Raw genomic sequence first — 56233 nt, forward strand, 5'->3', positions numbered from 1 at the left:
CCGGCCGCGCCGACATCGACACCCCCTCCGGCAGCCCCGACACCAGCCCCTCCAACACCAACTCCCCCGGCAACAGCTCTTCCGGCACCAACTCCCCCGGCAACGGCAATCCGTCCACTTCGGACACCCCGGGCACCGGCGACACCACACCGCCGTCGAACCGGCCGGGCGACACCACTTCCACATCCGGCACCACCACCGACCCCACGACGTCCTCGGCGTCGCGGCCCGGCCGGGGCGACCCGACCGACGTGCCCACCCCCACCACCCGCCCGGGACGCGACCCCGGCAGCCCCGACCACGACCTCCCACGCGGCAACAACCCCACCCCCGGCAACCCCGCCGGCAACCCGCCCATCGGCGAACACCGCGGCGGCCCCGGCGGACAACCCGCACCCGGCGGTTACGGGAACGGCGGCCCGAGCGGCGGTTCACACAGCAGTGGCGGCACTGGCGGCGGTTCAAGCAGCGGCAGCGGCGGCACCGGCGGTGGTGCTCCAAGCAGCAGCGGCAGCCCCACCGGCGGCGGCCCGAGCGGCGGCTATGGCAGCGGTAGCGGCGGTGGATCGCACGGCGGTGGTGGCGGCAGCGGCAGCGGTTCGTCCAGCGGTGGCGGCAGCGGCGGCGGTTCCTACAGCGGCGGTGGCGGCAGCGGCGGCGGTTCCTACAGCGGCGGTGGCGGCAGCCCTGGCGGTGGCGCGCCGAACCCCGCGCCCGGACCACGCTTCGACCAGACCTCCGCGGCCAACGCCGCGACCCCCGACGCCCCGGCACGCCCCGACCAGCCGAACACCTCCGCACCCTCCCGCGATCCTGGCACCACCCCGCAGGGCAACCAGCCCACCTCAGCACCCGGAACCGCGCCCGCAGGCGGCGGTGCACCGGGTGGCGGGGCTCCCGGCGGCGGCTCACCCGGTGGTGGCGGCAGGCCGGGCGGTGGCGGCTGGACCGGCACGCCCGGCAGCCCCGGTGCCCCGAGCAACAGCCCCACCGTGCCGAGCGGCCGGGGCGACCTCGGCTCGGGCGTCCCGACCCCACGCGGCCCGGAAGGCCCGAGGCCGTCGTCGTTCGGCCCGTCGAGCACCAGCCCGTCCCACGCCGGCCCACCACACGCAGGCCCACCACACGCAGGTCCGTCCCACGCCGGACCACCCGCAGGCCCACCGCACACCGGCCAGCCGCCCTCCGGCCCTACCGGCAACGGACCTGCCCACGGCCCCGGCCACCCCGGTCCCGGGCACAGCGGCCCACCCAACCAGGGCCCCGGCCTCCGCCCGACCCACACCGGCCCGGGTAACACCGGTCCTTCACACACCGGGCCGGGCAGCACCGGTCCTTCGCACGCCGGGCCGAACGCACCAGGCGGTCCCCACCACGGTCCGTCCAATCCCGGCCCCGGCAACCCCGGTCCGGGCAACGCCGGCCCCAGGCCTCACGGTCCGGCGGGCACCGGCCCGACCCACACCGGTCCGACCGGCCCGAGCGCGCCGCACCCCAACGCGCCGCACTCGAACCCGCCGCACTCACCCGCGGGACCGCCCCAGCAACGCGGCGGCCCCGCCCCTGGCACGCACCCCAACGGCCCGGCTCCCCACACCCCGAACCGGCCGTTCGACGGCCCACCACCGCAGCGGCACCCCGACGCCCAGACGCCCACGCCCCGGCGCGACCCGGATGCGCAGACCCCGCCGCGTCACGACCAGGGCGGCATCCCGCCCCAGCGCCGCGACCCGGACGCGTGGACCCCGCCCCACCGCGACCCCGACCCGAGCACCACCCGGCCGGACGACGACACCCCGAACGGCGACCGCCCCGACAGCAGCCCCGACACCGACCGCCCGGACTCGGATCGCCTGGACTCGGATCGCCCGGACAGCCCCGACGGCGACCGGCCGAGTATCGACGAAGCGCACGCCCGGCACGGTGAGACCACCCCCGCCGGCATCTCGCACCACCGGGGCGACCACGACATGGGCGACCTGCCCCACCGCGTCCCACCCGACCCGCGCTACTTCACCGCCGACGTCCACATCACCCCCGACGGCCGTGCACGCATCGGCAACCACACCTACACCCCCGAGCAGTACGGCGACCTGCTGCGCCGCAACGGCTGGGACGGCAGGACACCCATCCGCCTCATCGGCTGCGACGCCGGCACCAACGACTTCGCCAACCGCCTCGCCCGCCACACCGACGCCGACGTCCTCGCACCCACCAAACCCGCCTGGACCGACAGCAACGGCCGCGTCTACACCAGCGACGCCACCACCGGCCCCGACGGCAACCGCCACCCCAAGATCCCGCCCAACGGCGAGTGGGAAACCCACCGCCCCGACGGCACCAGGACCAAGGCGAGCGAAGACGGCTACGCACCCGGCACCCACGACAGCGACAAGACCGACCACACCACCCCGGACGACGCCCGCGACCGCGGGGGCGACGACAAGCCGGAGTCGGAGGTCGACCGCCAGGAACGGGACCCGCGCTTCTCCGAGGACGGCAACCCGGACCGCCTGCCGGACGACCTGCCGCCCACGCCGCACGAACCGAGGCTGTTGCAGGAACTGGACCCGAAGCTGTGCGAGGTCGACGGCGACGGGCTCATCACGCACTACAACGGCCAGGACATCAAGTCCTACCTCAACGACGTCATGGTGGACCGCGCGCGGGTCGTGCAGACGATGATGAACGACGGCTCCCTGCCGCCGAACAACGCGCCGGGCAAGCCCAAGAACTGGGTGCAGAACAACGTCATGTGCACCTCGGTGTCCGTCGACCGCCAGACCGGTCGGATCTACGAGTCGATCAACGGGCCCCGCACGTCGGTGATCCCCGACGACGAACTGCACGGCGCCTTGCGCGACCGCATGGAGGGCATGCGCCGCAACCCGGTGGAGGGTGAGGGCTACCCCCAGTTCGACCGCCGCACCGGCGAGGTCCTCAACCACACCGAGTTCCCGATCAACGACAACCCCCTGCGGCACGCCGAGGTGAAGAACGTCAACCAGATGCTGCGCGACCGCGGTGTGCCGGACGACGTCTCACCGGAGGAACTGGCCGAGCACCTGCGCGGGATGAGGGTGGCCAACGTCTTCCCGCACTGGGAGCCGTTCCCCTCCAAGGCCAAGTGCTGCGCGAACTGCAACAACATGATCGCCGGCGTGCCCAGCAGCACCGGGCGCAACTCGTCGGTGCCCGGTGACCCGAACAACGTGGAGATCGAGTCGGAATGAGCGACATGCGCGTCACCATGGACGACGTGACCTGGGACACCGACGGTTGCGCCCTGTACGAGGGCAGCGGGTTCACCGGGGAGCTGGTCGACGTGGCCGACGACGGTTTCGTCATCTCCTCGTACGCCTACCGGTTCGGCTTCCCGCACGGGCCCTACCGCGAGTGGTTCGCCGGCGGGCAGGTCGCCAAGGAAGGCACGATGCGGGACGGGCTGCCCGTCGGCCTGCACCGCGAGTGGCACCCCAACGGACGGCTCGCCTCGGAGCTCGAGTTCGACGACCACGGGCGGGAGCTGGCGAGGAGGCGGTGGGACGAGCAGGGCACCCCTGCCTGATACCGGTGCAACGGGCCGGGTGTGAGGAGGAGGGCATCGGCACGCTCGTCCGGGACGGGCGGAGCCGGGGCCCGGACGGCGAGCGGTGCGGGGGTGGGCAGTACCGCTGACCTGTGGTCTCACCCAACCGGACCACGCGGGCGTGTTGTGGCCGTTAAGATCAGCGCACCGTGTCCGGGGGGAGCCAAAGGGGTGTTCGACGCATGAGCCAGCCAGCCACACCGCTGACCGAGCAGGAGCAGAACCAGCTCGTCAAGCAGATCGGCCGGGCCATGCTCCCCGCCCTCCCGCCGGGCTGGCAGCGCATCCGGGCGGAGTACCGGGCGGCCGGTCGGCACATCGAGGTGGACCTGGCGTTCGCGGGCCCCGACGGGCAGTGGCGGCCGGTGCGCCCGCCGATGGACGTGGTGCAGCTGTTCGGGCAGTTGCGGGCAGGGATGTACGAGCCCGTGCGCGGCACGTGGCTGAGCGCGGTGTACGAGATCGAGGCGCCGGCCGCGTTCTCGGTCGACTTCAACGCCGACGACGAGCCGCGCTGGCGCAACCCGCCGCCGGTGATCGGCTTCCAGGACGAGCTGCGCACGTTCCCCCGCCAGGACGAGCGGATCCCGCCGTGGCTGCGTCAGCGCGTCGGCCTGCCGCCGCTGCCCGAGCCCGAACCCGAGGCGACGCAGCAGGACGGCGACCTGCGCACCGCGCACGTCTACGACGGCCGTGACGAGGCGGGCCGCCCGGTGGTGAACCGGCAGATGCTCGACCCCCAGCTGGCCGACGCGCTGCTCACCTACCTGGAGGGCGCACCGGTCGTGCTGGCCGCGCGCAACCTGGACGAGGACGAGTTCATCCGCGGCGACCACGACGTGCCGCTGAACTTCCGCACCGACGGCGCCTGGATCTGGGCCGGCGCGGTGCCGCACTACCTGCGCAAGCACGGCCTCCCGCCCGAGCCCGACCTGGTGGCGCACATCGTGGCCCGCGGTTTCCGGCTCGACGAGGTGGACGAGGCGACCCGCGACCGCGCGGTCGCGCTGATCACCGGCGAAGCCTGAGCCACCGCACGACCTGCCGCCACGTCACGTGCCACGCGCACGACCCGCCAGTGCCCCCGCTCCGACGAGCGAGGCGGACATGGTCGTGAGTGAGGCCTAGGTCACCATGCCCGACCTCGCATGTTTACGTAGAGTGGCTAGATGTGCGCACTCTGTCGACGCGGTCCGACGATCGGGTTACGTATGCGCACAGAAGCGCACGACCGGGATACCCTGTGCGCATGAGTCCCGCGCTGGAGGCGGTGTTGGCCAAGGCAGGTCTGCAGGTCACCCCCGACGAGTTCCTGTCGCTGGTGGCCGACGCGGCGAAGAAGCTGGCGCCGCCACACCCCGACCCGGCGAGCTACTTCCCACCCGACCAGCGCGACGCGCTGGAGGACGTCGGCCTCGACCTGAGCCCGCACCGCGTCACCGACGACCAGGGACGCGCGCGGAGCGTGGTGGCGCACGCCGTGCTGCGCGACTCGGCGCTGACGGTGGCCGAGGCCGCACGGCAGCTGGGCGTGGACACCAGCCGCATCCGGCACCGGCTCGGCGTCGGCCGCCTGGTCGGCTGGAAGGACCGGGGCAGCTGGCGGCTGCCCGCCTGGCAGTTCGCGGGCGCCGGCGTGCTGCCGGGGCTGGAGGCCGTGCTCGCGGCCGTCCCACCGGACCAGCCCGCGCTCGTGGTCGCCGGGTTCATGACGACCGATCAGGAGGACCTGGTGGTGGACGGCACGCCGACGACGCCGCGCGAGTGGCTGCTCGCCGGCGGTGAACCACGCCGCGTCGCGGCACTGGCCGCGCAGCTGGGCACGCCCGCCTGACCGGGCGCCCACCCCCTGTCGCCGAGAACCTTGGACACGCATGTCACGGCTCCCCCAGCCGCCCTCTCCCGCTGTGCTCCAGGCGAACCTGCGCCGCACCGAGGACGTCGTGGCGGTGCACCGGGCCACCCGGTTGGTGCGCGTCTTCGCCGCGAAGGGGTTGCACCCGCAGCGGTGGAACAGCTTCCGCTACACCGGCCCCCTGCCGCACGCCCGGTTCGACACCCAGCCGCCCGGCCCTGACGGCGGGCCGACGCACGCGCACGACCAAGGGGTGCTGTACTTCGGCCTGACCGTGCGGACGTCGGTGGCCGAGGTGTTCCAGGCGACGTCGGTGGTGGACCGGCGGACGCGCAGCCCGTTCCTGGTGGTGCTGCGGCCACGCCGGACGCTGCGGCTGCTCGACCTCACCGGCCTGTGGCCGACCCGGGCGGGCGCGTCGCAGGAGATCAGCGCCGGGCCCAAGGCGATCACCCAGCAGTGGGCGCGGGCGATCCGCGCGGCCTACCCCGAGCTGGACGGGCTGTGGTACCGCTCGTCGATGGACTCCGGCGACCCGGCGGTGTGCCTGTGGGACCCGCCGGGCGGCACCGGCCTGCCCGCCTCGCCGGACGTGCTGCTGCCGTTGGAGCACCCCGGCCTCGACCTGCCGCTGGCGCGGGTGTGCGAGGAGCTCAACTACACCCTGCTCGGCTGACCGCGACGGCGTGGCGCCGGGAGGAACCGGCCGTACCTGACCTCGGGCAGCTCCTGGTCGCCGAGCTCGTAGCGGTGCACCAGCCCGTCGTGCCGCCAGCCGTGTGACTCGTAGAACCCGCGGCTGCGGGCGTTGTCCTGGAACACCCACAGGACCGCGTACCGGAACCCCTGGTCCATCAGGTGGCGCAGCCCGGCCTCGTGCACCTCGTGCCCCGCGCCCTGACCGTGGTACCGCGGGTCGGCGTAGATCGCGACCAGCTCCCCGGTGTGCAGGTCGGGGTGCGCGTCCTGGGACTCGCGGACCGCGTCGACGGCGCAGTAGGCGCCGATCCGGCCGGTGCTCTCGTCGACCGCGACGAACACCCGACTGGGTTCGGGCAGCCGCAGCACGCGCGACCACGACGGGAGCCTGCTCTCGGGCAGCATCCGGTCCAGCACCGGGTCGTCCACTATCCCGCGGTACGAGTGCTGCCACGCGTCCACGTTGATCCTGGCGATCTCGGGCGCGTCGTCGGGCCGCCCGGCCCGCACGGTCCACTGCATCCGGTGAGAGTGCCGCAACCACGCCGCCGTCCGCTAGCCATTGGTCCAACCGAGTCGGGGTGCGCCGGTGCACACGTAGCCCGAGTACGGCCGGCTCTTCACCCGGAAGCGGGTCGACCGGAACCGGGTGGGGTCGAGCTCGTGGAACCGGGTGCGCACGACGTCGTCGTGCAACTGCTGCGAGATCGCCAGCACCAGGTCGTCGTCGGTGGCCGCCAGCGCGTCGCGGACCACCTTGGCGTCCAGCAGCCGGCAGGTCACGATCGGGGCGTCGCCGACCAGGCCGAACGCGCCCGCGGTGAGCGGGCCGCAGTGCATGGCCACGCGCAGCCGCAGCGGCGTGCCCGCGCGGCGCAGGTCGGCCAACGCCTCGGCGAGTTGCTCGGTGAAGTGGGCGACCACCCACGCGGCGTCGGCGTCCGGTGGCAGCACGGCCAGTTCGCCGTCGCCACGCACCTGCCGGTACCACAGGTCGCGGTCCAGCCCGGCCTTGCGGGCGGCCACGTCCAGCACGTCGCTCAGCCGCGACTGGACCAACGACTGGTCCAACGCGTCGAGCTTGCTGTAGCCCTCGACGTCCACGGCCACCACGAGGCGGTAGACCAGTCCGCGGAGGGGCGTCACCATTTCCAGCGTCACACGAGGAGCATCGTCCCGGTCCGCGTTCGGAAGTAGGGCGATCACCGGGTTTCCCGTTTCACAGTTCGGCGATCTTCCGCAGCACGTCGCGGTCCACGATCGTGATCGTCCGGTACCCCATGGTCAGGACGCCGCGGTCGCGCAACGTGCGGAACTCCCGGCGAGCGGTGTCCTCTTCCACCCCGACGAGCGAACCGATCTCGCCCTGGGTGAGGTTGAGCTTCAACGCGGTGCCGTCGACGACCTGGTGGCCGTAGGCGTCGGCGAGGTAGGACAGCACGCGGGCCAGCCGCACGGCCGCCGGGTAGCCGCTGAAGTCCGTGCGCCGCTGCTCGCTCCACTCCAGCGTGCGCAGGATCATCTTGTCGAGGTCGAAGTGCGCGGCCGGGAACCGGGTGAGGTAGTCGGTGAACTGCGCCGCGGTGATCACCCGCGTGCGGGTGTCGACGCACGCGGTCACGGTCGCCGAGCGCGGCCCGCCGGCCAGGAACGCCATCTCGCCGACCAGGTCGCCGCCGACCTTGACGTTGAGCAGCGCGACCCGGCCGTTCTCCAGCGTCGCCGTGGCCTTGACCAGGCCCTGGACGAGCAGGATCACGTGATCGGACCGCTCGGACTCGCGCACGAGCGCGTCGCCGCGCCGGAACACCTTCTGCACGCCGAGGCGCAGCAGCGCCGCGCGGCCGGCGTCGGACACCGTGTCCAGGTACGTGCCGGTGGGCCAACCCGATGCGATCGCCATCCCGTTCGACCTCCTCCGCCAAGGACCAGTGTGCCGCTCGCGGAGGAGGTGGACCCCTGGTTCCCCCCGGCTCAGGCCAAGTGGCGCGCCCACCAGTCCAGCACGGCCTCGAACCGCTGCGCGCGGTGGCGCGGCTTGCCCGAGCGGGTCAGCTCGTGGCCCTCGCCGGGGAACACCAGCATCTCGGCCTCGACGCCGTTGCGGCGCAACGCGACGAACAGCCGCTGCGCCTGCTCCAGCGGGCAGCGCCAGTCGTGCTCGGAGTGCACGACCATGAACGGCAGGGAGATCTTCTCGGCGTAGGTCAGCGGGCTCATCGCGCGCTGGGCCTCCAGGCTCGGCCCGCAGTAGGCGTCGGTGAAGAACCAGCCGATGTCCGACGAGCCGGCGAAGGAGTCCCACGCGTTGACGGCGCGCTCGCTCCACGCGGCGCGGAACCGCTCGCCGTGGTGCGCGGCCAGCCAGGAGGTCATGAAGCCGCCGTAGGAGCCGCCCATCACGCCCACGCGGTCGGCGTCGAGGTCCGGGCGCTCCAGCGCCACGTCCAGCACGGCGAGGATGTCGTCCACGTCCACGGTGCCGAACGCGCCGATCACGGCCTGGCCGTGCGCCTGGCCGTACCCGGCGGACCCGCGCGGGTTGGGCAGCACGACCGCGTAGCCGGCCGCGGCGTACACCTGAGCCTCGTCGAAGAAGCCCCAGCCGTGGTACATGAACGGACCGCCGTGCACGGCGAGCAGCACCGGGTGCGGCCCCTCGCCCTCGGGCAGCACGAGCCAGCCGTGCACCGGGTAGCCGTCCGGCGCGGAGCCGGTCAGCTCGACCGACGGCCGCAGCGGCACGGTGGAGCCGAAGTCGGTGAGCGTGCCGCCGCCGACGAGCTCGACCTCGCCGGTGTTGTCCGCCGTCGACACCACGGCCACGACCCGGTCACCGTCGGCGGCGAACGACTTCACCTCGGCCTGCTCGCCCGCCAGCAGCTCCAGGTCGGCCAGCACGGCGTTGTCGGCGTCCAGCGGCACGCGCCGCAGCTCGACCGCGCCCCGGTTGCGGACCGCCACGAGCACGCCCGCGTCGGTCACGACCGGCGCGCCGGCGCCCTTCTCGCAGTCGACGGTCTCCATGTCGGTGAGCCGGGTGAGCCGCTCGCCGTCGAACCGCCACAGGCTCATGTTCCGCGCGATGGCGGCGGTGCGCGGCGCCTGCTCGGGCGAGTAGAAGAGCACCCCGCCGTCGGGCAGCGCGACCGGGTGCGCGGCCCAGCCGGGGGTCTGCACGACCAGCTCCGGCTCCCCGCCGGTCGCGGGCACGCGGTAGACGTCGTTGTTGAACCCCTCGGTCGCGCCGAGGTCGCGTTCGGCCATGAAGAGCACGGCCTCGCCGTCCGCCGTCCACGCGGGCTCAGCGGCGGAGAACGTGCCGTCGGTCAGCTCGACCGGCTCGGCGTCGTCGTCCAGCGCGTCCACGGCGAACAGCCGAGCGTGCCGGTCGGCGGTGAAGCCGACGTCGTCCAGCCGGTAGTCCAGCCGGGTGATGTGCCGCGGCGCCTCGGCGTCCGGCGTCGGGACTTCGCCGCCCTCGACGAGCGGCGCGCCGTAGCGGCCGGCTTCGGGCACCCGCGAGGTGAACGCGATCCGCCGCGAGTCCGGCGCCCACACCGGCACGCCCGCGCCCAGCGCCAGGTCGGTGAGCCCACGCGCCTCGCCACCGTCGGCGGGCATCACGTGCAGCTGAGGTGCCTTGCCGCGCGCCGTGACGCGCAGGAACGCGACCCAGCGGCCGTCCGGGGAGATCCGGGGTGCCAGGTCGCGTTCCGCCCACGTCCAACGCCTCGTCCCGCCGCCGTCCAGGGCGACGCGGTGCAGCCCGCCCCGGTAGGCGTTCGCGGCGACGTCCGGGGTGGAGACGTTCACCAGGACGAGGTCCCCACGCACCGACACGGAGCCGGGCTGGGTCAACGACTGCAAGTCATCGGGGCGCACGCTTCAGCACGTTACCCCACCGATCATTAGCAAGGCTTACGAGATTTTGACGCTCACAGATGGTCACTGGGAGCGGGCGGAACGGGCACCGGCTTGACCGCCTCGGGGTTGCGCCGCACCTTGACCAGGCTGGCGATCGTGGTGATGGCCAGCACGCCGATGATCACCGAGAGCGACACCTCGATGCCGATCGTCGGCACGTGCAGCGGCTCACCGCCGTTGAGGAACGGCAGCGAGTTGGTGTGCAGCGCCTCCAGGATCAGCTTCACGCCGATGAAGCCGAGGATCACCGACAGGCCGATCGACAGGTACACCAGCTTGTTCAGCAGGCCGCCGAGCAGGAAGTACAGCTGCCGCAGGCCCATCAGCGCGAACGCGTTCGCGGTGAAGACCAGGAACGGCTCCTTGGTCAGGCCGAAGATCGCCGGGATCGAGTCGAGCGCGAACAGCAGGTCCGTGGTGCCGATGGCGACGATGACGATGAACATCGGCGTGACGAACCGGCGGCCGTCGATCTTCACGAACGACTTCGAGCCCTGGTAGGTGTCGGTCACCGGGTAGACCTTGCGGACGACCTTGAGCGCGACGTTCTCCTTGTACTCCTCTTCCTCCTCGCTGTGGTCGGTCCGCGCCAGCTTGTAGCCGGTGTAGATGAGGAACGCCCCGAAGAGGTAGAAGACCCAGCTGAACTGCGCGATGACCGCCGCGCCCACGGCGATGAAGATGCCGCGCATGACCAGCGCCATCAGGATGCCGATCAGCAGCACCTTGTGCTGGTGGATCGCGGGCACCTTGAAGGTGGTCATGATGATCAAGAAGATGAACAGGTTGTCGACGCTCAGCGAGTACTCGGTGATGTACCCCGCGAAGAACTCGCCCGCGTAGACGCCGCCCGAGAAGAACCAGATGCCGAGGCCGAACAGGATCGCCACACCCACGTAGAAGGTGACCCACCGGGCGGCTTCGCCGATGGTGACCTCGTGTGGTTTGCGGTCGACGATGAAGAGGTCGATGGCCAACAAGACCATCAGGCCGGCGATCGTGGCGAACCACAGCCACACGGGAACAGACATCTACACAACCTCCGGTGCATCGCGCGCACGCCAATGACCGGAGGTCTCCTCCGCCGGCTTGAACGACCGACCGGCGGCACCGGGAACCTCACGCCAGGCTCCGTGCTGACGACACCGCCGCGAGGGAGTACTCCCCTCCACGCCTGCACAGTCTCACGCATGAATGCGGTTCCGCGCCAGCGGAGGTGATCAGAGGCACCCGACCGGGGCCTGACCGGCGGGTTCGGCTGAGAGCCCGACGCCCTGCCGACAGCCCGTTCTCAGCTAATCACGCCTATGGTCAACTCCGTGGCCTCCCTCAACCGCCTCCGCGGCAGGTGGTCGCTCCCCGCGCTGGTCGTGCTGGTCGCCCTGGTGGGCGCCATCGTGGTCTTCACGCGCCAGGGGGACGACCCCGCCCCGGTGAGCACCCGCGACGCGGTGATCGACGTGCCGGAAAGTCCGGACAGCGACCGCACCGTGCAGATCGACACCACCCTGTACCTGCCCGAACGCACACCCGCGCCCGCCGTGCTGCTGCCGCACGGCTTCGGCGGTAGCAAGGCCGGCGTCGCCTCCCAGGCCACCGAGCTGGCCCAGCGGGGGTTCGTCGTGCTGGCCTACTCGGCGCGCGGCTTCGGCCGCAGCACCGGCCAGATCGCCCTGAACTCGGTCGACCACGAGGTCCGCGACGCGCAGAAGCTGCTCGACTGGCTGGCCACGCGTGAAGAGGTCGTGACCGACAGCGCCGGAGACCCGAAGGTGGGTGTGACCGGCGGCTCCTACGGCGGCGCGCTCGCGCTGTCGCTGGCCGGCGTCGACCCGCGGGTGGACACCATCGCGCCGGTCATCACCTACAACGACCTGGCCCAGGCGCTGCTGCCGAACTCGGCGCGCGCCGAGGGCGTGGCCGCCGCCACCCCGGCGGCGGGCGCGTTCGCCGACGAGGGCGTGTTCAAGCGGTCGTGGGCGGGCATCTTCTTCTCCGCCGGCCTGTCCGGCGCGGACGCGACCAACCCCGGTCAGGAAGCGACCGAGCCCGGTCAGGAGGACGACGACGCCCAGGGCGCCGAGAGCGCCGCCGCCGCGGTCACGGCACCGCCGCAGCAGGGCGACACCCCCCGACCGGCCGGACCGCTCAACGGCGCGTGCGGGCGCTTCCAGGCCGACGTGTGCGCCGCGTACACCGAGGTCGCGACCACCGGCAAGGCCGGGCCGCAGACCCTGGAGGTGCTGCGCCGCGCGTCCCCGTCGGCGGTGACGGACAAGATCACCCAGCCGACGCTGCTGGTCCAGGGCGAGCAGGACACCCTGTTCGGCCTCGACCAGGCCGACGCCAACGCCCGCCAGATCGCCGCGAACGGCGCGAAGGTCAAGGTCGTCTGGTACTCGGGCGGCCACGACGGCGGCTCGCCCGGCCCCGAGCTGCGCGGCCAGATCGCCGACTGGATGGCGTTCCACCTGGAGGGCAAGGGCGCCGACCCCGGCACGAGCTTCGAGTACACCGTGGTGGGCGCGTTCCGCAGCAGCGGGACGCCGTCGTTGCGCAACGTCGTCGCGCCGGGCTACCCGGGCCTGACCGGCTCGGCGGGCACCGAGCGCCGCGACGTGCCGCTGACCGGCCGTGAGCAGGTCGTGGTCAACCCGGCGGGCGGCAACCCGGCGGCGGTGTCCAGCCTGCCCGGCCTCGGGTCGGTGGTGTCGCGGTCCAGCTCGCTGTCCTCGCGGCTGTCGATCGACCTGCCCGGCCAGGCGGCGGTGTTCCAGAGCGAGCCGCAGACCGCGCAGACGCTGCTGACCGGCGCGTCCACGGTGCGGCTGCGGGTGGCCGCCGTGCCGGGTCAGCCGGTGCCCGCCGAGGGCGCGGTGCTGTTCGTGAAGCTGTACGACGCCGACGCCAGTGGCGTGCGGACGCTGCCCGGCTCGGCGGTCGCGCCGGTGCGGGTGACCGACCTGCCCGCCGACGGCACGCCGGTCGAGGTCACCGTGACGCTGCCCGGCGCGGTGCGCCCGGTCGAGGCCGACCACCGGCTGCAGCTGGTCGTGTCGACCACCGACATGGCGTACTCGAACGCCGCGGAGCCCGCCGCGTACCGGATCTCGCTGGCCTCGCCCGCGCTGTCGGTGCCGGTGGTGCCGGGCGTGAACGCGACCAGCGAGGTGCCGACCGGTGCGCTGTGGGGCATCGCGATCGTGCTGGTCATCTGCGTCATCGCGGCCGTGGTCGCGTGGTTCCGCCGCAGGCTGACCGCCGACGTCGACCCGGAGCTCGAGTCGGTGCCGCTGGTGATCGAGAACCTGAGCAAGTCCTACGCCGGCGGGTTCGTCGCGGTGAAGGACCTGTCGTTCCGGGTGGAGCACGGCCAGGTGCTCGGCCTGCTCGGGCCGAACGGCGCGGGCAAGACGACGACGTTGCGCATGCTGATGGGCCTGATCCGACCCACCGAGGGCGGGATCAGGGTGTTCGGCCACCGGGTCAGCCCCGGTGCGCCGGTGCTGTCGCGGATCGGGTCGTTCGTCGAGGGCTCGGGCTTCCTGCCGCACCTGTCCGGCGCGGAGAACCTGCGGCTGTACTGGGCCGCCACGGGTCGTCCGCTGGAGCAGGCGCACGTCGAGGAGGCCCTGGAGATCGCGGGGCTCGGCAACGCCGTGAAGCGGCGCGTGCGGACCTACAGCCAGGGCATGCGGCAGCGGCTGGCGATCGCGCAGGCCATGCTCGGCCTGCCGGACCTGCTCGTGCTGGACGAGCCGACCAACGGGCTCGACCCGCCCCAGATCCACCAGATGCGCGAGGTGCTGCGCCGCTACGCGGCGGCCGGGCGCACCGTGCTGGTGTCGTCCCACCTGCTCGCCGAGGTCGAGCAGACGTGCACGCACGTGGTCGTGATGCACAAGGGGTCGCTGGTCGCGGCCGGTCCGGTCGACGAGATCGCGACGGGTGGCGGCGAGGCGAGCTTCAAGGTCGACCGGCCGGACGAGGCGGCCACCGTGCTGCGGAGCCTGGCGGGCGTGCACGACGTGCACGTGGACGGCGAGCAGGTCCACGCGAGCCTCAACGGCACGCCGCGTGCGACGGCGTTGCAGGCCCTCGTGGCCGCGGGCGTGGCGGTGGACCAAGCCGGTCCGCGTCGCCGGTTGGAAGACGCGTTCCTGGAACTGGTGGGCGAGTGATGAGCGAGAACGGTGTGCACACCGATCCGGCCGCGATCTCCGATCTGACGGACGCCGCGGAGGCCGAGCACTCGTCGGTCGCGCCGGACGGGTCGAAGGTCGGGTACAAGGCCGGGCGGACGTTGCCCGTGCGGGTGGAGCTGGTGCGGCAGTTGCGCCGCAGGCGGACGCAGTTGGTGCTGGGGTTCCTGGTGCTGCTGCCGTTCATCCTGGTGGTGGCGTTCGAGCTGGGTCAGGCGTCGCCGAACCGGCGGGCCGGCGGCTTCGTCGACCTGGCCACGGCCAGCGGCGTGAACTTCGTGATCCTGACGCTGTTCGTCAGCGGCAGCTTCCTGCTGCCGATGATCGTGGCGCTGTTCTTCGGCGACACGATCGCGAGCGAGGCGTCGTGGTCGTCGTTGAAGTACCTGCTGGCCGCGCCGATCCCCCGGCACCGGCTGCTGCGGCGCAAGGCGCTGGCGTCCGGGCTGATGTCGGTGTTCGCGCTGGCGCTGCTGCCCGCCGTGGCGCTGGTAGTCGGCGTGGTCTGGTACGGGGCGGGGGAGGCGGTGTCGCCGACCGGTGAGGCCGCGTCCTTCGGGGCCGGTGTCTACGGCGTGGCGCTGGCCGTGGTCTACATCTCGATCCACCTGTTCTGGGTGGCCGGGCTGGCGTTGTACCTGTCGGTGTCCACGGACGCGCCGCTGGGCGCGGTGGGCGGCGCGGTGCTGGCGTCGATCGTGTCGCAGATCCTCGACCAGATCACCGCGCTCGAAGGCCTGCGGGACTACCTGCCGACGCACTACGCGTTGGCGTGGGCGGACCTGCTGTCGTCGGACGTCGACTGGTCGCAGATGGCGAAGGGCACGTTCTCCGCGCTGGCGTACGGGGCGTTCTTCACGCTGCTGGCGGCGCGGAAGTTCGCGCGCAAGGACATCACCAGCTGAGGTCGGGATCGTGGTCGACGGCGCATCGGGACCTCCCCGGTGCGCCGTCGCGCGTCACGGCAGGGAAGCCAGGCGGCAGGCCTCGTCGACGACCGCCTGCGGCGTCACGTTCGCCCACACCAGGATCGACTTGCACGTCTCCACGTTGCCGTCCTCGCCGAACCCGCACGCGCTGTCGACGATCAAGCCGCCGTGCCCCTGCATGAGCAGGTAGAAGTGGCAGTCGGCGGCGTCGGCGGTCGCCACCGGTGGGCCGGCGACCGCGGTGGCCGCGCTGAGACCGAGGACGAGGGCCGCGCACCGGAGGAGCCGACGAAGTCGCATGGTCCCAGTCTCGCGGTGGTGGAGATCCACCGCACGGGACCGCACGGAGTCCTCCACCCCGCCGTCCGGCGGGGTGTTCTAGGAGAGCGCCGGCCGCTTGGACCTGGGCAGCTTGTCCACGACGAGCTGGTAGGACAGGTCGAGGAGTTCGAGCAGCTCGTCGTCCGGCACCGCACCGCCGATGCGCACCCGGTTCCACCCGTAGCGCCCGATGTAGGCGCTGACCGCGACGTCGTCCGGGTACAGCTCGCGCCAGTGCCCGGCGTCGTCGGCGGTGGCGCCCGACTTCACGCCCACGCTGCCGCCGTCCATCCCGATGAACGCGAAGATCTTGCCGCCGACCTTGCAGCACAGCTCGCCGTCGCCGAACGGGTAGGTCTCCTCGGCCCCGGGCTTGGCCAGGCAGTGCGCGATCACGTCGTCCAACGTCATGGCGTCACGCTAACCGGCGGCATTTAAGGTGATCACGTGACTGTCTACACGGACGAGGAAGGCCGGACCCTGCGCACGGCGGTCTTCGGCGCGATGGTGCTGGTGTCCACGGCCGAGCCGGGTGCGCTGGACGAGGAGAGCCACGCGGGCATCCGGGCGATGGCGACGTTCTCGCCCCGGCTGCGGCAGGTGCTCGGCGCGGCCCGGCCCGAACTGCCCGCGGGTTCCACGGCCGACGTCGAGGCCGGCGTGCTCGACGCGTTGCGGCGTTCGGTCGACATCCTGGCGGCGAAGACGCCTGACGAGGCGGCGGCGTTCCCGGCGGCGGTGCTGGCCGTGTGCGAGGAGGTCGCTTCGGCGGACGGGCGCGTCGGAGAGGTCGAGAGCGCGGTGCTCGGCAAGGTCCGCGCCGCGCTGAAGGGTTGACACGCCACGGGCCTGATCGAGTGGTCCCGCGTCCTCCCGCCGTGGCGGGCGGGCCGAAGGCCGTTGAGGGCGGCGTAGGCCGTGGCTGTCGGGGCGGCGTAGGCCTGTGGGCCGTGTAACCGGTGCGGCTTTGTCGAGCTGAGGCACGGCCTGCGCGAGGTCCGCGGCTGTGAGCACTGCGCTGCGTGAACTCGCCCCGGGTGGGATTGCTCCGCGGAAGATGTGCAGAGGGCAGCCCGTCGTGCCGGTACGGTGCGCATGTCCGGAATACCTGGAGGGGTTCGGTTGATCGGTGATCGGGCGCGGTTCGGGGTCCTGGTGGGGCCGGCCGAGGTCGAGCACGCACAGCTGCGTTCGGTCAAGATCTACCTCGGCGGCGAGGACCTCACGTTCCGGGACGACCAGGTGTATGTGCCGAACTTCCTGCTCCGGGTGGGGTTGACGCTGCGTGCGCTGGACAACTGGCCCGATCTGGCGCCGCACGCGGCGGTGCTCGGCACCGACCCGCGGGCGCTGCACGAGCGCTTGATCGTCGGGAGCGAGCACGACCCGGTCCTGGCGTCGTGGGACGGGCGGCTGTCGTTCCTGGAGTGGGGCGAGATCAGTTTCCCGTTCCACTCGTTCCTGTTCCGGTTCGGTGACCGGATGTGGCTGACCGCCCGGCACCTCGAAGGCGAACTGCAGGTGGCGGAGGTCGATCCGGCCGAGCTGCGGGACATAGTCGAACGGGCGCACCGGGTGGTCGCCGACGACTACGCGGACTACCGGAAGCGTGGCGGGTTGGACTGAGCCATCCGCACACCAGCGCCACCTCCGCCGCGCCCCCCGACACGCCACTCGGCGCTCTACCACCGAACCCGCCCCGGTAGCAGCGTCAACCTGGCCCGATCCCGCTCGGACCGCTCCGGCGAAGCAGAGATCCTCGACGTCGCACAGGTAAGGCTCCAGGACCCGCCACCACTCCCGGTGCATATCGAGAACGACCGACACTCCCGCCGACTATCGCTGGGACCTGCCGCCACGAAGCGGTTTCGTCCAAGAATCCCAGCGCCGACAGATCCGCCGTTCATCGCTGGAAGTCACATCGACCACGGGGTCACCGGTCTCACCGCGTAGCCGGGGCGCCCCGAAGGCCGTGGGGCGGAGTAGGCCGTGGGCCGTGCAACAAGCTCCAGTCCTGCGCTGTCGAGCTGAGGCACGGCCGCGAGGTCCGCGGCGGGTGCGTCGACCGCGTGGTCACCCGATCTCACCGCGTAGCCGGCACGCCGCCCGCCGGGGTGCTCCCCCACACCACCGGCGGGCCGAAGTGGCTACTTCACGCCGGCCGCGTCCATGCCGCGCAGCTCCTTCTTCAGGTCCTGGATCTCGTCGCGCAGGCGGGCGGCCAGCTCGAACTGCAGTTCGCGGGCCGCGTTCATCATCTGGTCCGTCAGCTGCTGCACGAGGTCCGCCAGCTCGGACCGGGCCATCGTGCCGGTGTCGCGGTCGGTCAGCACGCCCGAGCCGCCCCGGCCGTTGGCGCCCGGGTCGCCGGTCGGCTTCTTGCCCCGCGAGGTGTTGCGGCCGGAGCCGCCGGGGGCGATGGCGTCCTCCGCCTCGGCGTAGACCTGCTCCAGGATGTCGGTGATCTTCTTCCGCAACGGCTGCGGGTCCAGGCCCCGCTCCTCGTTGTAGGCGATCTGCTTGGCACGCCTGCGGTTGGTCTCCTCGATCGCGTGCGCCATCGAGTCGGTGATCCGGTCGGCGTACATGTGTACCTGGCCGGACACGTTGCGCGCCGCGCGCCCGATGGTCTGGATCAGGCTGGTGCCCGAGCGGAGGAAGCCCTCCTTGTCCGCGTCGAGGATCGCGACCAGGGAGACCTCCGGCAGGTCGAGGCCCTCGCGGAGCAGGTTGATGCCGATCAGCACGTCGTAGTCGCCCAGGCGCAGCTGCCGCAGCAGCTCGACCCGGCGCAGCGTGTCGACCTCCGAGTGCAGGTACCGGACGCGGATGCCGAGTTCGAGCAGGTAGTCCGTCAGGTCCTCGGCCATCTTCTTGGTCAGCGTGGTGACCAGGACCCGCTCGTCCCGCTCGGCGCGCACCCGGATCTCGTGCACCAGGTCGTCGATCTGGCCCTCGGTCGGCTTGACCACGACCTCCGGGTCGACCAGCCCGGTCGGGCGGATGACCTGCTCGACGAACTCGCCGCCGGTCTGGCCCATCTCGTACGGGCCGGGCGTGGCCGACAGGTACACCGTCTGGCCGATCCGGTCGGCGAACTCCTCCCACGTCAACGGGCGGTTGTCCATCGCGCTCGGCAGGCGGAAGCCGTGCTCGACCAGGTTGCGCTTGCGCGACGCGTCGCCCTCGTACATGCCGCCGATCTGCGGCACGGTCACGTGCGACTCGTCGATGACCAGCAGGAAGTCGTCGGGGAAGTAGTCGATGAGGGTCGCGGGCGCGGTGCCCGGGCCGCGGTCGTCGATGTGGCGCGAGTAGTTCTCGATGCCGTTGCAGAAGCCGACCTGGCGCATCATCTCGATGTCGTACGCGGTGCGCATGCGCAGCCGCTGCGCCTCCAGCAGCTTGCCCTGCCGCTCCAGCTCGGCCAGCCGCTCGGCCAGCTCGACCTCGATGTTGCGGATCGCCTTCTCCATGCGCTCCGGGCCCGCCACGTAGTGGGTGGCCGGGAAGATGCGCAGCTCGTCGACCTCCTTGACCACGTCGCCGGTCAGGGGGTGCAGGTAGTAGAGCTTGTCGATCTCGTCGCCGAAGAACTCGACCCGCAGCGCCAGCTCCTCGTACGCCGGGATGATCTCCACCGTGTCGCCGCGCACGCGGAACGTGCCGCGGTTGAACGCGATGTCGTTGCGCGTGTACTGGATGTCGACCAGCGCCCGCAGCAGCAGGTCGCGCTCGACCTCGCCGCCGACCTCCAGCTTGATCGACCGGTCGAGGTAGGACTGGGGCGTGCCGAGGCCGTAGATGCACGACACGGACGCCACCACGATCACGTCACGCCGGGTGAGCAGGCTCATCGTGGCCGAGTGGCGCAGCCGTTCGACGTCCTCGTTGACCGACGAGTCCTTCTCGATGTAGGTGTCGGTCTGCGGGATGTACGCCTCGGGCTGGTAGTAGTCGTAGTAGCTGACGAAGTACTCCACCGCGTTGTCCGGGAAGTACCCCTTCAGCTCGTTCGCCAGCTGCGCGGCCAGCGTCTTGTTCGGCGCCATCACCAGCGTGGGCCGCTGCACCTTCTCCACCAGCCACGCCGTGGTGGCCGACTTGCCGGTGCCGGTCGCGCCGAGCAGCACGACGTCCTTCTCCCCGGCGCGGACGCGCTTCTCGAGGTCCGCGATCGCCGCGGGCTGGTCGCCCGCGGGCTGGTAGTCGCTGACCACGCGGAACTTCCCGTCGGTGCGGGGGATGTCACCGACGGGACGATGCGACGAGTGCGCCTTGACCGGGATCTCGGTTGGGAAAGCCACGGGTACGACGGTACGCCGCGGGTACGACAATTTCCGATCCGGCCCAGGTCAGCGGGCCTTGATCAGCAGTTGCAGTCGCAACCGCAGCAGTCGCAGTTGCAGTCGCAGTTCGGGCCGCAGTCGCAGCCGTTGCACCAGGCCTCGCGGGGCTTGCCGCTGAACGGCCCGGGGTACGGGTCGCGGCAGCAGTACTGGCACGTGCCGCACTGGTAGAGCACGGCCAGGCAGCCCAGGAACGCGCCGCGCGTCACCGGTGGCTGCTTCAGCTTCGGCCAGCACCACAGGCCGCTGCCGGGAGGGGGCGGCTCGTTGCCGCGCCTGCCCTTCTTGCCGCCCTTCGGCGGCTCCGGCGGACCGCCGTGGCCGGGAGCCGAGGGCGGCGGCACGGGCCCGGGAGGCGGCACGTGACCGGCGTGCGGGCCGTGGGGACCGGGCTGGGCCGGCGGGTACATCCCCGGCGCGGGCTGCCACCCGGGCGGCGGGGGCGGGGTGTGCGAGTGGGGGTCGCCGAACGCCCGCCGGATCGACTCCCGCACCTCGTGCGCCAGCAACACGTGCACGAGCCGGTCGTCGGCGAACTCCACCTCCGCCATCGCGAGCCTGATGCCCAACGCCGCGTCCTCGCACAGCCGCCGCGCCTCCTCCAGCGTCGTGCCGGTGGCGACCAGCGGGTTCCACGCGCCGGACGCCCGGTCCTCCGCCAGGTCCTCCACCGCGTCGAGCAGGTGCGCCAGCCGCCCGAACAGCCGCCCGACCTCGCGCAACGGGGCCGCGTTGCCCGGCCGCCCGGCCAGCACCGCGGTCTGCGCCACGGCCTCGCCCGCCGCGGTCTCGGTCGGCTCCGTCACGGTCAGCACCGACGACCCGGGCCCCGCCGCGGCCTCCACCGACGACTGCCGCCGCACGGCGTCCACCAGCACCGCCGTGTCGAACCCCAGGTCGAGGCCCGTCTCCGACGCCTGCGCCGCCCACCGCCGCGCCACCTGCCTGCCGACACCGCGCATCGGGGCCCGCGCGAACACGCCGTCGCCGTCGGCCACGTGGTCGCCGACCTTCGCCGAGGCCAGCACCAGGGACACCGACGCGGCCAAGCGCGCGCCCGTGCCCACGGCGACGTCCGCCGACTGCATGCCCCTCAAGGCGCACGGCCCGGCGGAGCGCCGCGACCGCCCCGCCTGCGCCTCCACCAGGGCGGAGATCACCAGGCCGTCGTAGTTGGTGACCACGCGGGCCAGGTGGCCGTGGTCGTCGCGCAACGCCAGGCACAGCCCGCACAGGTGCGCCAGCCACGACTCGCGCAGCTCGGGGCTCAGGCGGTTGCGGCAGGGGCGGATGATGCCGAACATGGCGGGAAGAGTAAGCGATCATCATACTTTCGGGTGACAGAAAGGAGCGTTCCGCCGGTGTCGATGCCTAAGGTCGGCGCTGTGACGTCGAGTGCCGCCGGGACCCGCATGCACATCCACCCGCCGAAGATCGAGTACTTCGACCTCGACGCGAAGAGCAACACCGATCCCAAGGGCCACCTGCGCGGGGTCGAGGAGTACCGGCTGACCGGTCACGGCCTCTACATGTCGCGCCCGGTGCCCGGCCACCCCCACCTGTCCCACTTCGAGTCGTGGCTGCTGCCCGCGCACGGCCTGCGGGTCACCCGGCAGTCGTGGCACCCGGGCCACGAGCGCGACTACGACCTGTACGTCGACGTGGTCGAGATCAGCTCCAGCGGCTCGGTGTGGAAGACCGTCGACCTGTACCTGGACCTGGTCGTGCGCACCGGCCGCAGCGTGACCGTGCTGGACACCGACGAGCTGCTGACGGCGCTGGACCGCGGCTTCATCCAGGCCGACCGGGCGCAGTGGGCGCTGGAGACGACCTACCGCGCGGTGGCCGGCATCGCCGCGCACGGTCACGACGCGGTGCGCTGGCTCGCGTCCCAGGGAACGATCACCACCTGGCGTCGGCGGTAATACAGACCGTCACACTTGCAGGTCAACCGCCATCGGTGTCCGTCACCTGATAGAGACCGCATACCACACAGACCGTGATGTAACGAATCGAACCGGATAGTTACCCGGAGCACACTTCCGGCTACCCTCGGGTCGCGTGGGAGCGGTCATCACACCTCAGCTCGTCGACGTGGTCGACACCGTCAGCGCAGTTCGCAGCTACTCCAGCGGCATGTCGCGGCACCTGTCCACGTGTCGGGTCGAGCCGTGGGGACTGCGGCTGGAGTGCCCGACGCCGGAGGACCCGTTCTCCGATTCGGAGGTCACCTGGTTGATGCCCTCGATCGGGCTGCGGCTGACGCACCACCGACCCCGGTCCAGACACGCGCGCAGCGGCCCGAGCGTGCTCAGCGCGGTCCGCGTGCAGCGCGACGGCCGCGCTTGGCGCACCACCGACCTGCTGCTCGGCCTGGCCGTGCCCGGCGGCACGACCGCGCGGATCGTGCGCTGCGAGGAGTTCGCCGCCGCCGTGGCCGGCCGCGTCCTCGGGCCCGGCGACGCCGACCAGGCCCTGCGCATCGTGCACCGCACCCTGGAGGAGGTCAGCCTCCACCGGCACGACCTCGGCTCGTGGCTGACCCACCGGGGCATCTACGACACCTGGCCCTCCTTGTAGAAGGCGTCCACCCGCGCGGTCGCGGCGGCCATCCACGGCTCCTTCGACTCGCCGTAGGCGAACCCGTCCGCGTCACCGCGGTGCTTCTCCGCCAGTTCCAGCTTCACCGCCGCGTACTCGTCCCGCGCCGCCGCGTCGGCCCGCAGCCAGTCGCGAAACCGCAGCGCCCAGTTCCACGCCGGTCCGTCCTCGACCCGGACGTGCAGGTTGACCCGTCGTCCCGGATCCGCGCCCGCGTGCAGCCTCTTGTGCCAGTCCTCCGGCGCGTCGCCCTCGTACCGCACGCTGTCCTCGGCGTCGCCCAGGAACGGGAAACCCGCCTGCGCCAACGCCTCCTCCAGCTCCGCGGCCTCCGCCAACGACGTCACGCCGAGCTGGAAGTCCAGCACGTCCTTGGCCGCGAGACCGGGCACCGACGTGGAGCCGATGTGCTCGACGGTGCGCCCACCCGCGGCCAGCCGGATGCGTGCGGCGACCCGGGCCGCCTGGACTGGCCACGTCTCGTCGTACGGCACCACGATCGGGGCCCCGCCGGCGTAGCGGCGCAGCCTGATGTTCGACTCGTACCGCACCAGCCGGTCCGCCCACAGCGCGTCCACCTGCGCCAGCACCAGGTCGGGCGTGCCGGAGTTGTCCAGCCACACGTCCGCCACGGCCCGGCGGCGCTCGTCGTCGGCCTGCGCGGCGATGCGGCGGCGCGCGTCGTCCTCCGGCAGGCCCCGGTCGCGGAGCCGGACGAGGCGCTGGTCGAGGTCCGCGTGCACGATCACCACCAGGTGGTAGAGCGGCGCCATGTCCTTCTCCACCAGCAGCGGGACGTCGTGCACGACGATCGCGTCCGCGGGCGCGGCGGCGATCAGCTCGCCCGTGCGGGCGGCGATCCTCGGGTGCGTGATGCCGTTGAGCGTGGCCAGGGCCTGCTCGTCGCCGAACACCTTCGCCGCGAGCGCGGGCCGGTTCAGCGCCCCGTCCGCGCCCAGCACGTCCGCGCCGAACGCCTCCACGACCTCGCGCAGCCCGTCGGTGCCGGGTTCGAGCACCTCACGGGCCAGCAGGTCGGCGTCGATCACCACCGCGCCGTGCTCGGCGAGCCTGCCCGCCACCGTCGACTTGCCCGACCCGATGCCACCTGAGAGCCCCACGCGCAACATGGCGACCAGCCTGCCACGCGGCGGATCTTCAGGCGCCCTCAATAGGCGTCATCGACTGCTGGGCCAGCGCCGCCAGGAGGCCGGCGATCGCGTCGTCCGGCACGACACCGGCCTTGGCGCGGGCCACGTACGTGGTCTTGCCCAGCGATCCGATGACCAGCCGCTCGTCCTTCGTGCTGACGAACTGGCCCTTCCGCTTGCCCACGTCAACCTCGCGGACCGTCGCGCCGCCCTGGCGCTCCAGGTCCACGCTCTCGGTGACCCGGTTGACCGCCGTGGGCTCGTCGTTGTACGTGGCCAGGCCGATGACGACCGGCGCGGCGCCCAGCGGTTGGCGCTCCGGCACGCCGTAGTAGCAGTCGATCTTCCCGGTGCGGCCCAGCGACGGCTCCTTGATGCCGATGATGGTCTTCAGCTCGCCCGGCAGCTCGCGGCCGAGCTTCTGGTTGAACAGCTCGAGCGGGACGACCAGCTCGCAGTCGTCCGGGATCGGGCGGTCGACCATCTGCGGGATCCGGCTGAACGACGTGGGCGGCACGATCGTCGGGATCTGCGGCTGCGCGACGGGTTGCGTCTGCACGGCGGCGCAGCCCGCGCACGCGAGCACCACCATCGCCGCCAACACCGCCGTCCGCATGCTCATAGCATTCTCAATTTAGCGCACGGCAACGCCGAGCCACCCCCGAAAGAGTGAACGACGATCGCCCCCCGCCCGAGGTGGGCGAGGGGCGATCGTCGTCGTTCAGTCAGCCGGCGTGGCGCCGACCGGTGCTGCTCAGGCGCCGCCCGACAGCTTCTCGCGGAGCGCGGCCAGCTGCTCGTCGCTGGCCAGGGTGCCGCCGGCCTGAGCCGGGGCGCCCGTGCTGGACGAGGTCGCGGCGGCCGGAGCCTCACCACCGGAGGAGTAGTTCGTCTCCCCGGCGGCCTCTTCCTCGGCCGCGGCGGCCTTGGCCACCTGCTTCATGTGGGCCTCGTAGCGCGTGTGGGCCTCGGCGTACTGCCGCTCCCACTCCTCGCGCTGCTTGTCGAAGCCTTCCTGCCACTCCTGGGTCTCCGGGTCGAAGCCCTCGGGGTAGATGTAGTTCCCCTGGTCGTCGTACTCGGCGGCCATGCCGTACTGGGTCGGGTCGAACTCGGAGTCGACCGTGAAGCCCTCGTTGGCCTGCTTGAGCGACAGCGAGATGCGGCGGCGGTCCAGGTCGATGTCGATGACCTTGACCATGACGTCGTCGCCGACCTGCACGACCTGCTCCGGGATCTCGACGTGGCGCTCGGCCAGCTCGGAGATGTGGACCAGGCCCTCGATGCCCTCGTCCACCCGGACGAACGCGCCGAACGGGACGAGCTTGGTGACCTTGCCCGGCACGATCTGGCCGATCGCGTGGGTGCGGGCGAACTGGCGCCACGGGTCTTCCTGCGTCGCCTTGAGCGACAGCGACACGCGCTCGCGCTCCATGTCGACGTCCAGGACCTCGACCGTGACCTCCTGGCCGACCTCGACGACCTCGGACGGGTGGTCGATGTGCTTCCAGGACAGCTCCGAGACGTGCACCAGGCCGTCCACGCCACCCAGGTCCACGAAGGCACCGAAGTTGACGATGGAGGACACGACGCCCTTGCGGACCTGGCCCTTCTGCAGCTGGTTGAGGAACTCGCTGCGGACCTCGGACTGCGTCTGCTCCAGCCACGCGCGGCGGGACAGGACCACGTTGTTGCGGTTCTTGTCCAGCTCGATGATCTTGGCTTCGAGCTCGCGGCCGACGTACGGCTGCAGGTCGCGGACGCGACGCATCTCGACGAGGGAGGCGGGGAGGAAGCCGCGCAGGCCGATGTCCAGGATGAGGCCGCCCTTGACGACCTCGATGACCGTGCCCTTGACGGGCTCGTCCTTCTCCTTGAGCGCCTCGATGGTGCCCCAGGCGCGCTCGTACTGAGCGCGCTTCTTGGAGAGGATCAGCCGACCTTCCTTGTCCTCCTTCTGGAGGACAAGAGCCTCGACCTCGTCACCAACCTTGACGACCTCGTTGGGGTCGACGTCGTGCTTGATCGACAACTCGCGCGAGGGGATGACGCCCTCGGTCTTGTAGCCGATGTCGAGCAGGACCTCGTCCCGGTCGACCTTGACGATGGTGCCCTCGACGATATCGCCGTCGTTGAAGTACTTGATCGTCTTGTCGATAGCAGCGAGGAAGTCCTCCTCCGTCCCGATATCGTTGATGGCGACCTGCTTCGGCGCAGCGGCAACCGGGACAGTGGTGGTGTCGGTGGACATTAGGTAGGTGGCTCCGGTACGGATTGGGGTTGGTGGCCTGCGGGTTCAACGCTACGCGGAGGGCACGCCCCACCGCGAAGACCGACTCACCGAGTGATCACCGATCGAGGACAGCGCGAACCCACTACGCGGGCGATATCGTACGCGGCCGGAAGCCCGCCGGGCAAACCGGACCCTTGAATGGAGCAGTGTGCCCGACCAGCACGCGAGCGCGGAACACGCGCTCGGCACCACCGGCATCGCCAAGCGCGGCGTCGACGCCGCCGAGTCGCGGGCGGCCAACCGCATGTGGTGGGACGCCGACGCCGACGACTACCACGCCGAGCACGGCGACTTCCTGGGCGCGGCGGACTTCGTCTGGTGCCCCGAGGGCGTCCGCGAGGAGGACGTCGGCTACCTCGGCGACCTGCGCGGACGTCGCGTGCTGGAGGTCGGCTGCGGCTCCGCGCCGTGCGCCAGGTGGCTGGTGTCGAGGGGCGCGCACGCGGTGGCCTTCGACATCTCCGCCGGGATGCTGCGGCACGCGGTGGCGGCGAACGCGGCGACCGGCGTGCCCGTGCCGCTGGTGCAGGCCAGCGCCGACCAGCTGCCGTTCGCGTCGGGCAGCTTCGACGCGGCCTGCTCGGCGTTCGGCGCGGTGCCGTTCGTGGCGGACGTGGGCGAGGTGTTCGGCGAGGTGGCTCGGGTGCTGCGGTCGGGGGCACCGTGGGTCTTCTCGGTGACTCACCCGATCCGGTGGATTTTCCCGGACGACCCGGGGCCGGGCGGGCTGACCGTCACCCAGTCGTACTTCGACCGCACGCCGTACGTGGAGGTCGACGACACCGGCCGGGCGACGTACGTGGAGCACCACCGGACCACCGGGGACTACGTGCGGGCGCTCGTCGGCGCGGGGCTGGAGCTGGTGGACGTGGTGGAGCCGGAGTGGCCCGCCGGGCACACGCGGACGTGGGGGCAGTGGAGCCCGCTGCGCGGCCGGCTGTTCCCGGGCACCGCGATCTTCCGCACCCGAAAGCCGTAACCTGCCAGGCATGACCGTCGGTCAAGGGCTGATGGAGGCGCAGAGCGCGCGCTTCGCGAGCGTCGACCCGCTGCTCCCGCCCGCGGTCGCGCCGCCGGACGGCGACGTCATCACCGCGGCGCTGCCGGACGGGACCAGGGTCGCGGGCGTGCTGCAACGGCAGGTGCACGACCGGCGGTCGCCCGCGCGGCTCTGGTCGGCCACCGAGGTGTGGGAGCTGACGCCGCTGCTGGGCAACGCGGGCGCGGCGGGCATGGACGCGCTGCTGCGGGCCTGGCGCAAGCGGCTCGACCTGCTCGGCCCGGCCGAGCGCGACTCGGCGTGCGTGCTGACCTGGCCCAGCCGGGACGCCGAGGCGACCAGGGCCCTGCTGGACCACGGCCTGGTCCCGCTGACCGTGATCGCGGTGCGGCAGGCCCCCGCCCCGCCGGTGACGGGCGCGGCGACGATCCGCCGGGCGACGCCCGCCGACCTGGAGACGGTGCTGGCCCTGGCGCTGGCCGAGCTGCGCTACTCGTCCATGGTGGGCTCCACGGTGCACCGGCCGGACGCGGTGACGCTGAAGCGGCGGACGCTGGCCGAGCGGCTGGCCACGGGCGGCCCGGCGTGGCTGGCCGAGCGGGACGGCATCGCGGTGGCGCTCGCGGAGTGCGCGGTGGTGACGTCGGAGCCGGGCAACTGGACGGCGACCAGGCTGCCGCACGGCCGCTGGGGCTACGTGAACTGCGTCTCCGTGCTGCCGGGCGCCCGCGGCACCGGCGTCGGCCGCCAGTTGATGGCGCACGCGCACCGCGAGCTGCACCGGCTGGGCACGGTCGGCACCTACCTGTACTACAACCCGCCGAACCCGCTGTCCTCGGTGTTCTGGCCGCGGCAGGGTTATCGTCCACTGTGGACGATGTGGGAGGTCCGCCCCGCCGGCGCGCTGCGCTGAGCCACCGCGCGCCACGTCACACCGCTCCGGGTTGCGCGTCGTCCCCGGCCGGACCACTATTTGAACTGACCGGTCAGTTCAAGAGGGAGGTCCCCCGGTGCAGATCCACGCGCGGCGCGTCGGCGTCACCGGGCCGCACGGTCCGCTGCTCAAGCCCACGTCACTGCTGGTCGAGCCGGGCGAGCTGGTGCTGGTGGCGGGCGACCCCGGCACCGGGCACACCGCGCTCGGCCTGGTGCTGTCCGGGCGGATGCGCCCGAGCACCGGCGAGGTCTCCCCCTCGGCCGCCGAACTGCGCCGGCACGTCGTGCTCGTCGACTCACCCGACGTGAGCGAGCCCGAGGCGTCGCTCACGCTGGCCGGCGTGGTCGGCGAGGAGCTGGCCGTGAACGGCGCCCGCAGCGGGCGCAAGGCGGTGGCCGACTGGCTGGTCGAGCGCGGCGCGGACGAGCACCTGGACCACCGGTTCGACCAGGTGCCGGCCGCCACCCGGTGCGCGCTGATGCTGGAGCTGGCCGCGGGCAGGCCCGGCGCGACGACCCTCGTGCTGGACAGCCCCGACCGCTACCACGGCGACCCGCGGGGGTGGCTGGAGCTGGCGCGCGGGCACGTGACGCCCGAGCGGTCCGTCGTCGCCCTGTGCACCACCACCAGCGCCGCCGTGCTCGACGTGCCCGTCGCGCGGATCGGCGCCGACAACGTCGTGGAGAACGAGGAGTTCGAGTGACCTCCGTGCGGATGGCGTTCAACGAGCTGCGCCGGATCACCTCCGGCAAGCTGCCCAAGCTCGCGGTGCTGGCGTTGACGCTGGTGCCGCTGCTCTACGCGGCGCTGTACCTCTACGCCAACAAGGACCCGTACGCGCACCTCAACCAGGTGCCCGCCGCGCTGGTCGTGGAGGACAAGGGCGCGACCGCGAGCGACGGCACGCGCCTGGACGCGGGCCACGAGGTGGCCGAGGAGCTGGTGAACGGCGACAAGTTCGACTGGCGCCGGGTGGACGCGGCGCAGGCCGAGCGGGGCGTGCGCGACGGGACGTACACGTTCGCGCTGACCCTGCCGGAGGACTTCTCGCAGGCCCTGCTGTCGTCCGGCGACTTCACGCCGCGGCAGGGCGTGATCGTGCTGACCACCAACGACGCGAACAACTACCTCGGATCCACGATCGCCAACCAGGTCGTGGCCGAGGTGCGCAGGTCGGTGTCGGTGAAGGTCGGCGCCGAGGCCGCGGACAAGCTGCTGCTCGGCTTCTCCACGATCCGGCAGAAGACCGCCGAGGCCGCCGACGGGGCGACGAAGCTGGCCACCGGGCAGCAGGACGCCCTGACCGGCGCGCAGCAGCTGGCGGACGGGACCGTGCCGCTGGCGGACGGCGCGGCGCAGGTGTCGGCCGGCCTCACCCGGCTGCGCGACTCGACGGCCGACCTGCCGGTGAAGTCCCAGCAGCTGGCGGACGGGGCCAAGCAGGTCGCCGACGGCAACGAGACCGTCGCCCGGACCGCCGAGGACTACGCCGCCAAGGCGCAGGACCTGGTCAACCGGCTGGACGCGGTCAACGGCGACGTGGCCGCCAGGCTGCGCGCGCTCGGGTTCACCGAGGAGCAGGTGCAACGCGTGCTGGGTGCGTTGGGCGAGGCCCGCCGGCCCGTGGACGACGCCAACGGCAAGGTGCAGGGCACGGCCGGGCAGCTCCGCGCGCTCGCCAACGGTGCCAAGCAGGTCTCCGACGGCGCGGCGCAGTTGGCCGCGAGCACGCCGGCGCTGACCACTGCCATCACCCAGCTGAACGACGGCGCGGCGCAGGTGTCGTCCGGCGCGGCGCAGGTGCGCGATGGCGCGGGCCAGCTGCGCGACGGCGAGGCGCAGTTGGTCGACGGGGCGAACCAGCTGCGCGACGGCCTGGCGTCCGGCGTCTCGCAGATCCCCAACCCCGACGACCCGACGCGCGAGTCGACCGCGCGGACCATCGGCGACCCGGTGAACGTGCGCGGGGTGAGCCAGACCTCGGCGGGCAGTTACGGCGCGGGCCTGGCGCCGTTCTTCCTCGGGCTGGCCACCTGGATCGGCGCGTTCGTGCTGTTCCTGCTGCTCAAGCCGCTGTCGAGGCGCGGGCTGGCGGCCGGGCAGTCGCCGCTGCGGGTGGCGGTGGGCGGCTGGCTGCCGGGCGCGCTGCTCGGCGCGGCGCAGGTCGTGGTGATGTACGCGGTGGTCACGCTGGTGGTGGACATCCGCCCGTCGCACCCGCTGGGCGCGCTGGCGTTCCTGCTGCTGGTGTCGGCGACGTTCGTGGCCGTGCTGCACGCGTTGAACGCGCTGTTCGGCGCGGTCGGCAAGTTCATCGGCCTGGTGCTGCTGATCCTGCAGCTGGTCAGCGCGGGCGGCACGTTCCCGTGGCAGACCATCCCCGTGCCGCTGTACCCGCTGCACTACGGGCTGCCCATGGGTTACGCCGTGGACGGCCTGCGGCACCTCATGTACGGCGGGTCGCTGGGCGGCGTGGGCCGGGACGCGCTGATCCTCGTCGGCTACCTGGCGGCGGGCCTTGCCTTGTCGACGCTCGCCGCGTACAAGCAGCGGGTGTGGACTCCCAGCCGCCTCGAGCCGGAACTGGTGCTGTGACCGGCGCGCGCCCCGGCCGCACCGCCGCGACCAAGCAGAAGCTGTTCGACGCCGCGCTGCGGCTCGTCGGCGAACGGGGCGCGGCCGGTGTCACGGTGGACGAGATCGCCGCCGAGGCGGGCGTGGCCAAGGGCACGGTGTACTACAACTTCGCCAGCAAGGACGCGCTGGTGGACGCGCTGCTGCGGCACGGGGTCGACCTGCTGGCCGCGCGGCTCAAGGTCGCCGAGGAGGAGGCCGAGACGTCCGCGGCGATGGAGTCGCTGGTGGACGGGATGCTCGGGTTCTTCGCCGAGTACCCCGCGTTCGGGCAGCTGCTGGTGTCGGAGCTGTGGCGCACGCCCGGCCAGTGGCACGACACGTTGAGCCTGCTGCGCGACGACATCGTGTCGATCGTGCGCGGTCAGATGCAGCGGCTGTCCGACGCGGGCCGGCTGCCCGACGGCGTGCGGGTCGGCACGGCGTCGGCGGCGCTGTTCGGCACGCTGCTGGTGACCGCGCTGGACTGGCAGGTGTTCCAGCCCGAACGCAGCCTCGTCGACGTGCGCGAATCGGTGTTGTCGCTGGTCCGGGGCCTGCGGCCGGGCTGAGGGCTACCTCGGGTCGACCGACGGGGCCATGTGCAGCAGGTTCCGCACCACCGGGTGCAACGGCGGACCGGTGCTCAGGAACCGCACGAGCGCCGCGTCGTCCTCGTCCCCGACGTGCGGCGACTCCTCCAGCAACCGCAGCAGGTCGTCGTCCACCCACAGCCGGTCGACGACGTCCGGCCACAGGTCGCGGAGCACCACCCACTTGGCGAGGTGGGCCGGCGTCACGGGCGAGCCCGCGTCGAAGACGCCGCGTTCCACCGCGATCACGACGGCGAGCCGGACCTGGTTGCGCCAACGGCCCACGTCGCCCGGGTCGGCGTGCTTCGGGGCGAAGTCCTGCAACGCCGCCCACGCGGCCTGGGTGCGGCCGTCGCGGGTGGGGCGCCGGGTTTCGGCCGGCGGCTCGTCGGCGACCGTCGCGGACGCCTCACCCACGGCCGCCCGACCGGCGTCCCGGTTCGGGAGGAACACGACCGCGAACGCCAGCGCCGCGACCCCGATGAGGACCGCCGCCGCGACGGGCAGCGCGTCGCCGCCCTCGACCCAACCCCGGAACAGCTCGCCCAAGCCGCCCAGGAGGACCTCGCCATACACGATGAGCGAGTAGACGAGCATGCCGAGGAAGAGGAACCCGAAGAACCCGGCGATGCTCTTCTGATCCCCGAACAGGTACCTGATCCCCATGACCGCGATGATGATCGCCGCCAGGGGCGCGATGAAGTGCCGGATGTCCGGCGCGATGGCCTCACCGGAGACGACCAAGAGGATGTCGGGCGTCATGTCCGGCTCACCGCTCCCGTTTCCCACACCTCGTCGCTCGTCGCGTGCGGCAGCGCCACGACGTTGGGGATCAGCTTGCGCACGTGCCGGCGGCCCAGGCGGCGGGCGTGCGCGGACTCCACGGGGAGCCCGGTCTTGCGGACCGCGGCCTCCTCCATCGTCCTCAGGTCGCCGAGGAACACCAGCACGACGCCGGGAGCCCGCACGATCTTCTTGGCCTTCTCGCACAGGTCGAGCACGAAGTCGCCGCCGCAGCTGTCGATGTTGCGCACGACGACCACCAGCCGTCGCCCGTGCCGGCGGGCGCGCAGCCCTTGGCGGACGAGCTTGGCCAGGTGGTCGCGGACCTCCTCGAACGTGCCCTTCGTGGCTTCGTCCCGGACGCTCGCGGTGAACCGGGCGAGCGCGGTCGTGGCGGTCCACGCGCGGCTCACCAGGACCCAGAACACCAGGGCGAGCAGGATCGTGGCGACCACCGGGGAGCGGACCGCCTGGGACGCCAGTTCGCCGATCGGACCGCCCTTGCCCGCGAGGCTGAAGACGATGGCGCGCCCGCCGGGCCACGCGACGACCCCGCCCGCGATGGCCGCCGACACCACACCGGCGAGGACCTTGCGCCGCCGTCGCGTCTGCGGTGAGCTCATCGCGCCGGAGATCGGCTGGAACACCCTGCGCACCCAGGTCCGGCGCTGCCCGACGGCGCGCGCGACGCCGCGCGCCAGCAGCGCGTCCGCCGGCTGCGCGTCCCCTTCCCAGTCGGCCGCGTCGAGCGAGCAGACGACGTGGGACCGCGCGTGCAGCCGCTCCCGGAGCAGCTCGGCGATGTCCGGCCGACCTCCCGTGTCCCAGCCCGTCACCGCGACCGTGACCGGCGGGTCGTCGTCGGGCCACTCGGCCACCACTTCCCCGATCGCGGTGACGACCGCGTCGGCGGGAGACGGTCTGGCGCGGTCGGCCTTCGGCGGCGTCGGGCTGGAGGAGGTCCCTGGCTTCATGCGCGCCTCCCCGTGCACTGTCCGGCACGCTGAGTATCGCATCGAACCCGCACCGTGAACCCGCATCGGGCGGTGTGTCGGCAGGTGGGCTAGTGCCGTGCGGCCCAGGTGTCGATCTCGCCGACCTGGTGCACCGACGGCGCCTTGCCGTCCAGGGCCCGGTGGACGGCTTCGAGCACGCCGACCGACGCCTCCTCGTGGCTGAGCCAGCGGGTGCTGCCGCCGTGCCGCACGAAACCCAGCACGACCTGCTGCGTCGGGTGGCCGTCGAGAGCCGGGTCGGGCACGCCCCGGACCGCCTGGATCGCGCCGCTGTCGTGCACCTCGACCACCGGCGCGTGCGGCGCGAGCAGGGGTGCGACGGCCCGCAGCACGGGGTCCCGGTAGCTCGCGTGCACCCACGCGACCAGCAGGTCGGCGGGCTGCTCCATCACCTCGCGCACGCGGTCGGCCAGCTCGGCCGGTCTCGACCAGTCCGCGGCCACGGCGACCCGCGCCCCCTCCGCGCCGCTCACGTGGGGCACGTGGGCGCCACCGCGCAGGGCCGCCTTCGCCGCGCCGCCCAGCACGCCCTCGGGCCGCCGGCTGGGCAGCACGACCTGCCACCCCTGCGCCAGCAGCTCGTCCGCGCACCCCTTCAGCATCCCGGTGCCACCCAGGACCAACGCCGTCCGCTCGCTCATCGCACCGACTCCTCGCCGCGCTCCGCCGCTCGTCGCAACGGGCCGGACCGCCATTGGTCGACCTCACGCTGCCCGCGCAGCCGCACCACCGCGAGCCGGTCGGCGTGCTCGCCCCGGAGCACCTCCCCGACTCGCTCGCCGGTGCGGGCATGCGACTTCCACGCCCACCGCAACAGGTGCTCGGGATCGGTGAACACCGTCCGCAGGGGCGGTTCGACGTTGCCGTTCCACAGCTCCTCGCGGCGCAGCCGGCGCACCGCCGTCCGCACCGTCACCCGCCGCATCACCACGTGCCGGGGGTGGTCCAGCCAGACCAGCGTGTCGGCGTGCTCCAGCAGCACCGGCCGCGCCAGGCGGTACTGCCACTCGGTCGCCCACGCGTCGCCCTTGACGAACCGGCGGACGTCGGCCTCGAACTCGGGTCGGGGCGTCCACTGTGGACCGTGGAACAACGAGTCCATCTCCACATAGGACAGGCCGAGGGTGCGTGCGACGAGACTGGCCAGGGTCGATTTCCCGGAGCCGGACGTGCCGGCCACGAGCACCCGACGCGGCGGGTGCGGCAACTCGTCGGCTGGTCCCAGGAGCGGCACCGAGCCAGGCTACCGCCATCCGACGTCGAGCAACTCCGCCACGCGCACGGGTCCTCCGGTCTCGAAGCTCCGATTCGCCGCGAACCCGGTGACCAGGGACAACGCGCCGTCGCGGTGCGTGGCCCGGCGGCCGAGCGGGTCCGGTTGGCCGGGCGGGCCGTACAGCACCCGGGTCATCCGCGCGTCCGCGCCGCCGTGCCCGGCGCCACCGGCCTCCAGCGGGACCTCCTCGGCCCGCCCGAACAGCGGCTGCACGGTCAGCCGCACGTGCCCCTCCTCGGGGTTGGCCTCCTTGCCGTGCACCGCCGGCTGCTGCCCGCTGACCCAGCTGTTCTCCACGACCTCCAGCTCCAGCCGGCCGCAGCTGCCGTTGACCATCAGCCGGTAGCCCTCCCACGGCGAGTAGGCCGTGAGGTGGTAGGTCAGGTTCGCGCCGTTGGCGTAGCGCACCAGCACCGACATGTCGTCCTCAATGGACACCCCGGGCGCGAACGGGTTCCGGTCGCGGTGGTAGCCGTCCTCGTGCTCGGCGTCGAGGTAGAGCCGGCGCAGCCACGCGTCCCGCTCGACGTGCAGCGCGAAGGGGTCGTCCCGGGCCTCCGGCGAGCCGTGCACGCGGTCGTAGGGCCGGTGGTGGCCGTGACGCTTGCCGTTCTCGTCGCCGTAGAAGAACAGCCGCCCGTGCGCGTACACGACCTCGGGCACCGAGTCGACCCACCAGTTGAGCAGGTCGAAGTGGTGGGTGGCCTTGTGCACCATCAGACCGCCGGAGTCGGCCTTGTCGCGGTGCCAGCGGCGGAAGTAGTCGGCGCCGTGGCGCACGTCGAGCAGCCACTCGAAGTGCGCTGAACCGATCTCGCCGACCGCGCCGCCGGTCAGCAGCTCGCGGACCTTCTCGTGCACCGGGTTGTACCGGTAGTTGAACGTGACGGTGACCCGGCCGTCGGTCCGCTCGACCGCGTCGAAGACCTTGCCGACGCCCGCCGGGTCGACCGTCATCGGCTTCTCGGTGACGACGTCGCAGCCCGCGTCCAGCGCTTCCACGATGTAGGTGTCGTGGTGGCGGTCGACCGTGCAGACCACGACGACGTCGACCCTCTCGATCTCGATCATCCGGAGGAAGTCCGCGGCGGCGTAGGTCGGGACGGGCCGGTCGAGGCGTTCGTTGTGCGCGGCCATGCGGCTGGGGTTGACGTCGCAGAACGCGACCAGCTCCCCCTGCTCCGGGTGCCCGACGATCGCGTCGACGTGCAGTTCGGCGCGGGCGCCGGTGCCGACGACCGCGTAACGCCTGCGTGCCATGCGTGCCTCCTGGTAAGCGCTTTCCATCACGCTAACCCGCCCCGACGGCACGTCGTCAAGGCCGGGTCCCACCGGGTGGGCGGCGACTCCGGTCGGCGTGCGGCCGGCCGAAGGCCTCCTAGCAGGCCGGGAAGAGGCGGCGGGTGGTGTTGGGCGCGGTGTAGGCGGTGGGGTCGGTGAAGCGGCAGCCGTAGCCGGGCGCGGCGACGACGGCCGGGTCGCCCACCACGTCGCCCGCGGGGCGGCGACCGGTGTCGGCCCAGGTCAGCAGGTCGTCCCAGGCCGCGCCGACCTCGTTCGGGCTGAACTCGCAGTGGCCGATCGCGCGGATCGCCCGCTGCACGAGCAGGTGGCCGCGGCCGTTGCGCTCGACGTCCCGCTCGTAGAGCTGCTCCATCGAGAACGGCACGAACAGGTCGCCGAGGCCGTGCAGCGACAGCACCGGCGCGGTCGGGCGGCCGACGACGCGCGGCACCTCGGTCAGCTTCGGCGTGACGCGGGCCTTCAGGTTCGCCGGCAGCACGCGCTGCACCTCGCGGTTGACGTCGACCGGCGCGTTCGGCTCGTACCGGGTCAGGGCGTTGGTGGCGATCTGGCCGGGGTTCGCGGCGAGGCCATCGCCGGACGGCGTGGCGGCGAGGCCGAACACGAAGTCCTTCCAGTACGCGACCGCGGGCGCCGCGCCGGGACGCGGGCCGCCGCTGCGGTTGGCGACGACCGACGCGAACTGCGCGCCGCGCTCGTTCGGCGTGCCCGTCAGCCCGAGTTCGGCCTGGATGCGCGGCACGACGGCGGTCAGGTAGTCGGCCGGCGCGGGCCACGCGCGGATGCCGCTGATGGCCTGCGCGGTGAGGTTGAAGTCGAGGAAGAAGTCGAACAGCTCCTGGTCGCCGAGCACGCCGCACATCGGCAGCGCGGCCTTGTAGAAGCCGGGGAACTGCTCCAGGGAGCGCCCGATGACGTGGCCGCCCATGGAGACACCCGCGATGAACGTGTCGCGGGGCTTGCCGACGAGCTTCCCGAAGTGCTTGGCCAGGCCGTGCGTGCCCAGGACGCCGGCCTTCACGTCGTAGTTGTTGGCGTAGTAGCTGGAGGCGGCCCAGGCGAAGCCCTGGTCGAGCAGCTTCTGGCGCAGGCCGTACGCGGGCGGGTCGACCGTGAGCACGGTGCTCGGGCCGCGGTAGCCGTGCGCCCACATGACCAGGCGGCCGTTCCAGCGCGGCGGCACCTCGATCGTGTAGGCCGCGTGCTCGTGCACGCCCTGGAGCACGCGTGACGGCTCGCCGCCGACCTGCGCGGGCGGCAACGGCGGGTTGTCGATGGTGTAGCCGGGCAGTGGTTGCCCACCGGGCGGCGTCGACGCCGCGGCCGGTGGCGCCAGCAGGACCAGGACGAGCGCCAACCCGAAGATCCGTCGCATGGGCCCCATTCTGCTCACCACCGCAGGTCGGCCACCAGGTCTTCGTGGGTCAACCGGTAGTTCAACGGATAGGAGACGCGGATGACGTCGTCCTCGTCGCGGGTCAGCCGCGCGCCGGGGAAGACGCGCGCGACCAGGCGCAGCATGGGCTCGTTCTCCCCCAGCACGTCGCCGTGCAGCTCGGCGTAGCGCAGGTCGACGGCCAGCCGGCCCAGGGCGGCCATGAGCTCGGTGCCGACGCCCTTGCGCTGCCACGGGTCCACCACGGCGAGCGCGATCTCGGCGGTGTCCTCGCCGGTGGCGATCAGGCGGGCGATGCCGACGGGCGTGCGGCGGCACTCCGCGACGACGGCGACCTTGCGGTGGCCGTCGAGGTCGGTCAGCCGGCGCCGCATGGACGCGGTGAGGCGGGGCACCGGCGCGTGGAAGCGCAGGTAGCGGCTCCGCGCCGACAGGCCGTGGAAGACCGCGTCGACGGCGTGGCCCGCCTCGGCGGCGTGCAGTTCGCGGACCTTCATGGCGAGCGCCCCTTGAGTTCGGATTCCGAACCCTAGCGGGATTCGTTTTCCGAACGCAAGGGGTATCGTCGGACGGCATGGCCCCTGTGAAGGTCTCCGACGAGCTGTGCACCGTGTCGCTGCCGGCCGCCCTGCTGGGCGAGCGCTGGACGTTGCTGCTGCTGCGGCAGGCGTTCCTGGGCACGCGGCGGTTCGAGGACTTCCAGACCGAGATGGACATCTCGCGCAGCGTGCTGACCGAGCGCCTCGGCACGCTGGTCGAGGAGGGCATCCTCCGCCGTGAGGCGTACAAGGACGTGCGGACCCGGTACGAGTACCGGCTGACCGAGAAGGGCCTCGACCTCTACCCGGTGCTGATGGCGCTGCGGAAGTGGGGCGACCGCTGGATGGCGTCGCCCGAGGGCCCCTCGTTCGACCTGCACCACCGCACGTGCGGTGGCGACGTCGGCGTGCACGTGTCGTGCGAGGGGTGCGGCGCCGAGCTGACCGCGCGCGACGTCCGCGTCACGCCGCTGCGCGACTCACGTGCGTGAGGCGAGCACCTGCTCGACCGCCGAGACCACGAAGAGCAGTCCGAGCAGCACGGCGAACATGACGAAGTAGACCGTGTGCTCCTGCAGCTCGACGCGGTCGGCCGCCCAGACGTCCATCGCGGTGAACGCGGTGAACACCCCCAGCCAGCCGATCACCGCCGCCGCGAGCCACCGGGTGCTGCGCCGGAGCACCGCGGCCACCGCGACCAGCCCCAACGCCAGCTCCACGAGCTTCACGAGCCAGATCAGCGGCAGCACCCAGTCGGCGCCGAGGCCGAGCGTGGCGTCCAGGTACCGGCCGAACTGCTGCTGCCGGTCCTTCCACCCCAACGGCAGCTCGGCCGCGTTCAGCACGCCGAAGAGCGCGAGGAACACGCCGATCGGGAGGAACAGCCTCGACCACCGGGCACCGCCACCCCACACCGGACCGCCGGACATCGCCCACCCCCTCCGCCACCAGGAATGATGACCCCTGTCGGCGGCGAGCGAAGTACGGCTGTCCGTACCGCGCGGCCGGAGCGGCTCAGTGCGCGGCGGCGTCCCAGGAACGGCCGACGCCCACCGAGACCTCCATCGCCACCGACAGCCGGTACGCCCCGCCCATCTCCGCGCGGACCAGCGCCTCCACCTGCTCGCGCTCGCCCTCGGCGATCTCCAGCACCAGTTCGTCGTGCACCTGGAGCAGCATCCGCGACCGCAGGCCCGACTCCTCCAGCGCGCGGAACACGCCGAGCATCGCGACCTTGATGATGTCCGCCGCGCTGCCCTGGATCGGCGCGTTCAACGCCATCCGCTCGGCCATCTCGCGGCGCTGCCGGTTGTCGCTGGTCAGGTCGGGCAGGTAGCGCCGGCGGCCGAGGATCGTCTCGGTGTAGCCCTTCTTCCGCGCCTCCTCGACCACCGCGTGCAGGTAGTCGCGCACCCCGCCGAACCGGGCGAAGTACGCCTCCTTCTGCTCCCGCGCCTCGGCCGCCGAGATCCGCAGCTGCTGCGCCAGCCCGTACTCCGAGAGCCCGTACGCCAACCCGTACGACATGGCCTTCACCCGGCGGCGCTGCTCGGCGCCGACCTCCGAGGTCGGCACCGAGAACGCGCGCGACGCGACGAACGTGTGCAGGTCCTCGCCGCTGCGGAACGCCTCGATCAGGCCCTCGTCCTCGGACAGGTGGGCCATGATCCGCATCTCGATCTGGCTGTAGTCGGCGGTCATCAGCTCGGCGTAGCCCGGCCCGACCACGAACGCCTCGCGGATGCGCCTGCCCTCGTCCGTGCGGATCGGGATGTTCTGCAGGTTCGGGTCGGTGGACGACAGCCGGCCGGTCGCCGCGATCGTCTGGTGGAACGTGGTGTGGATGCGGCCGTCGTCGGCCACCGACTTGAGCAGCCCGTCGACGGTCGACTTCAGCCTGGTCACGTCCCGGTGCGCGAGCAGGTGCTGCAGGAACGGGTGCTGGGTGGACTCGAACAGGTTCTGCAACGCGTCCGCGTCGGTGGTGTACCCGGTCTTGGTCTTCTTCGTCTTCGGCATGTTCAGCTCGTCGAACAGCACCGTCTGCAGCTGCTTGGGCGAGCCGAGGTTGATCTCCTTGCCGATCACCGAGTACGCGTCCTGCGCGGCCTGCTTCACGCCCGCCGCGAAGTGCGCCTCCAACGCCGCCAGGTGCTCGGTGTCGATCGCGATGCCGACCGCCTCGACGTCGTCGAGCACCATCATCAGCGGCAGCTCCAGGTTCGCCAGCAGCGACTCCTGGCCGGTGGCGACCAGCTCCGCGTCCAGCGCGTCGGCCAGCTCCGCCACCGCGAACGCCCGCACGATCGCCGCCTGCGCGGTCTTCTGCCGCTCCTCCGCCTCGTCGGCCAGCAGCGACAGCTGCCCGTCGTCGGGCTCCTCGGCCCGCAGCTCGCGCTTGAGGTAGCGCAGCGCCAGGTCGTCCAGCGCGAACGACCGCTGGCCGGGCCGCACCAGGTAGGCGGCCAGCGCCGTGTCGCTGCCGACCCCGCGCAGCTTCCAGCCGCGCGCCCGCAGCGCCCGCAGCGGCAGCTTCAGGTCGTGCGCCGCCTTGACCACGGACTCGTCGGCCAGCCACGCGGCCAGCGCGTTCTCGTCGGCCTCGGTCAGCGACGCGACCTCGACGTACCCGCCCTCGCCGCCGACCGCGGCCAGCGCCACGCCCTCCAGGTCGCCGCCCGAGGAGCGGAACGCGATGCCGACCCGGCCCGAGCGCGCGTGCGCGTCGAGCCACGCGGCCACCCCGCCGACCTCGACCGCGCCGCCGCTGACCGTGAAGCCCTCCTCGGCCTCCGGCTCGGCGGTGGACAGGGTCGAGAACAGCCGGTCCCGCAGCACCCGGAACTCCAGCTCGTCGAACAGCCGGTGCACGGCGTCGCGGTCCCACGGCCGGGCCTGGAGCTCCGCCGGGCCCAGGGGCAGCTCGACGTCGCGCACCAGCTCGGTGAGCTGCCGGTTCAGCATGATGTTGGCCAGGTTCGCCCGCAGCGCGTCGCCGACCTTGCCCGGCACCTCGTCGATGTGGTCGATCAGCCCGTTCAGCGAACCGAACTGGGTGAGCAGCTTGACGATGGTCTTGGGGCCGACGCCGGGCGTGTTCGGCAGGTTGTCCGACGAGTCGCCCCGCACGGCCGCGTAGTCGGCGTACAGCGCGGGCGGCACGCCCTGCTTCTCCAGCACCAGCTCGGGGGTGTACCGGGCCATCTCGGACACGCCCTTGACCGGGTACAGCACCGTGACCTTGTCCGTGACCAGCTGCAACGCGTCGCGGTCGCCGGTGCAGATCAGCACCTCGAAGCCCAGCGCCGTGGCCTGCGTGGTGAGCGTGGCGATCAGGTCGTCGGCCTCGAAGTTCGCCTTGGACAGCACGGGGACGTTCAGCGTGCCCAGGACGTCCTCGATGAGGCTGACCTGGCCGCGGAACTCGTCCGGTGTCTCGCTGCGACCGGCCTTGTACTCCGCGTAGGCCTCGGTGCGGAAGGTCTTGCGCGAGACGTCGAACGCCACCGCGATGTGCGTCGGCTTCTCGTCGCGCAGCAGGTTGATGAGCATCGAGGTGAAGCCGTAGACCGCGTTGGTGGTCTGGCCCGTGCCCGTCTGGAAGTTCTCCTTGGGCAGCGCGAAGAAAGCGCGGTAGGCCATGGAGTGACCGTCGACCAGCAGCAGGCGGGAGGCTTCTGAAGTGCTCACGGCCCGAGTCTAGGGTGAGGGTCCGACAACACCGCACCGACTGGGCAGCACCCACTGGAGCACACGTGACGCCAGCACCCGAGGACATCCCCGGCGCCGACCAGGCCGCCGCCCACGAGCAGCTCACCTCGAAGCTGGGCATCGAGATCACCCGATGGGATGCCGACAGGCTGGTCGGGACGATGCCGGTGAAGGGCAACCGCCAGCCGTACGGGTTGCTGCACGGCGGCGCGAACGCGGTGCTGGCGGAGACGCTCGGCTCGGTCGCGGCGGCCATGCACGCGGCGCCGGACCGGCTGGCCGTGGGGCTGGAGCTGTCGTGCACGCACCACCGGGCCGTGGCCGAGGGCGTCGTCACGGGGGTGTGCACGCCGATCCACCGCGGTCGCAGCACCGCCACCTACGAGATCGTGATCACCGACGAGCAGGACCGGCGCGCCTGCACGGCCCGGCTGACGTGCTTCCTCAAAGATGCCCCGAAGGTGTGAAGGTGCGGTTCGGCCACCCGAGGTGTGCAATTCAAGGTGACCCGGTCGGTCGTGACCCGGTGAGTCGGAGGTGGGCGTGCGGCGCGTGGTGGTGGTGATGGCCGTGGTGCTGGCGGCGGCCGGGTGCGGTGACACCCCGGTCGTGGCCGGGCCCGAGACCACGGCGACGTCGGCGGCGACGTACCCGGTGCCCGTGCAGACGGTGCGCCCGGACGAGAAGCCGCTCAAGATACCGACCACCGCGGACGGCGACACGGCGTTCACGCTGGTCGGCCTGACCACGGAGATGCCGACGCTGATCGGCAGCCACGCCGAGTTCCACGCCAAGGGCCAGTTCGTGCGGATCCGGATGAGCGTGGTCAACAACGGCCGCAGCAGTGTGTCGTTCGACGCGCGCCGGCACGTGCTGATCGACGACCGAGAGGCCGAGCACCCGGTCGACACGCAGGCCATGGCCATCAAGCGGCAGCCGGAGACGATCGACCTGGGCGCGAACGTGCGCCTGGAGTACGACGTCTACTACGACCTGCCCAAGGACGCGAAACCGCTGGCCCTGCGCGTGTACGGCGGGCCGACGCTGACCGACCTGAAGGACGAGTCGAGCACCGAGATCCCGCTGGCCCAGCCCTGAGGGCCGGGCCGGCGGGTCCGCGGCTCAGTGCCCGCCGAGGTACGCCGCGCGCACCTGGGGGTCGTCCAACAACGCCGGTCCGGGGGCGCTCTTCACGACCCGGCCGGTCTCCAGCACGTACGCGCGGTCGGAGAGCTTCAGCGCCTGCTGCGCGTTCTGCTCCACCAGCAGCACGGTCGTGCCGCGCTTGTTGATCTCCTTGATGATCTCGAAGATCTGCGCGATGAGCATGGGCGCGAGGCCCATCGACGGCTCGTCCAGCAGGAGCACCTTCGGCTTGGTCATCAACGCCCGGCCGATGGCGATCATCTGCTGCTCGCCGCCGGACATGGTGCCGCCGAACTGGTTCTTGCGCTCCGCCAGCCGCGGGAACAGCTCGTAGACCTCGGCCAGGTCGGCGTCGAGCGCGTCCTTGCGGGTGTACGCGCCCATCAGCAGGTTCTCCTGCACCGTCATGCCGGGGAACACGCCGCGGCCTTCCGGTGACTGGCCGATGCCCGCGATGACCCGCTTGTGGCCGGGCATCTTGGAGATGTCCACGCCGTTGAACAGCACCTGGCCGCTGGTCAGCGGGCGCAACCCGGAGATGGTCTTCAGCGTGGTCGTCTTGCCCGCGCCGTTGGCGCCGATGAGCGAGACGATCTCACCGTCCTCGACCTGCAGGCTGATGCCCTTGATCGCGGCGATCTTGCCGTAGTGGACGTGGATGTCCTTGAGCTCAAGAAGCATCTTCGGACACCCCCAGGTACGCCTCGATGACCTTCGGGTTGCTCTGCACCTCTTGCGGGAGCCCTTCTGCGATCAGCTGGCCGAAGTCCAGCACCGCCACGCGGTCGCTGACGCCCATGACCAGGCTCATGTCGTGCTCGATCAGCAGCACGGTCCGGCCGCTGTCGCGGATCTTGCGGATCAGCGCCTGCAGCGATTCCTTCTCGGCCGGGTTCATGCCGGCCGCCGGCTCGTCCAGCAGCAGCAGCTTCGGGTCCGTGGCCAGCGCGCGGGCGATCTCCAGCCGCCGCTGGTCGCCGTAGGGCAGGTTCTTCGCGGTCTCGGTCATCCGGCCGGGGATGCCGACGAAGTCGAGCAACTCCCGCGCCAGCTCGCGACCGCGCTTCTCCTCCTTGCGGTGCCAGGGCAGGCCGAGCGTGGCGCCGACCGCACCGGTCTTGTGGTGCGCGTCCGCGCCGACCATCACGTTCTCCAGCGCCGACATGTTGTGGAACAGCCGGATGTTCTGGAACGTGCGGGCGATGCCCAGCTTGGTGATCTTGAACCGCTTGGTGCCGTCGATCCGGGCGCCGTTGAACAACACCTGGCCCTCGGTGGGCTGGTAGACGCCGGTGACCACGTTGAACACGGTGGTCTTGCCCGCGCCGTTGGGCCCGATCAGGGCGAAGATCTCGCCCTGGCCGACGCTGATCTTCGCTTCGCGGAGCGCGACCACGCCGCCGAAGCGCATGGTCACGTTGTCCAGCTGAAGGACGGGAGTGCTCACTTGGCCGCCTCCGTCGTCGAGACATCGGTGTCCGGACCCGCGACCTCGGCACCCATGGTGCCCATGCCGCCGGTGCCCTCGTGCAGTTCGGCCTTCCGCCTGCGGGAGGGCAGCAGGCCCTCCGGCCGCAACGCCATCATCAGCACCAGCACACCGCCGAACAGCAGGATGCGGTACTCGGCCGGGTCCTTGCCCAGCGCTTCCTTCAGCCAGTCGACCTCGCGGAACCGCTCGGGCAGCCAGGCGATCACGAACGCGCCGAGCATGACACCGGGCAGGTTGCCCGCGCCGCCGAGCACGACCGCGGCGAGGATGGTCGCGGACAGGATGAACGGGAAGGTGCCCGGCTCGATGAACACGGCCTTGCCCGCGTAGATGCCGCCGGCCAGGCCGCCGATCATGGCGCCGATGGCGAAGGCGAGCAGCTTGAACTTGAACGTCGGCACGCCCATCAGCTCGGCCGCGTCCTCGTCCTCCCGGATCGCCGCCCACGCGCGCCCGACGCGGCTCTTCTGCAGCCGCACCGAGAAGATGATCACCAGCACGATCGCGGCGACCATCAGGTAGTAGTACGGCGCGGGCAGCACGCCGAAGTCCAGGCCGATCGCCGGCACGTCCGTCGGGTGCGGGATGTTGGGGATGCCGCGCGCGCCGCCGATCTCGTCGGTGTTGTTCGCGGTGATGCGGATGATCTCGCCGAAGCCGAGCGTCACGATCGCCAGGTAGTCGCCGCGCAACCGCAGCGTCGGCGCGCCGAGGATGACGCCCGAGACCGCCGCCAGGAAGATGCCGAACACCACCGTCGGCCAGTACGACCAGCCGTGCTCGGTGGCGAAGTAGGCCAGCGTGTAGCCGCCGATGGCGAAGAACGCGACGAAACCGAGGTCGAGCAGGCCCGCTTGGCCGACGACCACGTTCAGGCCGATCGCCAGCAGGATGTAGGTGCCGATCGGGTAGATCAGCACCGTGGTCCAGTCCGCGCCCGGCGACATGAACGTGCCGATCCAGGGCGCGGGCAGGATCAGCGCGAACACGATCGCGCCGAGGTAGACGACGAACCGCTGCCAGGTCTTGGCGCGTTCCCACCAGTCGCGTGCGCCGTCGAACAGGGCGCCGACGCGCCTCAACGGATTCGCGTTGCCAGTCACTCCGTTGCCTTTCATGCGCGGGCCTTCTGCAGGGATTCGCCGAGGATGCCGGTCGGGCGGAACATCAGCACGACCACCAGCACGGTGAACGCGATCACGTCCTTCCACTCCGAACCCAGGAAGATCGCGCCCCAGTTCTCGATGAGGCCGAGCACGATACCGCCGAGCAGCGCGCCGCGGAGGTTGCCGATACCGCCGAGCACGGCCGCGGTGAACGCCTTGATGCCGAGCACGAAACCGACGTTGAAGACGGTGTTCTCGAACTCCATCAGGTAGAGCGCGCCCGCGACGCCGGCCATCGCGCCACCGAGCAGGAACGTCACCCGCACGATGTTGTCGATGCTGACGCCCATGAGCACGGCGGCTTCAGGGTCCTGCGCCGTGGCGCGGATGCCGCGACCGATCTTGGTCCGGTTCACCAGGCGGTCGAGCGCGATCATCATGATGACCGCGGCGACCACGACGATGATCTGGTCGATGCGGATGGCCGCGTTGCCCACGGTGAACACCGTGTCGCGGTCGACGATGCGCGCCGAGGACTGCTGGTTGCGCCCGGCGTTGCCGGTCAACCAGGGGATGATGACCAGCGCGAACAGTTCCTGGAGGAACAGCGACGCACCGATCGCGGAGATCAGCGCGGTGAGCCTGGTCGCACCCTTTCTGCGCAGCGGCCGGTAGGCCACCAGCTCCAGCAGCATCGCGGCGCCGCCGGAGATCGCCGCGGACGCCACGATGATCAACAGCATCACGCCGAACAGGGCGATCCCGGTCAGGGGCGACGCGGGCGCGATCGCCGTGATCACCACGAGCGACGTGAAGGTGCCGATCATGAAGATCTCGGAGTGCGCGAAGTTGATCAGACGCAGCACGCCGTAGACCATCGTGTAGCCGAGGGCGACGAGTGCGTAGATGGAGCCGAACACCAGGCCGCCCACCGTACTGGGCAGGAACTGGTTGAGGAAATCATCAAGCATGACAGGTTTGCCTCACGGGACGGGCGGGGAGGAAAGAAACTTCGCCATAGTGACGGGGAGCGGGAACTGTCGTTCGCACGACGCTCCCGCTCCCCAGCGCGCTAGCTCACTTGCCTGATCCGTCGCCGGATCACCCTTCCAGCTTCGCTTCCTCCGCCGCACCCAGCAGCTTCACCTTGCCGTCGACGACCTGGTAGATGAAGATCGCGTTGTTCTCGGGCTCGCCGTTCGCCTTGAACTTGATCGGCTTGGAGACGCCCTCGAAGCTGACCGTCTTCAGGAACTCGTTGATCTTCTCGCCGGTGGTGTTGCCCGCCTCGACGGCCTTGATGAACGACGTCGCGGCGTCGTAGCCCTCGGTCGCGTAGATCGCGGGGTCGACGTTGGCGCTCTTCTTGTAGTTGTCGAAGAACGTCTTCAGCGCGCCGGTCACGTCGGGCGTCGGGATGTTGCACGGGCAGGCGAGGACGGCGCCCTCGGCGGCCTCGGTGCCCGCACCGGTCACGAGCTGCTGGTCGAGCGAGCCGTCACCGGAGGCGAAGGTGGCCTTGACGCCGCCGTCGCGCAGCTGCTTGAGCAGCCGGCCGGCCTGCGCGTAGTACCCGCCGAAGACGATCACGTCGGGGTTCGCCGCGGCGACCTTCGTGACGGTGGACGAGTAGTCGGACGCGTCCTTGGAGAACTTGTCGCGCTCGACCGTCACGCTCGACTTCTCGAACGACTGGGCGACGGCGTCGGCCAGGCCGACGCTGTACTCCTGGTCGTCGGACAGGACGAACGCCTTCTTCGGGCTCTTGGCCTTCACCAGGAAGTCCGCGATACCGGGGCCCTGGTCGGCGTCGTTCGCGACGACGCGGTGCCAGTAGGTCCAGCCGTTCTGGGCCAGACCGGGGTTCGTGGCCGACGGCGAGACGCTGGGGATCTTGCCCTCCTCCAGCTGGCCGCCGATGGCCTTGGACTCGCCGGAGAAGGCCGGGCCGATGAGGGCCACGATCTTGTCCTGCGTGATGGCCTTCGTGATCAACGAGGTGGCCTGGTCAGCCTTGCCCTGGCTGTCGTACTGCACCAGCTCGATCTTGACCTTGGGGTTCTTGGCGTTGTACTCCTCGACCGCCATCACCGCACCGTTCCGGGGCGGGATCACGATCGCCGCGTTCTCACCGGTGAGGTCACCCATGAACCCGATCTTGACCGAGGTGACGTCGCCACCCGCGTCGCCACTGCCGCCGCCTCCGGCACAAGCCGCGAGCGCCAGCGACGAAGCCGCCGCCAGCGCCAGAACTCGGCCGAGTCGTGCTCCTGACACCGGAATACCTCCCATGACACCAACCATCCCGCCGGTAGGCGGAGCCCTCACACGAGGGCTTGGGTTAGGGAGGGAACGTAGCTTCAGTTGAGTTCGCTGAACAGGTGGTCTTACTGCTCTGTGTCCACATCGTGACGGTAGTCACCGGAAAATGCCCCGGCGTTAACCACCTTAAATCCAGCTCAAATCGCCGCAGGTCACAAGGTCAATGCGCGCAGTAACCAAGAATGACCCCACGGGCTGTCCGATACTCGAACGTGTATCACTCGCGGGGATAGTCACCCGAAGTTTTCGATGACGGCTTCGGCCACGGCCTTCATCGTGGTACGCCGATCCATCGCGGTGCGCTGCACCCAGCGGAATGCCTCGGGCTCCGACAGACCCTGCTTGGTCATCAGCAATCCCTTGGCGCGTTCGACGACCTTGCGCGTCTCCAGGCGCTCGGTGAGGCCCGCGACCTCGTTCTCCAGCGCCTGCAGCTCCGCGAAGCGGCTCATCGCCAACTCGATCGCGGGCACCAGGTCGCGCTTGGCGAACGGCTTGACCAGGTAGGCCATCGCGCCCGCGTCCCGCGCCCGCTCCACCAGGTCCCGCTGGCTGAACGCGGTGAGGATCACGACCGGCGCGATGCGCTTGCCCGCGATCACCGACGCGGCCTCGATGCCGTCGACCTTGGGCATCTTCACGTCCATGATCACCAGGTCGGGCCGCAGCTCGGTGGCCAGCGTGACCGCCTCGTCGCCGTCGGCGGCCTGCCCGGCCACCTCGTACCCCTCTTCGCGCAACATCTCGACCAGGTCGAGGCGGATGAGGGCCTCGTCCTCGGCCACGAGCACGCGCCGGGGCGCGACCTCGGGCTGGGCCTCGGCAGCCTGTTGGGTCACCGGGGTCCTCCTGACACTCTGGCGGCGGCTCGACGCGGTCGCGTCGGACGAAACCGCAGTCTACCGGCGTGCACCGCCCGGTCCGCGCGGTTGGGCCGTGATCACGGCCACCGGTGACGACTTCGTCGGTTCGGACGCCTCCGCTCGACCGAACGCCGGGGGTGAACGCCTCCCCGGGCAGGTGTCACCCGCCCGGGGAGGTCCGCTCACTTGACGGCCTGCGGCGGCTCCCACCAGCCCGTCACGCCCTCCGGCCACTCCATCGCGGCCAGCGCTTCCTCGTGGTCGGGGTCCGGGCCGTCGACCTCGCGCAGGAACAGGTCGTACCAGCCGGTGGACACCCCGAGCCCGCCGCCGGCACTGGGAACTTCCACGGCGCCGGGCAGCCCGAACACCGGGTGCAGCAGTCGGTCGGCGACCTTCGGCACGCCCAGGCTCGCGGGCCACTCGACCCACCACCGGTCGCCCTGCGCCAGCGCGCGCACCCACGGCGCCGCGCTGAACAGGTGGTACCGGCGCAGCACGGCGCTGCCGACGCCCGTCGGGTACGGCGTCTCGGCCAGGTGGTCGCGCTCGACCGCGGTGAGCGGGCCGTCGATGAACGTGCCGCCCATGCCGCGGCCCTTGAGCAGGGTGCGCACGTACTTGAGGCCGTCCGCCCAGGCCCGCTCGTCCACGCCCGCGAGGTGCACCGCCGCGTCGAGCCCGACCAGCCGCAGCTCCACCGACCGCGGGTGGTGGACGACGCGCAGCCCCGGCACGCCCGCCACCCACGACTCGTCGTGGCGCGGCAGCAGCTCGTACAGCAGCGGCCCGAGGGCGTGCTCGGTGAGGTGCACGCGCGGGCGACGGTCCGGCTCGACGGTGCGGAACGCGTGCGCCGGGCGCAGCATGCTCGCCGGCGGGCGCAGTTGCAGGTGGCCGCCCGCGTCCAGACCCGCCTTCAGCAGCACGCACTCCAGCGCGCGCTGGTCGTCCTCTTCGGCGTCGGGCAGGAACAGGCCGCGCACGTCGGCCTGGCCGCGCAACGCGTCCACCACGCGTTCGCGGCGGTCGTCGGGCAGGTCGTGCAGCACCGCTTTCACCGCGGGCACGGCCTGGGTGAGGTTCTCGCCGGTGTAGCTCCGGCGGAGGTCGACCAGCTGTTCGGTCAACGACGATCGCGCCATGGCAGTCCTCGCTCCCGCCGCCCGGCCCGGCGTGACAAGGACGCGTCAAGCGTCGGTCAACGGTCTTCGGTGGTACTCCATGAGCAGGGGTGCCCTCACCCCGCGGCGGATCTGCCACCCGTTGCCGGGGAGTGGCTCCAGCCTCACGTCTGCTCACGCACGCCGCCTCCGACGATAGCGCAACGTTGCCCGCGAGGCGTCGCGTCCCTAGCGTCTGGCGCATGGTGAGCGGGGCGGAGCGGTTGCTGGGCGTGCTGGCCGCGCACGGCGTCGAGGTCGTGTTCGGGTTGCCGGGCGCGCACAACCTGCCCGTGTGGGAGGCGCTGCGGACCTCCGGCATCCGACTGGTCGGCGTCCGGCACGAGCAGACGGCGGTGTACGCGGCCGACGGCTACGCCCGCGCCACCGGCCGGCTCGGCGTCGCGCTGGTGACCACCGGTCCGGGCGCGGCGAACTGCCTCGGCGCGACCGGCGAGGCGTACGCGTCCGGGTCGCCGGTGCTGGTGATCGCCACCGACATCCCGTCGACGCTGCGCCGTCCCGGCGAGTACCGGGGCACCCTGCACGAGACGCGCGACCAGCGGGCGATGTTCCTGCCGGTGGTCAAGGGCGGGTGGACGCTGCGGGCCGCCGAATCGATCGGCGTCTACGCCGACAGCGCGGCGCTGCTGGCCACCACCGCGCCGCAGGGCCCGGTGTACCTGGGCGTGCCGACCGACTTCCTCACCGCGGACGCGGGCGTGTGGAACCGCATCCCGACCCGCGCGCCGTCGCTGCCGGACCTCGCGCCGGGCGTGGAGCTGATCGCCGCCGCCGAACGTCCGCTGATCTGGGCCGGTGGCGGCGCCGCCCGGTCGGGCGCGGGTGCGGCGGTGGGCGCGCTGGCCTCGCGCATCGGCGCGCCGGTCCTCACCACGTACGGCGCGCGCGGGCTGGTCGACCACCCGCACGTGGTGCAGGGGCCGGCGCACCTGCCGGAGGTCGGCGCGCTGTGGGACGAGGCCGACCTGGTCATCGGGGTGGGCAGCGACTTCGACGGGATGATGACGCAGAACTGGCTGCAGCCCGCGCCGCCACGGCTGCTGAACGTGAACGTGGAGGCGATCCGCAACTACCGGCCCGACGTGACGTTGCGCGGCGACGCGCGGATGGTGGTCTCGGCGCTGACCGCCGCCGTGCCCGCGCGCCCGGACACCGGCGTCGCCTCCCGGGTGGCCGAGCTGAACGACCTGGTGCGCAAGGCGGTCGAGGCGGACGAGCCGCGCGCGGTGCCGCTGCTGGAGGCGGTGGAGGGGCGACGGGTGGTGGCCGACATGTGCGTGGCCGGGTACTGGGTCGGTGGGTTCGGCCGGTTCACCCGGCCCCGCGGGCTGGCGTACCCGGTGGGGTGGGGCACGCTCGGCTTCGGCTTCCCCGCCGCGCTGGGCGCCGCGGTGACCGGGCGGGTGGTGGCGGTGTGCGGCGACGGCGGGTTCCTGTTCGCGGTGGGCGACCTGGCCACGGCCGCGCAGGAGCAGCTGCCGGTGACCGTGGTGCTGGTGGACGACGGCGGGTACGGGATGCTGCGGCACGACCAGGCGCGGGCCGGGCACGAGCCGTTCGGGGTCGACCTGCGGTCGCCGGACTTCGTGGCGCTGGCGCGCAGCTTCGGCGTGGAGGCGTCCGCTGTGGACGGTTTCGGCGACGAGTTCCGGTCGCGCCTGGACGACTACGCGGCGCGGTCGGGGCCGAACGTGCTGGTGGTGCGCGCGGCGGCGTTGAAGCCACCGGTCACCACGTCGCCGCGGTGGTACCGCAGGGACTAAGGTGTCGAACATGAGTTCGAACGAACGCGTGTGGCCCGCGGCGGACGCCCACGACGAGCTGCGGCTGCTGACCGAGTTCCTGACCTTTTTGCGGCTGACCGCGGTGTCGAAGGTGGAGGGCCTGAGCTGGGAGGACGCCTCGGCGACGCCGATCCCGACGTCACCGGTGGTGAGCGCGCTCGGCGTGCTGCGGCACCTGACCGCGGTCGAGCGGTGGTGGCTGTCGATCGAGGCGGGCGGCGTCGAGCTGCCGTCGTTGTGGGGCGAGGACGCGGACGCGTCGTGGCTCCTGCACGACGGCGACACGGTCGAGTCGGTGATCGCCGAGTACCGCGCCGAGTGGGAGCGGTCGGCCCTCGCGCTCAAGGGCCTCGGCCCGGACGACCGCACCAGGGGCGATCACGACGGCATCGGCCGCACCGTGCGCTGGGTCCTCGCCCACCTGGTGCAGGAGACCGGCAGGCACGTCGGCCACCTCGACTTCCTCCGCGAGCTGGCGGACGGGCAGAAGGGCGAGTAGCCCTCCGGGGTGTTCCGGCCGATCGACCCTTGGCACGTGGCGCGGTCCGGACGACGCTGGGCGCATGACGACCTACGCGTCCACCAATCCCGCCGACCTGTCCGACGTCGTCACGCGCGTCGAGCTGGTCGGGGCGGAGGAGTTCGCGGCCGCCGCCCGCCGGGCCCGGTCGGCGCAGCGGGAGTGGGCCCGGGTGCCCGCGCCGGTGCGGGGGCAGGTGGTGGCGAACATCGGGCGGTTGGTCGAGGCCAACGCCGAGGCGCTCGCGCGGATCGTCACCCGGGAGATCGGCAAGCCCCTGCCCGAAGCCCGCGGCGAGGTGCGGGAGGTCGTGGACACGTGCACGTTCTTCTCGGGTGAGGGACGCCGGCTGTACGGGCACACCGTGCCCTCGGAGATGCCGGACAAGCAGCTGTTCACGTTCCGCGAGCCGGTCGGCGGCACGGTGGTCGTCACGGCGGGCAACTTCCCGGTGGCCGTGCCGTCGTGGAGCATCGTGCCGTCGCTGCTGTGCGGCAACTCCGTGGTGTGGAAGCCCGCCGAGTACTCGGCCGCGTCCGCCCGGGCGTTCTACGACCTCGTCATGCGCGCGGGCGTGCCGGAGGGCGTGTTCGAGATCGTCTTCGCGGACGGCGAGGAGACCTTCCGCGGCCTCGAGTCCGGTCTCGGGCAGGGGCTGGTGGACAAGGTCGCGTTCACCGGGTCGTCGGCGGTGGGGTCGCGGCTCGGCGAGCTGTGCGGGCGGCACCTCCAGTCGCCGTGCCTGGAGCTGGGCGGCAAGAACCCGATGGTGGTCACCGAGGACGCCGACCTGGACCTGGCGGTGCGGGGCGCGTTGTTCTCCGGCTTCGGCACCGGCGGGCAGCGGTGCACGTCGTTGGGCACGGTGATCGTGCACGAGGACGTGCACGGCGAGTTCGTGCGGCGGTTCGCGGAGGCGACCGGGACGGCGGTGGTCGGCGACCCGTTCGACGAGGACGTGCTGTACGGGCCGATGCTGGACGCGAAGTTCGCGGCGCGGTTCGAGGAGTACCTCGGCTGGATCGGCGACCACCACGTCACGCACGGCTCGACGGCGTTGGGCCGGATCACGAGCACCAACCCCCGCAACGGTTTCCGCGGCGACCCGGAGCGCGGCCTGTTCTACCACCCGGTCGTCGTCGACGGTGTCCGGCCGGACGACGACCTGTTCCGCCACGAGACGTTCGGGCCGGTCGTCGGCGTCACCGCCTACCGCGCGCTGGACGAGGCGATCGAGCTCGGCAACCTGCCCGGCTACGGCCTGTCGTCCGCGATCTACACCACGGACCCGGCGAAGGCGTTCGCGTTCCGCGAGGGCATCGGCGCGGGCATGGTGAGCGTGAACAACTCGACCTCCGGGGCGGAGGCGCACCTGCCGTTCGGCGGGAACGGCAAGTCCGGCAACGGTTCCCGGCAGTCCGGCACGTGGGTGCTCGACCAGTTCACCCGGTGGCAGTCGATGAACTGGGACCGCTCCGGGTCGTTGCAGAAGGCCCAGATGGACACGCTCGCGGTCGAGGCGGACCTTGACTTCCGGCTGGCCTGACCGGGCGTCCGTCGTCATCGTCGGCGGCGGGGTGATGGGCGTGAGCGCGGCGTTCCACCTGGCCGAAGCCGGTGTGCGGGACGTGGTGCTGGTGGAGCGGGAAGCGCTCGGCTCCGGGTCGACGGCCAAGGCGGCGGGCGGGGTGCGGGCCCAGTTCTCCGACGAGGTGAACATCCGGCTGGGCGCGCGGAGCCTGGAGGCGTTCGCGCGGTTCCGGACCAGGCCGGGCCAGGAGATCGACCTGCGCCGCGTCGGCTACCTGTTCCTGCTGTCCGAGCCGGAGCACGTCGCGGCCTTCGAGCGGAACGTGGTGGCGCAGAACGCGTTGGGCGTGCCGAGCCGGATGCTGGACGTCGCGCAGGCGCGCAGGCTGTCGCCGTTGATCTCGACCGACGGGCTGCTCGCCGCCGCCTACTCCCCCGACGACGGCCACTGCACGCCCGAGTCGGTGGTCCTGGGTTACGCGACGGCCGCCCGGCGGCTGGGCGCGCGGCTGCTGACCGGCACGACCGTGACGGGGATCGCGACGTCCGGCGGCGAGATCCGCGCCGTGTCGACCGATCGGGGCGTGATCGCGACCGGCGCGGTGATCTGCGCGGCGGGCGCGTGGTCGGCCGGGGTCGGCGCTCTCGCGGGGGTCGACCTGCCGGTGACGCCGCTGCGCCGGCAGCTCGTGATCACCGGGCCGGTGCCGGGGTTGCCGCCCGTGGTGCCGTTCACGATCGACTTCGCCAGCACGTTCTACTTCCACCGCGAGGGCCCCGGGCTGCTGATGGGCCTGTCGGATCCCGCGCAGGAGCCCGGTTTCCACCTCGACCGGTCCGACGAGTGGCTGCCCCGGCTCGCCGAGGCGATCGGCAGGCGCGCGCCCTCGTTGCTGGACGTCGGCGTGACCGGCGGGTGGGCCGGGCTGTACGAGGTGACGCCGGACCACAACGCGCTGATCGGCGAGTCGCGCGAGGTGAGCCGTTTCCTCTACGCCACGGGGTTCTCCGGGCACGGGTTCCTCCAGGGGCCCGCGGTCGGCGAGGTGCTGCGCGACCTGGTGCTGGGTCGCACGCCGGTGGTGGACGTGTCCGCGCTGGACGTCTCGCGGTTCGCCGCGGGGCTCCGGCCCGAGCTGAACATCGTGTGAGGGTGACGTGGGCGCGTTGGACGGAGTGGTCATCGCGGACTTCGGGCGGGTGCTGGCCGCGCCGTACGCCACGATGGTGCTGGGCGACCTGGGCGCCGAGGTGGTCAAGGTGGAGCACCCGCGTGGCGACGAGACGCGGGCGTGGGGCCCGCCGCACGCCCGCGGCGAGGCCACGTACTTCCTCTCGGTGAACCGGAACAAGCGGTCACGGGTGCTCGACCTGGCCACGGCGGAGGGCCGGGCGGCGGCACGGGAGCTGGCGCTGGGCGCGGACGTGCTGGTGGAGAACTTCCGGCCGGGCACGATGCGGAAGTTCGGCCTCGACCACGAGACGCTGTCGCGGGCGCACCCCCGCCTCGTCTACTGCTCGGTGACGGGGTTCGGCGCGGGCCGCGGCGCGGACCTGCCGGGGTACGACCTGCTGGTGCAGGCGGTCGGCGGGCTGATGAGCGTGACCGGCGCGGACGAGCCGACCAAGGTCGGTGTCGCGTTGGTGGACGTGCTGACCGGGGTGCACGCGGCGGTGGGGATCCTCGCCGCGCTGCGGCACCGCGACGCGACCGGCGAGGGCCAGCTGGTGGAGGTCGACCTGTTGTCCGTGCTCCTGTCGAGCATGGTCAACCAGAGCGCGGGGTACGCGCTGGCGGGCGTCGTGCCCGGTCTGCTGGGCAACCGGCACCCGTCGATCGCGCCCTACGAGGTGTTCCCGACGGCCGACCGGCCGGTGGCGCTGGCCGTGGGCAACGACCGGCAGTTCACCCGGCTGTGCGACGCGCTGGGGTTGCCGGCCGACCCGCGGTTCGCCACGAACGAGCTGCGGGTCGCGCACGTGGACGCGTTGGCCGAGCTGCTGGCCGGGCGGTTGCGGACGCGGCCGGCGGCGCACTGGTTCGCGGTGCTGACGCCGCTCGGCGTGCCGTGCGGGCCGGTGAACGACCTGGCCGGCGCGTTCGCGCTGGCCGAGTCGCTCGGCCTCCGGCCCACCGCGACCGTCGACGGGCTGGAGCTGGTGTCGAACCCGATCCGGATGTCCGCCACGCCGCCGACCTACCGGCTGCCGCCGCCGGGGCTCGGTGATGACGCGAGCGGGTGAACGGGCGTGCGCCGTTCGGCGGCGGCTGATTGGATCAACGCCCATGCGCCACCTGGTAGCGGTGCTCGCCGCGCTCGTGCTGTCCGTGTCCGCCGCGCCCGCCTTCGCCGCGCCCGCCGCCCCGGTGCGCGCCGAGCTCGACTTCACCGGCGCCGTGTCGTTGCAGGGGTGCTCGGGCGCGGTGGTCCGGCCGCCCGAGCACCGGCCGTCGGACCCGGCGCTGGTGATGACGAACGGGCACTGCGTGAAGTTCATGGAGCCCGAAGAGGTCATGGTCGACGTGCCCGCGGACCGGAAGTTCACGCTGCTCGACCGCTCCGGCGAGAGCTCGCTCGCCACGCTGCGCGCGTCCACGCTGGTCTACGCCACGATGCACCGCACCGACGTCGCGCTGTACAAGCTCACGTCCACCTACGGCGAGCTCGAGGCGTTGGGCGGCCGGGCGATGGAGCTGTCGGCGGAGCACCCCGCCGAGGGCATCGACATCGGCGTCGTGTCCGGTTACTGGCGGCAGGTCTACTCGTGCCGGTCGGACGGCTACGTGCACCAGCTGCGCGAAGGTCGCTGGACCTGGCTGGGCTCGATGCGCTACACCGCCGACTGCCGCACGAGGGGCGGCACGTCCGGCTCGCCCGTGGTGGACGTGGCCACCGGCAAGGTGGTGGCGGTCAACAACACCGGCAACGAGGACGGCGAGCGGTGCACGGACAACAACCCGTGCGAGGTCGACGAGAACGGTGAGGTGACCGTGCGCCAGGGCATCGGGTACGCGCAGCAGACCCACCAGATCGTGCCGTGCCTGACCGGGGACGGCCGGGTGGACCTGACCGCCCCCGGGTGCGGGCTGCCGCGTCCGGCTGCCTGGCGCCGGTCACCGCACTAGGGCTCGAACCGCTCGCCGGACAGGGCCGCGACCGCGGCCATCGGGTTGCCCAGGTGGTAGTGGTCCACGGC

The 56233-nt window shown here is 72.0% G+C and carries 55 protein-coding genes (1 of these 55 cut by a window edge); 25 read left to right on the forward strand and 30 right to left on the reverse strand.

Going from position 1 to position 56233, the window contains the following annotated elements; all coding sequences use genetic code 11:
• Positions 1-259: hypothetical protein (locus LNK82_RS11245; protein ID WP_268996230.1), on the reverse strand; the 259-nt coding region annotated here is incomplete at its 3' end.
• On the opposite strand from LNK82_RS11245, the gene LNK82_RS11250 reads away from it, so the two are divergent.
• The 5 genes from LNK82_RS11250 (at position 252) to LNK82_RS11270 (ending at position 6120) form a co-directional block, all read left to right on the forward strand.
• Positions 252-3233: a DUF8616 domain-containing protein gene (locus tag LNK82_RS11250; protein WP_230567180.1), complete on the forward strand. Its 2982-nt coding sequence runs from the start codon at positions 252-254 to the stop codon at positions 3231-3233. The genes LNK82_RS11245 and LNK82_RS11250 overlap by 8 nt on opposite strands.
• Positions 3230-3568: a toxin-antitoxin system YwqK family antitoxin gene (locus tag LNK82_RS11255; RefSeq protein ID WP_230566889.1), complete on the forward strand. Its 339-nt coding sequence runs from the start codon at positions 3230-3232 to the stop codon at positions 3566-3568. Before LNK82_RS11250 ends, LNK82_RS11255 begins: the two co-directional genes overlap by 4 nt.
• Before the next feature lie 203 nt (positions 3569-3771).
• Positions 3772-4617, forward strand: coding sequence for a hypothetical protein (locus LNK82_RS11260; RefSeq protein ID WP_230566890.1), 846 nt, complete (start codon positions 3772-3774; stop codon positions 4615-4617).
• A gap of 221 nt (positions 4618-4838) precedes the next feature.
• Positions 4839-5423, forward strand: a complete 585-nt coding sequence (locus tag LNK82_RS11265; protein WP_230566891.1) for a DNA-binding protein — start codon at positions 4839-4841, stop codon at positions 5421-5423.
• 40 nt (positions 5424-5463) lie between these two features.
• Complete coding sequence (locus tag LNK82_RS11270) at positions 5464-6120, forward strand: RES family NAD+ phosphorylase (RefSeq protein WP_230566892.1); 657 nt, start codon at positions 5464-5466, stop codon at positions 6118-6120.
• On the opposite strand, the gene LNK82_RS11275 is transcribed toward LNK82_RS11270, so the two are convergent.
• The 5 genes from LNK82_RS11275 to LNK82_RS11295 all read right to left on the reverse strand — a co-directional run bounded on the left by LNK82_RS11275 (position 6102) and on the right by LNK82_RS11295 (position 11101).
• Positions 6102-6665, reverse strand: coding sequence for a GNAT family N-acetyltransferase (locus LNK82_RS11275; protein WP_230566893.1), 564 nt, complete (start codon positions 6663-6665; stop codon positions 6102-6104). The two genes, LNK82_RS11270 and LNK82_RS11275, sit on opposite strands and share 19 nt — an antisense overlap.
• Before the next feature lie 33 nt (positions 6666-6698).
• A complete protein-coding gene (locus LNK82_RS11280) occupies positions 6699-7304 on the reverse strand; it encodes a hypothetical protein (protein WP_230566894.1) in 606 nt (201 codons plus the stop codon).
• A 58-nt stretch (positions 7305-7362) separates the two neighbouring features.
• The gene (locus LNK82_RS11285) at positions 7363-8046 is read right to left on the reverse strand and encodes a Crp/Fnr family transcriptional regulator (RefSeq protein ID WP_230566895.1); all 684 of its coding nucleotides are present in this window, start codon (positions 8044-8046) and stop codon (positions 7363-7365) included.
• Between the two features lie 71 nt (positions 8047-8117).
• Positions 8118-10028, reverse strand: a complete 1911-nt coding sequence (locus tag LNK82_RS11290) for a S9 family peptidase (protein ID WP_230566896.1) — start codon at positions 10026-10028, stop codon at positions 8118-8120.
• A gap of 53 nt (positions 10029-10081) precedes the next feature.
• Entirely contained in the window at positions 10082-11101 is a 1020-nt protein-coding gene (locus tag LNK82_RS11295; RefSeq protein WP_230566897.1) for a TerC family protein, read from the reverse strand.
• Positions 11102-11389: 288 nt separating this feature from the next.
• On the opposite strand from LNK82_RS11295, the gene LNK82_RS11300 reads away from it, so the two are divergent.
• Entirely contained in the window at positions 11390-14251 is a 2862-nt protein-coding gene (locus tag LNK82_RS11300; RefSeq protein WP_230566898.1) for an alpha/beta fold hydrolase, read from the forward strand.
• Positions 14251-15177: an ABC transporter permease gene (locus LNK82_RS11305; protein ID WP_230566899.1), complete on the forward strand. Its 927-nt coding sequence runs from the start codon at positions 14251-14253 to the stop codon at positions 15175-15177. Before LNK82_RS11300 ends, LNK82_RS11305 begins: the two co-directional genes overlap by 1 nt.
• A 54-nt stretch (positions 15178-15231) precedes the next feature.
• Here the strand turns inward: LNK82_RS11305 and LNK82_RS11310 are convergent, their stop codons facing one another.
• Both LNK82_RS11310 and LNK82_RS11315 read right to left on the reverse strand, forming a co-directional pair.
• Complete coding sequence (locus tag LNK82_RS11310; RefSeq protein ID WP_230566900.1) at positions 15232-15501, reverse strand: hypothetical protein; 270 nt, start codon at positions 15499-15501, stop codon at positions 15232-15234.
• A gap of 78 nt (positions 15502-15579) precedes the next feature.
• Positions 15580-15933, reverse strand: coding sequence for an MmcQ/YjbR family DNA-binding protein (locus tag LNK82_RS11315; protein WP_230566901.1), 354 nt, complete (start codon positions 15931-15933; stop codon positions 15580-15582).
• Positions 15934-15969: 36 nt separating this feature from the next.
• On the opposite strand from LNK82_RS11315, the gene LNK82_RS11320 reads away from it, so the two are divergent.
• Both LNK82_RS11320 and LNK82_RS11325 read left to right on the forward strand, forming a co-directional pair.
• Entirely contained in the window at positions 15970-16359 is a 390-nt protein-coding gene (locus tag LNK82_RS11320; protein WP_230566902.1) for a hypothetical protein, read from the forward strand.
• Between the two features lie 285 nt (positions 16360-16644).
• Positions 16645-17148, forward strand: coding sequence for a hypothetical protein (locus LNK82_RS11325; protein WP_230566903.1), 504 nt, complete (start codon positions 16645-16647; stop codon positions 17146-17148).
• Positions 17149-17669: 521 nt separating this feature from the next.
• Here the strand turns inward: LNK82_RS11325 and uvrB are convergent.
• Complete coding sequence (gene uvrB / locus LNK82_RS11330) at positions 17670-19829, reverse strand: excinuclease ABC subunit UvrB (protein WP_308257195.1); 2160 nt, start codon at positions 19827-19829, stop codon at positions 17670-17672.
• Between the two features lie 62 nt (positions 19830-19891).
• A complete protein-coding gene (locus LNK82_RS11335) occupies positions 19892-21175 on the reverse strand; it encodes a DUF5685 family protein (protein ID WP_230566904.1) in 1284 nt (427 codons plus the stop codon).
• A 108-nt stretch (positions 21176-21283) separates the two neighbouring features.
• Here LNK82_RS11335 and LNK82_RS11340 point away from each other — a divergent pair, with 108 nt between their 5' ends.
• Entirely contained in the window at positions 21284-21796 is a 513-nt protein-coding gene (locus LNK82_RS11340; RefSeq protein WP_230567165.1) for a ribonuclease FAU-1 family protein, read from the forward strand.
• Positions 21797-21932: 136 nt separating this feature from the next.
• A complete protein-coding gene (locus LNK82_RS11345; RefSeq protein ID WP_230566905.1) occupies positions 21933-22451 on the forward strand; it encodes a ribonuclease FAU-1 family protein in 519 nt (172 codons plus the stop codon).
• Here the strand turns inward: LNK82_RS11345 and coaE are convergent.
• From coaE to rpsA, 3 genes are all read right to left on the reverse strand, one after another.
• Complete coding sequence (coaE, locus tag LNK82_RS11350; protein ID WP_230566906.1) at positions 22427-23602, reverse strand: dephospho-CoA kinase; 1176 nt, start codon at positions 23600-23602, stop codon at positions 22427-22429. The two genes, LNK82_RS11345 and coaE, sit on opposite strands and share 25 nt — an antisense overlap.
• Positions 23603-23630: 28 nt before the next feature.
• The gene (locus tag LNK82_RS11355; protein ID WP_230566907.1) at positions 23631-24245 is read right to left on the reverse strand and encodes a hypothetical protein; all 615 of its coding nucleotides are present in this window, start codon (positions 24243-24245) and stop codon (positions 23631-23633) included.
• A gap of 132 nt (positions 24246-24377) precedes the next feature.
• Positions 24378-25874 carry a 30S ribosomal protein S1 gene (gene rpsA, locus LNK82_RS11360; RefSeq protein ID WP_033442914.1) on the reverse strand — a complete coding sequence of 499 codons (1497 nt, stop codon included), beginning with the start codon at positions 25872-25874 and terminating at the stop codon, positions 24378-24380.
• A 190-nt stretch (positions 25875-26064) separates the two neighbouring features.
• Here rpsA and LNK82_RS11365 point away from each other — a divergent pair, with 190 nt between their 5' ends.
• The 5 genes from LNK82_RS11365 (at position 26065) to LNK82_RS11385 (ending at position 31038) form a co-directional block, all read left to right on the forward strand.
• A complete protein-coding gene (locus LNK82_RS11365) occupies positions 26065-26895 on the forward strand; it encodes a class I SAM-dependent methyltransferase (RefSeq protein ID WP_230566908.1) in 831 nt (276 codons plus the stop codon).
• Positions 26896-26905: 10 nt separating this feature from the next.
• Positions 26906-27829 carry a GNAT family N-acetyltransferase gene (locus LNK82_RS11370; RefSeq protein WP_230566909.1) on the forward strand — a complete coding sequence of 308 codons (924 nt, stop codon included), beginning with the start codon at positions 26906-26908 and terminating at the stop codon, positions 27827-27829.
• A gap of 97 nt (positions 27830-27926) precedes the next feature.
• The gene (locus LNK82_RS11375) at positions 27927-28556 is read left to right on the forward strand and encodes a P-loop NTPase family protein (protein WP_230566910.1); all 630 of its coding nucleotides are present in this window, start codon (positions 27927-27929) and stop codon (positions 28554-28556) included.
• Positions 28553-30448 (forward strand): YhgE/Pip domain-containing protein, encoded by a 1896-nt coding sequence (locus LNK82_RS11380; protein WP_230566911.1) that lies wholly within the window; start codon positions 28553-28555, stop codon positions 30446-30448. The genes LNK82_RS11375 and LNK82_RS11380 overlap by 4 nt, the downstream gene beginning before the upstream one ends.
• On the forward strand, positions 30445-31038 hold the full coding sequence (locus tag LNK82_RS11385) for a TetR/AcrR family transcriptional regulator (protein ID WP_230566912.1): 594 nt from the start codon (positions 30445-30447) through the stop codon (positions 31036-31038). Before LNK82_RS11380 ends, LNK82_RS11385 begins: the two co-directional genes overlap by 4 nt.
• A gap of 3 nt (positions 31039-31041) precedes the next feature.
• On the opposite strand, the gene LNK82_RS11390 is transcribed toward LNK82_RS11385, so the two are convergent.
• The 7 genes from LNK82_RS11390 to LNK82_RS11420 all read right to left on the reverse strand — a co-directional run bounded on the left by LNK82_RS11390 (position 31042) and on the right by LNK82_RS11420 (position 37332).
• Positions 31042-31821: a hypothetical protein gene (locus LNK82_RS11390; RefSeq protein WP_230566913.1), complete on the reverse strand. Its 780-nt coding sequence runs from the start codon at positions 31819-31821 to the stop codon at positions 31042-31044.
• Positions 31818-32816: a P-loop NTPase family protein gene (locus LNK82_RS11395; protein WP_230566914.1), complete on the reverse strand. Its 999-nt coding sequence runs from the start codon at positions 32814-32816 to the stop codon at positions 31818-31820. Before LNK82_RS11395 ends, LNK82_RS11390 begins: the two co-directional genes overlap by 4 nt.
• An 89-nt stretch (positions 32817-32905) precedes the next feature.
• Positions 32906-33499 carry a Rossmann-fold NAD(P)-binding domain-containing protein gene (locus LNK82_RS11400; RefSeq protein ID WP_230566915.1) on the reverse strand — a complete coding sequence of 198 codons (594 nt, stop codon included), beginning with the start codon at positions 33497-33499 and terminating at the stop codon, positions 32906-32908.
• Positions 33496-34092 carry a P-loop NTPase family protein gene (locus tag LNK82_RS11405; RefSeq protein ID WP_230566916.1) on the reverse strand — a complete coding sequence of 199 codons (597 nt, stop codon included), beginning with the start codon at positions 34090-34092 and terminating at the stop codon, positions 33496-33498. The genes LNK82_RS11400 and LNK82_RS11405 overlap by 4 nt, the downstream gene beginning before the upstream one ends.
• 9 nt (positions 34093-34101) lie before the next feature.
• Positions 34102-35394 (reverse strand): Gfo/Idh/MocA family protein, encoded by a 1293-nt coding sequence (locus LNK82_RS11410; protein ID WP_230566917.1) that lies wholly within the window; start codon positions 35392-35394, stop codon positions 34102-34104.
• A gap of 118 nt (positions 35395-35512) precedes the next feature.
• Positions 35513-36814 (reverse strand): alpha/beta hydrolase, encoded by a 1302-nt coding sequence (locus LNK82_RS11415; protein ID WP_230566918.1) that lies wholly within the window; start codon positions 36812-36814, stop codon positions 35513-35515.
• 14 nt (positions 36815-36828) lie between these two features.
• A complete protein-coding gene (locus LNK82_RS11420; protein WP_230566919.1) occupies positions 36829-37332 on the reverse strand; it encodes a GNAT family N-acetyltransferase in 504 nt (167 codons plus the stop codon).
• A 77-nt stretch (positions 37333-37409) separates the two neighbouring features.
• Between LNK82_RS11420 and LNK82_RS11425 the strand changes: the two genes are divergently transcribed.
• Positions 37410-37865 (forward strand): winged helix-turn-helix transcriptional regulator, encoded by a 456-nt coding sequence (locus tag LNK82_RS11425; protein ID WP_230566920.1) that lies wholly within the window; start codon positions 37410-37412, stop codon positions 37863-37865.
• Here LNK82_RS11425 and LNK82_RS11430 read toward each other — a convergent pair.
• Complete coding sequence (locus LNK82_RS11430) at positions 37854-38303, reverse strand: hypothetical protein (protein WP_230566921.1); 450 nt, start codon at positions 38301-38303, stop codon at positions 37854-37856. The two genes, LNK82_RS11425 and LNK82_RS11430, sit on opposite strands and share 12 nt — an antisense overlap.
• Before the next feature lie 85 nt (positions 38304-38388).
• A complete protein-coding gene (polA, locus tag LNK82_RS11435) occupies positions 38389-41064 on the reverse strand; it encodes a DNA polymerase I (RefSeq protein ID WP_308257196.1) in 2676 nt (891 codons plus the stop codon).
• A 65-nt stretch (positions 41065-41129) separates the two neighbouring features.
• On the opposite strand from polA, the gene LNK82_RS11440 reads away from it, so the two are divergent.
• Together LNK82_RS11440 and LNK82_RS11445 are read left to right on the forward strand one after the other, a co-directional pair.
• Positions 41130-41552, forward strand: a complete 423-nt coding sequence (locus LNK82_RS11440; protein WP_230566922.1) for a hotdog fold thioesterase — start codon at positions 41130-41132, stop codon at positions 41550-41552.
• A gap of 76 nt (positions 41553-41628) precedes the next feature.
• Positions 41629-42183, forward strand: a complete 555-nt coding sequence (locus LNK82_RS11445; protein WP_230566923.1) for a DUF4352 domain-containing protein — start codon at positions 41629-41631, stop codon at positions 42181-42183.
• Positions 42184-42207: 24 nt separating this feature from the next.
• On the opposite strand, the gene LNK82_RS11450 is transcribed toward LNK82_RS11445, so the two are convergent.
• From LNK82_RS11450 to LNK82_RS11480, 7 genes are all read right to left on the reverse strand, one after another.
• Entirely contained in the window at positions 42208-42912 is a 705-nt protein-coding gene (locus LNK82_RS11450; RefSeq protein WP_230566924.1) for an ABC transporter ATP-binding protein, read from the reverse strand.
• Positions 42902-43642 carry an ABC transporter ATP-binding protein gene (locus LNK82_RS11455; protein WP_230567167.1) on the reverse strand — a complete coding sequence of 247 codons (741 nt, stop codon included), beginning with the start codon at positions 43640-43642 and terminating at the stop codon, positions 42902-42904. Before LNK82_RS11455 ends, LNK82_RS11450 begins: the two co-directional genes overlap by 11 nt.
• 32 nt (positions 43643-43674) lie before the next feature.
• A complete protein-coding gene (locus LNK82_RS11460) occupies positions 43675-44841 on the reverse strand; it encodes a branched-chain amino acid ABC transporter permease (protein ID WP_308257197.1) in 1167 nt (388 codons plus the stop codon).
• Positions 44838-45800, reverse strand: a complete 963-nt coding sequence (locus tag LNK82_RS11465) for a branched-chain amino acid ABC transporter permease (RefSeq protein ID WP_230566926.1) — start codon at positions 45798-45800, stop codon at positions 44838-44840. The genes LNK82_RS11460 and LNK82_RS11465 overlap by 4 nt, the downstream gene beginning before the upstream one ends.
• Before the next feature lie 130 nt (positions 45801-45930).
• Positions 45931-47106 carry a branched-chain amino acid ABC transporter substrate-binding protein gene (locus tag LNK82_RS11470; RefSeq protein WP_230566927.1) on the reverse strand — a complete coding sequence of 392 codons (1176 nt, stop codon included), beginning with the start codon at positions 47104-47106 and terminating at the stop codon, positions 45931-45933.
• 278 nt (positions 47107-47384) lie between these two features.
• The gene (locus LNK82_RS11475) at positions 47385-47990 is read right to left on the reverse strand and encodes an ANTAR domain-containing response regulator (protein WP_073888656.1); all 606 of its coding nucleotides are present in this window, start codon (positions 47988-47990) and stop codon (positions 47385-47387) included.
• A 206-nt stretch (positions 47991-48196) separates the two neighbouring features.
• The gene (locus tag LNK82_RS11480) at positions 48197-49159 is read right to left on the reverse strand and encodes a hypothetical protein (RefSeq protein ID WP_230566928.1); all 963 of its coding nucleotides are present in this window, start codon (positions 49157-49159) and stop codon (positions 48197-48199) included.
• Between the two features lie 221 nt (positions 49160-49380).
• On the opposite strand from LNK82_RS11480, the gene LNK82_RS11485 reads away from it, so the two are divergent.
• The 6 genes from LNK82_RS11485 (at position 49381) to LNK82_RS11510 (ending at position 56162) form a co-directional block, all read left to right on the forward strand.
• Positions 49381-50964, forward strand: a complete 1584-nt coding sequence (locus tag LNK82_RS11485) for a thiamine pyrophosphate-binding protein (protein ID WP_230566929.1) — start codon at positions 49381-49383, stop codon at positions 50962-50964.
• 10 nt (positions 50965-50974) lie between these two features.
• Entirely contained in the window at positions 50975-51484 is a 510-nt protein-coding gene (locus tag LNK82_RS11490) for a DinB family protein (protein WP_230566930.1), read from the forward strand.
• 64 nt (positions 51485-51548) lie between these two features.
• Positions 51549-53051, forward strand: a complete 1503-nt coding sequence (locus tag LNK82_RS11495) for an aldehyde dehydrogenase family protein (protein ID WP_230566931.1) — start codon at positions 51549-51551, stop codon at positions 53049-53051.
• Between the two features lie 34 nt (positions 53052-53085).
• A complete protein-coding gene (locus LNK82_RS11500; protein ID WP_230567168.1) occupies positions 53086-54186 on the forward strand; it encodes an NAD(P)/FAD-dependent oxidoreductase in 1101 nt (366 codons plus the stop codon).
• A gap of 7 nt (positions 54187-54193) precedes the next feature.
• Positions 54194-55279, forward strand: a complete 1086-nt coding sequence (locus LNK82_RS11505; protein WP_230566932.1) for a CaiB/BaiF CoA transferase family protein — start codon at positions 54194-54196, stop codon at positions 55277-55279.
• A 43-nt stretch (positions 55280-55322) separates the two neighbouring features.
• Entirely contained in the window at positions 55323-56162 is an 840-nt protein-coding gene (locus LNK82_RS11510; protein WP_230566933.1) for a S1 family peptidase, read from the forward strand.
• Here LNK82_RS11510 and LNK82_RS11515 read toward each other — a convergent pair.
• Positions 56159-56233, reverse strand: partial view of a PI-PLC domain-containing protein gene (locus LNK82_RS11515; RefSeq protein WP_230566934.1) — the 3' end only. It continues 1206 nt past the right edge of the window; only the last 75 of its 1281 coding nucleotides appear in the window; the start codon falls outside the window, past its right edge; its stop codon occupies positions 56159-56161. The two genes, LNK82_RS11510 and LNK82_RS11515, sit on opposite strands and share 4 nt — an antisense overlap.

Source organism: Saccharothrix luteola (genome assembly GCF_020859565.1).
GTDB classification, from domain to species: Bacteria; Actinomycetota; Actinomycetes; order Mycobacteriales; family Pseudonocardiaceae; genus Actinosynnema; species Actinosynnema luteola.

Bases quoted from the DNA above. Each gene is read 5' to 3' on its own strand.
- LNK82_RS11255 (WP_230566889.1), top strand. From the start codon at position 3,230: ATGAGCGACATGCGCGTCACCATGGACGACGTGACCTGGGACACCGAC.
- LNK82_RS11260 (WP_230566890.1), top strand. From the start codon at position 3,772: ATGAGCCAGCCAGCCACACCGCTGACCGAGCAGGAGCAGAACCAGCTC.
- LNK82_RS11265 (WP_230566891.1), top strand. From the start codon at position 4,839: ATGAGTCCCGCGCTGGAGGCGGTGTTGGCCAAGGCAGGTCTGCAGGTC.
- LNK82_RS11270 (WP_230566892.1), top strand. From the start codon at position 5,464: ATGTCACGGCTCCCCCAGCCGCCCTCTCCCGCTGTGCTCCAGGCGAAC.
- LNK82_RS11275 (WP_230566893.1), bottom strand. From the start codon at position 6,665: ATGCAGTGGACCGTGCGGGCCGGGCGGCCCGACGACGCGCCCGAGATC.
- LNK82_RS11285 (WP_230566895.1), bottom strand. From the start codon at position 8,046: ATGGCGATCGCATCGGGTTGGCCCACCGGCACGTACCTGGACACGGTG.
- LNK82_RS11295 (WP_230566897.1), bottom strand. From the start codon at position 11,101: ATGTCTGTTCCCGTGTGGCTGTGGTTCGCCACGATCGCCGGCCTGATG.
- LNK82_RS11305 (WP_230566899.1), top strand. From the start codon at position 14,251: ATGAGCGAGAACGGTGTGCACACCGATCCGGCCGCGATCTCCGATCTG.
- LNK82_RS11310 (WP_230566900.1), bottom strand. From the start codon at position 15,501: ATGCGACTTCGTCGGCTCCTCCGGTGCGCGGCCCTCGTCCTCGGTCTC.
- LNK82_RS11315 (WP_230566901.1), bottom strand. From the start codon at position 15,933: ATGACGTTGGACGACGTGATCGCGCACTGCCTGGCCAAGCCCGGGGCC.
- LNK82_RS11335 (WP_230566904.1), bottom strand. From the start codon at position 21,175: ATGTTCGGCATCATCCGCCCCTGCCGCAACCGCCTGAGCCCCGAGCTG.
- LNK82_RS11340 (WP_230567165.1), top strand. From the start codon at position 21,284: ATGCACATCCACCCGCCGAAGATCGAGTACTTCGACCTCGACGCGAAG.
- coaE (WP_230566906.1), bottom strand. From the start codon at position 23,602: ATGTTGCGCGTGGGGCTCTCAGGTGGCATCGGGTCGGGCAAGTCGACG.
- LNK82_RS11355 (WP_230566907.1), bottom strand. From the start codon at position 24,245: ATGAGCATGCGGACGGCGGTGTTGGCGGCGATGGTGGTGCTCGCGTGC.
- rpsA (WP_033442914.1), bottom strand. From the start codon at position 25,874: ATGTCCACCGACACCACCACTGTCCCGGTTGCCGCTGCGCCGAAGCAG.
- LNK82_RS11370 (WP_230566909.1), top strand. From the start codon at position 26,906: ATGACCGTCGGTCAAGGGCTGATGGAGGCGCAGAGCGCGCGCTTCGCG.
- LNK82_RS11390 (WP_230566913.1), bottom strand. From the start codon at position 31,821: ATGACGCCCGACATCCTCTTGGTCGTCTCCGGTGAGGCCATCGCGCCG.
- LNK82_RS11395 (WP_230566914.1), bottom strand. From the start codon at position 32,816: ATGAAGCCAGGGACCTCCTCCAGCCCGACGCCGCCGAAGGCCGACCGC.
- LNK82_RS11400 (WP_230566915.1), bottom strand. From the start codon at position 33,499: ATGAGCGAGCGGACGGCGTTGGTCCTGGGTGGCACCGGGATGCTGAAG.
- LNK82_RS11410 (WP_230566917.1), bottom strand. From the start codon at position 35,394: ATGGCACGCAGGCGTTACGCGGTCGTCGGCACCGGCGCCCGCGCCGAA.
- LNK82_RS11415 (WP_230566918.1), bottom strand. From the start codon at position 36,814: ATGCGACGGATCTTCGGGTTGGCGCTCGTCCTGGTCCTGCTGGCGCCA.
- LNK82_RS11420 (WP_230566919.1), bottom strand. From the start codon at position 37,332: ATGAAGGTCCGCGAACTGCACGCCGCCGAGGCGGGCCACGCCGTCGAC.
- LNK82_RS11425 (WP_230566920.1), top strand. From the start codon at position 37,410: ATGGCCCCTGTGAAGGTCTCCGACGAGCTGTGCACCGTGTCGCTGCCG.
- LNK82_RS11430 (WP_230566921.1), bottom strand. From the start codon at position 38,303: ATGTCCGGCGGTCCGGTGTGGGGTGGCGGTGCCCGGTGGTCGAGGCTG.
- LNK82_RS11450 (WP_230566924.1), bottom strand. From the start codon at position 42,912: ATGCTTCTTGAGCTCAAGGACATCCACGTCCACTACGGCAAGATCGCC.
- LNK82_RS11455 (WP_230567167.1), bottom strand. From the start codon at position 43,642: ATGCGCTTCGGCGGCGTGGTCGCGCTCCGCGAAGCGAAGATCAGCGTC.
- LNK82_RS11460 (WP_308257197.1), bottom strand. From the start codon at position 44,841: ATGAAAGGCAACGGAGTGACTGGCAACGCGAATCCGTTGAGGCGCGTC.
- LNK82_RS11465 (WP_230566926.1), bottom strand. From the start codon at position 45,800: ATGCTTGATGATTTCCTCAACCAGTTCCTGCCCAGTACGGTGGGCGGC.
- LNK82_RS11480 (WP_230566928.1), bottom strand. From the start codon at position 49,159: ATGGCGCGATCGTCGTTGACCGAACAGCTGGTCGACCTCCGCCGGAGC.
- LNK82_RS11485 (WP_230566929.1), top strand. From the start codon at position 49,381: ATGGTGAGCGGGGCGGAGCGGTTGCTGGGCGTGCTGGCCGCGCACGGC.
- LNK82_RS11490 (WP_230566930.1), top strand. From the start codon at position 50,975: ATGAGTTCGAACGAACGCGTGTGGCCCGCGGCGGACGCCCACGACGAG.
- LNK82_RS11495 (WP_230566931.1), top strand. From the start codon at position 51,549: ATGACGACCTACGCGTCCACCAATCCCGCCGACCTGTCCGACGTCGTC.
- LNK82_RS11500 (WP_230567168.1), top strand. From the start codon at position 53,086: ATGGGCGTGAGCGCGGCGTTCCACCTGGCCGAAGCCGGTGTGCGGGAC.
- LNK82_RS11510 (WP_230566933.1), top strand. From the start codon at position 55,323: ATGCGCCACCTGGTAGCGGTGCTCGCCGCGCTCGTGCTGTCCGTGTCC.